The 55,167-nt window shown below is 70.2% G+C and carries 56 protein-coding genes, 2 tRNA genes, 2 pseudogenes and 1 riboswitch (1 of these 61 only partly in view); of the genes and pseudogenes, 36 read left to right on the top strand and 24 right to left on the bottom strand.

The genetic code is table 11. The annotated features are described in order from the left end of the window. From EAO75_RS37505 to EAO75_RS37485, 5 genes are all read left to right on the top strand, one after another. Positions 1 to 567, top strand: the 3' portion of a protein-coding gene (locus EAO75_RS37505; RefSeq protein WP_147999576.1) for an FAD binding domain-containing protein. The gene continues 327 nt to the left of window position 1, outside the view; the window shows 567 of its 894 coding nt (coding positions 328–894); the start codon falls outside the window, past its left edge; it ends in the stop codon at positions 565 to 567. Next, a complete protein-coding gene (locus EAO75_RS37500; protein ID WP_147999575.1) occupies positions 564 to 2,246 on the top strand; it encodes a 2Fe-2S iron-sulfur cluster-binding protein in 1,683 nt (560 codons plus the stop codon). The genes EAO75_RS37505 and EAO75_RS37500 overlap by 4 nt, the downstream gene beginning before the upstream one ends. After that, positions 2,243 to 4,552 (top strand): xanthine dehydrogenase family protein molybdopterin-binding subunit, encoded by a 2,310-nt coding sequence (locus EAO75_RS37495; RefSeq protein ID WP_147999574.1) that lies wholly within the window; start codon positions 2,243 to 2,245, stop codon positions 4,550 to 4,552. Before EAO75_RS37500 ends, EAO75_RS37495 begins: the two co-directional genes overlap by 4 nt. 426 nt (positions 4,553 to 4,978) lie before the next feature. After that, the gene (locus EAO75_RS37490) at positions 4,979 to 6,175 is read left to right on the top strand and encodes an SUKH-4 family immunity protein (RefSeq protein ID WP_147999573.1); all 1,197 of its coding nucleotides are present in this window, start codon (positions 4,979 to 4,981) and stop codon (positions 6,173 to 6,175) included. 32 nt (positions 6,176 to 6,207) lie between these two features. After that, complete coding sequence (locus EAO75_RS37485; RefSeq protein WP_147999572.1) at positions 6,208 to 6,663, top strand: GNAT family N-acetyltransferase; 456 nt, start codon at positions 6,208 to 6,210, stop codon at positions 6,661 to 6,663. A gap of 71 nt (positions 6,664 to 6,734) precedes the next feature. Here EAO75_RS37485 and EAO75_RS37480 read toward each other — a convergent pair whose 3' ends face one another. Together EAO75_RS37480 and EAO75_RS37475 are read right to left on the bottom strand one after the other, a co-directional pair. Beyond that, positions 6,735 to 7,982 (bottom strand): LPXTG cell wall anchor domain-containing protein, encoded by a 1,248-nt coding sequence (locus EAO75_RS37480; protein WP_147999571.1) that lies wholly within the window; start codon positions 7,980 to 7,982, stop codon positions 6,735 to 6,737. 144 nt (positions 7,983 to 8,126) lie between these two features. Further along, a tRNA-Cys gene (locus EAO75_RS37475) sits at positions 8,127 to 8,198 on the bottom strand. 188 nt (positions 8,199 to 8,386) lie between these two features. Here EAO75_RS37475 and EAO75_RS37470 point away from each other — a divergent pair. The 7 genes from EAO75_RS37470 to EAO75_RS37440 all read left to right on the top strand — a co-directional run bounded on the left by EAO75_RS37470 (position 8,387) and on the right by EAO75_RS37440 (position 16,734). Beyond that, a complete protein-coding gene (locus EAO75_RS37470) occupies positions 8,387 to 9,997 on the top strand; it encodes an MFS transporter (protein ID WP_261989582.1) in 1,611 nt (536 codons plus the stop codon). A gap of 139 nt (positions 9,998 to 10,136) precedes the next feature. Next, positions 10,137 to 11,945: a DEAD/DEAH box helicase gene (locus EAO75_RS37465; protein WP_147999570.1), complete on the top strand. Its 1,809-nt coding sequence runs from the start codon at positions 10,137 to 10,139 to the stop codon at positions 11,943 to 11,945. Between the two features lie 398 nt (positions 11,946 to 12,343). Beyond that, positions 12,344 to 12,985, top strand: coding sequence for an IclR family transcriptional regulator (locus tag EAO75_RS37460; protein WP_147999569.1), 642 nt, complete (start codon positions 12,344 to 12,346; stop codon positions 12,983 to 12,985). 90 nt (positions 12,986 to 13,075) lie between these two features. Then, entirely contained in the window at positions 13,076 to 13,849 is a 774-nt protein-coding gene (locus tag EAO75_RS37455; protein WP_147999568.1) for a chorismate synthase, read from the top strand. Further along, positions 13,846 to 14,955 carry an o-succinylbenzoate synthase gene (gene menC / locus EAO75_RS37450; protein WP_147999567.1) on the top strand — a complete coding sequence of 370 codons (1,110 nt, stop codon included), beginning with the start codon at positions 13,846 to 13,848 and terminating at the stop codon, positions 14,953 to 14,955. Before EAO75_RS37455 ends, menC begins: the two co-directional genes overlap by 4 nt. 66 nt (positions 14,956 to 15,021) lie before the next feature. After that, on the top strand, positions 15,022 to 15,813 hold the full coding sequence (locus EAO75_RS37445) for a PDZ domain-containing protein (RefSeq protein WP_147999566.1): 792 nt from the start codon (positions 15,022 to 15,024) through the stop codon (positions 15,811 to 15,813). A gap of 45 nt (positions 15,814 to 15,858) precedes the next feature. Then, a complete protein-coding gene (locus tag EAO75_RS37440) occupies positions 15,859 to 16,734 on the top strand; it encodes an IS5 family transposase (protein WP_261989581.1) in 876 nt (291 codons plus the stop codon). A 13-nt stretch (positions 16,735 to 16,747) separates the two neighbouring features. Here EAO75_RS37440 and EAO75_RS37435 read toward each other — a convergent pair whose 3' ends face one another. Together EAO75_RS37435 and EAO75_RS37430 are read right to left on the bottom strand one after the other, a co-directional pair. Then, a complete protein-coding gene (locus EAO75_RS37435; protein WP_147999565.1) occupies positions 16,748 to 17,098 on the bottom strand; it encodes a hypothetical protein in 351 nt (116 codons plus the stop codon). A gap of 11 nt (positions 17,099 to 17,109) precedes the next feature. Further along, positions 17,110 to 17,314: pseudogene (locus tag EAO75_RS37430) on the bottom strand (helix-turn-helix domain-containing protein); the annotation flags it as partial. Between EAO75_RS37430 and EAO75_RS47805 the strand changes: the two are divergent. Then, positions 17,267 to 17,650: a hypothetical protein gene (locus EAO75_RS47805; protein WP_261989661.1), complete on the top strand. Its 384-nt coding sequence runs from the start codon at positions 17,267 to 17,269 to the stop codon at positions 17,648 to 17,650. The pseudogene EAO75_RS37430 and the gene EAO75_RS47805 overlap by 48 nt on opposite strands. Further along, complete coding sequence (locus EAO75_RS37420) at positions 17,647 to 18,978, top strand: lanthionine synthetase LanC family protein (protein ID WP_261989580.1); 1,332 nt, start codon at positions 17,647 to 17,649, stop codon at positions 18,976 to 18,978. The genes EAO75_RS47805 and EAO75_RS37420 overlap by 4 nt, the downstream gene beginning before the upstream one ends. 24 nt (positions 18,979 to 19,002) lie before the next feature. Here EAO75_RS37420 and EAO75_RS37415 read toward each other — a convergent pair whose 3' ends face one another. From EAO75_RS37415 to EAO75_RS37385, 7 genes are all read right to left on the bottom strand, one after another. Then, positions 19,003 to 19,188, bottom strand: a complete 186-nt coding sequence (locus EAO75_RS37415) for a hypothetical protein (protein WP_148000509.1) — start codon at positions 19,186 to 19,188, stop codon at positions 19,003 to 19,005. After that, a complete protein-coding gene (locus EAO75_RS37410; protein WP_147999564.1) occupies positions 19,188 to 19,787 on the bottom strand; it encodes a helix-turn-helix domain-containing protein in 600 nt (199 codons plus the stop codon). Before EAO75_RS37410 ends, EAO75_RS37415 begins: the two co-directional genes overlap by 1 nt. Before the next feature lie 81 nt (positions 19,788 to 19,868). Then, on the bottom strand, positions 19,869 to 20,828 hold the full coding sequence (locus EAO75_RS37405) for a glycine betaine ABC transporter substrate-binding protein (protein ID WP_147999563.1): 960 nt from the start codon (positions 20,826 to 20,828) through the stop codon (positions 19,869 to 19,871). Beyond that, on the bottom strand, positions 20,825 to 21,610 hold the full coding sequence (locus tag EAO75_RS37400) for an ABC transporter permease (protein WP_261989660.1): 786 nt from the start codon (positions 21,608 to 21,610) through the stop codon (positions 20,825 to 20,827). Before EAO75_RS37400 ends, EAO75_RS37405 begins: the two co-directional genes overlap by 4 nt. Before the next feature lie 51 nt (positions 21,611 to 21,661). Then, entirely contained in the window at positions 21,662 to 22,912 is a 1,251-nt protein-coding gene (locus EAO75_RS37395; protein WP_147999562.1) for a betaine/proline/choline family ABC transporter ATP-binding protein, read from the bottom strand. Continuing rightward, positions 22,905 to 23,552: an ABC transporter permease gene (locus tag EAO75_RS37390; protein WP_147999561.1), complete on the bottom strand. Its 648-nt coding sequence runs from the start codon at positions 23,550 to 23,552 to the stop codon at positions 22,905 to 22,907. The genes EAO75_RS37395 and EAO75_RS37390 overlap by 8 nt, the downstream gene beginning before the upstream one ends. Positions 23,553 to 23,594: 42 nt before the next feature. After that, entirely contained in the window at positions 23,595 to 24,074 is a 480-nt protein-coding gene (locus EAO75_RS37385) for an Lrp/AsnC family transcriptional regulator (RefSeq protein ID WP_147999560.1), read from the bottom strand. A 127-nt stretch (positions 24,075 to 24,201) separates the two neighbouring features. Between EAO75_RS37385 and hppD the strand changes: the two genes are divergently transcribed. Then, on the top strand, positions 24,202 to 25,347 hold the full coding sequence (gene hppD, locus EAO75_RS37380) for a 4-hydroxyphenylpyruvate dioxygenase (RefSeq protein WP_147999559.1): 1,146 nt from the start codon (positions 24,202 to 24,204) through the stop codon (positions 25,345 to 25,347). Positions 25,348 to 25,440: 93 nt separating this feature from the next. On the opposite strand, the gene EAO75_RS37375 is transcribed toward hppD, so the two are convergent. Next, positions 25,441 to 26,904, bottom strand: a complete 1,464-nt coding sequence (locus EAO75_RS37375; RefSeq protein WP_147999558.1) for a tetratricopeptide repeat protein — start codon at positions 26,902 to 26,904, stop codon at positions 25,441 to 25,443. A 103-nt stretch (positions 26,905 to 27,007) separates the two neighbouring features. Between EAO75_RS37375 and EAO75_RS37370 the strand changes: the two genes are divergently transcribed. Then, on the top strand, positions 27,008 to 28,414 hold the full coding sequence (locus tag EAO75_RS37370; protein ID WP_147999557.1) for an FAD-binding oxidoreductase: 1,407 nt from the start codon (positions 27,008 to 27,010) through the stop codon (positions 28,412 to 28,414). 17 nt (positions 28,415 to 28,431) lie between these two features. Here the strand turns inward: EAO75_RS37370 and EAO75_RS37365 are convergent, their stop codons facing one another. Then, positions 28,432 to 28,845, bottom strand: coding sequence for an SsgA family sporulation/cell division regulator (locus EAO75_RS37365; RefSeq protein WP_147999556.1), 414 nt, complete (start codon positions 28,843 to 28,845; stop codon positions 28,432 to 28,434). 263 nt (positions 28,846 to 29,108) lie between these two features. Between EAO75_RS37365 and EAO75_RS37360 the strand changes: the two genes are divergently transcribed. Further along, the gene (locus EAO75_RS37360; protein WP_147999555.1) at positions 29,109 to 30,686 is read left to right on the top strand and encodes an RDD family protein; all 1,578 of its coding nucleotides are present in this window, start codon (positions 29,109 to 29,111) and stop codon (positions 30,684 to 30,686) included. Positions 30,687 to 30,777: 91 nt separating this feature from the next. After that, a complete protein-coding gene (locus EAO75_RS37355; RefSeq protein WP_147999554.1) occupies positions 30,778 to 31,434 on the top strand; it encodes an RDD family protein in 657 nt (218 codons plus the stop codon). 58 nt (positions 31,435 to 31,492) lie between these two features. Here the strand turns inward: EAO75_RS37355 and EAO75_RS37350 are convergent, their stop codons facing one another. Next, positions 31,493 to 31,750 (bottom strand): hypothetical protein, encoded by a 258-nt coding sequence (locus tag EAO75_RS37350; protein ID WP_147999553.1) that lies wholly within the window; start codon positions 31,748 to 31,750, stop codon positions 31,493 to 31,495. 389 nt (positions 31,751 to 32,139) lie between these two features. Here EAO75_RS37350 and EAO75_RS37345 point away from each other — a divergent pair, with 389 nt between their 5' ends. Beyond that, entirely contained in the window at positions 32,140 to 34,488 is a 2,349-nt protein-coding gene (locus EAO75_RS37345; protein ID WP_147999552.1) for an immune inhibitor A domain-containing protein, read from the top strand. Positions 34,489 to 34,609: 121 nt separating this feature from the next. Further along, positions 34,610 to 34,957 (top strand): hypothetical protein, encoded by a 348-nt coding sequence (locus EAO75_RS37340; RefSeq protein ID WP_147999551.1) that lies wholly within the window; start codon positions 34,610 to 34,612, stop codon positions 34,955 to 34,957. 103 nt (positions 34,958 to 35,060) lie between these two features. Here EAO75_RS37340 and EAO75_RS37335 read toward each other — a convergent pair whose 3' ends face one another. Continuing rightward, the gene (locus EAO75_RS37335; RefSeq protein WP_147999550.1) at positions 35,061 to 35,651 is read right to left on the bottom strand and encodes an isochorismatase family protein; all 591 of its coding nucleotides are present in this window, start codon (positions 35,649 to 35,651) and stop codon (positions 35,061 to 35,063) included. A 136-nt stretch (positions 35,652 to 35,787) separates the two neighbouring features. Then, complete coding sequence (locus tag EAO75_RS37330; protein ID WP_147999549.1) at positions 35,788 to 37,146, bottom strand: nicotinate phosphoribosyltransferase; 1,359 nt, start codon at positions 37,144 to 37,146, stop codon at positions 35,788 to 35,790. Positions 37,147 to 37,238: 92 nt separating this feature from the next. On the opposite strand from EAO75_RS37330, the gene clpS reads away from it, so the two are divergent. The 7 genes from clpS to EAO75_RS37300 all read left to right on the top strand — a co-directional run bounded on the left by clpS (position 37,239) and on the right by EAO75_RS37300 (position 42,097). Further along, positions 37,239 to 37,556 (top strand): ATP-dependent Clp protease adapter ClpS, encoded by a 318-nt coding sequence (gene clpS, locus EAO75_RS37325; protein ID WP_147999548.1) that lies wholly within the window; start codon positions 37,239 to 37,241, stop codon positions 37,554 to 37,556. A 38-nt stretch (positions 37,557 to 37,594) separates the two neighbouring features. Then, positions 37,595 to 38,203, top strand: a complete 609-nt coding sequence (locus EAO75_RS37320; protein WP_147999547.1) for a DUF2017 domain-containing protein — start codon at positions 37,595 to 37,597, stop codon at positions 38,201 to 38,203. A 380-nt stretch (positions 38,204 to 38,583) separates the two neighbouring features. Beyond that, a complete protein-coding gene (locus EAO75_RS37315) occupies positions 38,584 to 40,023 on the top strand; it encodes an amino acid permease (protein ID WP_147999546.1) in 1,440 nt (479 codons plus the stop codon). 156 nt (positions 40,024 to 40,179) lie between these two features. Continuing rightward, complete coding sequence (locus EAO75_RS37310; protein ID WP_147999545.1) at positions 40,180 to 40,602, top strand: Mov34/MPN/PAD-1 family protein; 423 nt, start codon at positions 40,180 to 40,182, stop codon at positions 40,600 to 40,602. Between the two features lie 80 nt (positions 40,603 to 40,682). Beyond that, a complete protein-coding gene (locus EAO75_RS48355; protein ID WP_311737150.1) occupies positions 40,683 to 40,778 on the top strand; it encodes a putative leader peptide in 96 nt (31 codons plus the stop codon). Between the two features lie 84 nt (positions 40,779 to 40,862). Further along, a complete protein-coding gene (locus EAO75_RS37305) occupies positions 40,863 to 41,141 on the top strand; it encodes a MoaD/ThiS family protein (RefSeq protein ID WP_147999544.1) in 279 nt (92 codons plus the stop codon). Between the two features lie 5 nt (positions 41,142 to 41,146). Next, positions 41,147 to 42,097 carry a PLP-dependent cysteine synthase family protein gene (locus tag EAO75_RS37300; protein ID WP_147999543.1) on the top strand — a complete coding sequence of 317 codons (951 nt, stop codon included), beginning with the start codon at positions 41,147 to 41,149 and terminating at the stop codon, positions 42,095 to 42,097. Between the two features lie 13 nt (positions 42,098 to 42,110). Here the strand turns inward: EAO75_RS37300 and EAO75_RS37295 are convergent, their stop codons facing one another. Further along, entirely contained in the window at positions 42,111 to 42,563 is a 453-nt protein-coding gene (locus tag EAO75_RS37295; RefSeq protein WP_147999542.1) for a type II toxin-antitoxin system PemK/MazF family toxin, read from the bottom strand. 275 nt (positions 42,564 to 42,838) lie between these two features. Between EAO75_RS37295 and EAO75_RS37290 the strand changes: the two genes are divergently transcribed. Beyond that, positions 42,839 to 43,591, top strand: coding sequence for an MBL fold metallo-hydrolase (locus EAO75_RS37290; RefSeq protein ID WP_147999541.1), 753 nt, complete (start codon positions 42,839 to 42,841; stop codon positions 43,589 to 43,591). Positions 43,592 to 43,684: 93 nt separating this feature from the next. On the opposite strand, the gene EAO75_RS37285 is transcribed toward EAO75_RS37290, so the two are convergent. Together EAO75_RS37285 and EAO75_RS37280 are read right to left on the bottom strand one after the other, a co-directional pair. After that, complete coding sequence (locus EAO75_RS37285; protein ID WP_147999540.1) at positions 43,685 to 44,938, bottom strand: PTS transporter subunit EIIC; 1,254 nt, start codon at positions 44,936 to 44,938, stop codon at positions 43,685 to 43,687. Between the two features lie 123 nt (positions 44,939 to 45,061). Further along, on the bottom strand, positions 45,062 to 46,354 hold the full coding sequence (locus EAO75_RS37280) for a PTS transporter subunit EIIC (protein ID WP_147999539.1): 1,293 nt from the start codon (positions 46,352 to 46,354) through the stop codon (positions 45,062 to 45,064). A 151-nt stretch (positions 46,355 to 46,505) separates the two neighbouring features. Here EAO75_RS37280 and EAO75_RS37275 point away from each other — a divergent pair, with 151 nt between their 5' ends. The 4 genes from EAO75_RS37275 (at position 46,506) to rdgB (ending at position 48,771) form a co-directional block, all read left to right on the top strand. Then, on the top strand, positions 46,506 to 46,739 hold the full coding sequence (locus tag EAO75_RS37275; RefSeq protein ID WP_147999538.1) for a glucose PTS transporter subunit EIIB: 234 nt from the start codon (positions 46,506 to 46,508) through the stop codon (positions 46,737 to 46,739). A 76-nt stretch (positions 46,740 to 46,815) separates the two neighbouring features. Next, positions 46,816 to 47,571 carry a ribonuclease PH gene (rph, locus tag EAO75_RS37270; protein ID WP_147999537.1) on the top strand — a complete coding sequence of 252 codons (756 nt, stop codon included), beginning with the start codon at positions 46,816 to 46,818 and terminating at the stop codon, positions 47,569 to 47,571. Positions 47,572 to 47,716: 145 nt separating this feature from the next. Then, complete coding sequence (locus EAO75_RS37265) at positions 47,717 to 48,121, top strand: hypothetical protein (protein ID WP_147999536.1); 405 nt, start codon at positions 47,717 to 47,719, stop codon at positions 48,119 to 48,121. A gap of 47 nt (positions 48,122 to 48,168) precedes the next feature. Then, on the top strand, positions 48,169 to 48,771 hold the full coding sequence (gene rdgB / locus EAO75_RS37260; RefSeq protein WP_147999535.1) for an RdgB/HAM1 family non-canonical purine NTP pyrophosphatase: 603 nt from the start codon (positions 48,169 to 48,171) through the stop codon (positions 48,769 to 48,771). Between the two features lie 59 nt (positions 48,772 to 48,830). Here rdgB and EAO75_RS37255 read toward each other — a convergent pair. From EAO75_RS37255 to bcp, 4 genes are all read right to left on the bottom strand, one after another. Further along, positions 48,831 to 48,906: transfer RNA gene (locus EAO75_RS37255), tRNA-Leu, on the bottom strand. 23 nt (positions 48,907 to 48,929) lie between these two features. Continuing rightward, on the bottom strand, positions 48,930 to 49,592 hold the full coding sequence (locus tag EAO75_RS37250; protein ID WP_147999534.1) for an HNH endonuclease: 663 nt from the start codon (positions 49,590 to 49,592) through the stop codon (positions 48,930 to 48,932). Next, complete coding sequence (locus EAO75_RS37245; RefSeq protein ID WP_147999533.1) at positions 49,589 to 50,230, bottom strand: HNH endonuclease signature motif containing protein; 642 nt, start codon at positions 50,228 to 50,230, stop codon at positions 49,589 to 49,591. The genes EAO75_RS37250 and EAO75_RS37245 overlap by 4 nt, the downstream gene beginning before the upstream one ends. 141 nt (positions 50,231 to 50,371) lie before the next feature. Then, positions 50,372 to 50,839, bottom strand: a complete 468-nt coding sequence (bcp, locus tag EAO75_RS37240) for a thioredoxin-dependent thiol peroxidase (protein WP_147999532.1) — start codon at positions 50,837 to 50,839, stop codon at positions 50,372 to 50,374. Positions 50,840 to 50,934: 95 nt separating this feature from the next. Between bcp and EAO75_RS37235 the strand changes: the two genes are divergently transcribed. The 3 genes from EAO75_RS37235 to EAO75_RS37225 all read left to right on the top strand — a co-directional run bounded on the left by EAO75_RS37235 (position 50,935) and on the right by EAO75_RS37225 (position 52,163). Continuing rightward, positions 50,935 to 51,264 (top strand): DUF3618 domain-containing protein, encoded by a 330-nt coding sequence (locus EAO75_RS37235; RefSeq protein WP_147999531.1) that lies wholly within the window; start codon positions 50,935 to 50,937, stop codon positions 51,262 to 51,264. A gap of 54 nt (positions 51,265 to 51,318) precedes the next feature. After that, entirely contained in the window at positions 51,319 to 51,675 is a 357-nt protein-coding gene (locus EAO75_RS37230) for a GroES family chaperonin (protein ID WP_147999530.1), read from the top strand. Positions 51,676 to 51,737: 62 nt separating this feature from the next. Beyond that, positions 51,738 to 51,808, top strand: a riboswitch (guanidine-III (ykkC-III) riboswitch). Between the two features lie 34 nt (positions 51,809 to 51,842). Continuing rightward, complete coding sequence (locus EAO75_RS37225; RefSeq protein WP_147999529.1) at positions 51,843 to 52,163, top strand: DMT family transporter; 321 nt, start codon at positions 51,843 to 51,845, stop codon at positions 52,161 to 52,163. Positions 52,164 to 52,173: 10 nt separating this feature from the next. Here the strand turns inward: EAO75_RS37225 and EAO75_RS37220 are convergent, their stop codons facing one another. After that, complete coding sequence (locus tag EAO75_RS37220) at positions 52,174 to 54,573, bottom strand: transglycosylase domain-containing protein (RefSeq protein ID WP_147999528.1); 2,400 nt, start codon at positions 54,571 to 54,573, stop codon at positions 52,174 to 52,176. A 232-nt stretch (positions 54,574 to 54,805) separates the two neighbouring features. On the opposite strand from EAO75_RS37220, the pseudogene EAO75_RS37215 reads away from it, so the two are divergent. Beyond that, positions 54,806 to 55,167 (top strand): annotated as a pseudogene (locus EAO75_RS37215) (ABC transporter permease); the annotation flags it as partial.

Raw genomic sequence — 55,167 nt, 5'->3', positions numbered from 1 at the left:
AACGCGGGCACCCTCGGCGGCAACATCGCCTCGGCGTCCCCGACCGGTGACGCGCTGCCGGTCCTCGCCGCCCTCGAAGCGACCCTGATCGTCGCGGGCCCCGGCGGAGCCCGCAGGGAGATCCCGGTCTCGCACCTGCTGGCGGGCATGGAGATGCTGCGCGCCGGTGAACTCATCGGCTTCGTGCGCGTGCCGCTGCTGCACGCCCCGCAGGTCTTCCTCAAGGCCACCGGCCGCACCGGCCCGGGACGCGCGATGGCGTCCGTCGCGGTCGTGCTCGACCCCGCCCGGCGCGGAGTCAGGTGCGCCGTCGGTGCCATAGCGCCGATGCCGCTGCGGCCCCTGGAGGCCGAGCAGTGGGTCGCCCAGCTGATCGACTGGGACAACAGCCGCGCGATCGTCCCCGAGGCCCTCAACGCCTTCGGGGAGTACGTCGCCGCGGCCTGCATCCCCGACCCGGCCCCGGCCGAGGACGGGTCCGTGACTCAGCATCCGCCCGCCGTACTGCACCTGCGGCGCACCGTCGCCGCGCTGGCCCGACGAGCACTGGGGAGGGCGCTGTCGTGACCGACGACCGGCACGGAGAGGGCACGCCCCAGGGCGCGGGCCGCTGGGACCCGCTGCCCCAGGGTGAGTACGACGACGGCGCCACCGCCTTCGTCAAGCTCCCCGAAGGGGGCATCGACGCCCTCCTGGCCTCATCCGACAGCCCGCTCGCCGCGCCCGGCCACGGGTACGTCCCGCCGCAGATAACGGTCACGCCGGGCGCGGGCACCGACCCCACGGCACCCGGCGGCTGGCCGGCCGCGGGCGCGCCCGCCGAGGGCACCCAGTGGCCCGACCCGAACGCCGCCGCGCAGGACGCGGGTGGTGACCGGTTCGCGTACAACCCCGCGGCCACCCAGCAGTGGAACTTCTCGGAGACCGCGGCGGGCCAGGACGCCGCCGCGCCCGGTCACGACGTCACCGGACAGTGGTCGATCCCCGTCGCCGACGGTGACCTTCCGGACGAATCCGGCGAGTTCACCACGTCGTCGCTCGTCGAGCAGTGGGGCGGCGGCACCCCGCCGACCACCCTGCCGGGCGGCGCGCCCGCACCGTGGGCGACCCAGCCGACCGGACAGCCCTGGGGGCAGCAGGCGGAGGCCGCGGCGGCAGCCGGCGAGGCGTTGGGTACCGCGCCCGCGCCCGGGCGGCCCGCGGGTGCCGGGCACGTTCCCGGACGCCCGGGACAGGCCGGACCCCACCCGGACGACCCGCACGCCGCACGCGCCGGCGAACGGCCCGCCGGAGCCCGGCCCGGGTTCGGCCGGGACGGGGACCCGTCCGCGGCGCGCGGCGCGCAAGCCCACGCGCGCGTGCAGCGGCCCGCGTTCGCCCCGGAGCACGCCGAGCCGCCCGCCGAGGACTCCGCCGAAAGCGCTTCAGGGGCCGCACAGGCCGCTCCCGGGACCCGTGAGCCCGCAAGGGACTCCGCGGACGCCCAAGGCGCCACAGAGGCCGCCCAGGGCCCCGCGGCACCCGCCGCCGAGAGCGGGCAGGCCGACTCCGGAGCCGAGGAGCCCGAGCGGGCCGGCGCCGACGACGACGCGCCGCCACCCTCCGGCGAGGAACACCCCCTGGCCTCCTACGTCCTGCGCGTCAACGGCGCCGACCGGCCCGTCTCGGACGCCTGGATCGGCGAGTCGCTGCTCTACGTGCTGCGCGAGCGGCTCGGCCTCGCGGGCGCCAAGGACGGCTGCTCGCAGGGCGAGTGCGGGGCCTGCAACGTCCAGGTCGACGGACGGCTCGTCGCGTCCTGCCTGGTGCCGGCCGTGACCGCCGCCGGCGCCGAGGTCCGTACGGTCGAGGGCCTCGCCGAGGACGGGCAGCCCTCGGATGTGCAGCGCGCGCTCGCGCGATGCGGCGCGGTGCAGTGCGGCTTCTGCGTGCCGGGCATGGCGATGACCGTGCACGACCTGCTGGAGGGCAACCCGGCGCCGACCGAGCTGGAGACCCGCCAGGCCTTGTGCGGCAACCTGTGCCGCTGCTCCGGCTACCGGGGCGTGGTGGAGGCCGTCAAGGAGGTCGTCGCCGAGCGCGAGGCGTACACCGGCGCCGACGACGGCGAACAGGACGGGGACGAGCCGCGTATCCCTCACCAGGCAGGCCCGGGAGCCGGCGGGGTCCACCGCTCGGCGTTCGAGGCCCCCGGTGCCATGGGACCGCATGACCAGGCGTACGGCCAGGACGGAGGCCAGGCGTGAGCAACGAAGCCGCCACCGCGACCACAGCCGCGGAGGCAGCACCCGCCCCCGAGCCGATCCCGCACGGCCTCGGCGCGTCCCTGCCGGCCGCCGACGCTCGCGCAAAGACCGAGGGCACGTTCCCGTACGCGGCCGATCTGTGGGCCGAGGGCCTGCTGTGGGCGGCCGTACTGCGCTCGCCGCACCCGCACGCGCGCATCAAGTCCATCGACACCACCCACGCGCGGGAGATGCCCGGCGTACGGGCCGTCGTCACGCACGAGGACGTGCCGGGCAGCCCGCTGGTCGGCCGCGGCAAGGCCGACCGTCCGGTCTTCGCCTCCGAGGTCGTGCGCCACCACGGCGAACCCATCGCCGCCGTCGCCGCCGACCACCCGGACACCGCACGCCTGGCCGCCGCGGCCGTCATCGTCGAGTACGAGACGCTCGACCCGGTGACCGACCCCGAGCAGGCCTTCGAGGCCGAGCCGCTGCACCCCGACGGCAACCTGATCCGGCACATCCCGCTGCGCCACGGCGACCCGGACGCGGCCGGCGACATCGTCGTCGAGGGCCTGTACCGCATCGGCCGCCAAGACCCGGCCCCCATCGGAGCCGAGGCGGGCCTCGCCGTGCCGCGCCCCGACGGCGGCGTGGAGCTCTACCTGGCCTCGACCGACCCGCACACCGACCGCGACCGGGCGGCCGCCTGCTACGGCCTGGAGCCCGAGCGCGTCAAGGTCGTCGTCACCGGCGTCCCCGGCGCCACCGCCGACCGCGAGGACCAGGGCTTCCAACTCCCGCTCGGCCTGCTCGCGCTGAAGACCGGCTGCCCGGTGAAGCTGACGGCCACGCGCGAGGAGTCCTTCCTGGGCCACACGCACCGGCATCCCACCCTGCTGCGCTACCGCCACCACGCGGACGCCGAGGGCAGGCTGGTCAAGGTCGAGGCGCAGATCCTGCTGGACGCGGGCGCCTACGCCGACACGTCCGCCGAGGCTCTCGCCGCCGCGGTCGGCTTCGCCTGCGGCCCGTACGTCGTCCCGAACGCCTTCATCGAGGGCTGGGCCGTACGCACCAACAACCCGCCCTCCGGCCATGTGCGCGGCGAGGGCGCCATGCAGGTGTGCGCCGCCTACGAGGCGCAGATGGACAAGCTCGCCAAGAAGCTCGGCGTGGACCCGGCGGAGCTGCGCCTGCGCAACGCGCTGGCCACGGGTGACGTCCTCCCGACCGGCCAGACGGTGACCTGCCCGGCCCCGGTGGCGGAGCTGTTGCAGGCCGTCCGCGACTACCCCCTCCCGGCCCTGCCCAAGGACACCCCCGAGGACGAGTGGCTGCTGCCCGGCGGCCCCGAGGGCGCCGGCGAACCGGGCGCCGTGCGGCGTGGCGTGGGCTACGGCCTGGGCATGGTGCACATGCTCGGCGCCGAGGGGGCGGACGAGGTCTCCACGGCGACCGTGAAGGTCCACGACGGTATCGCGACCGTGCTGTGCGCGGCCGTCGAGACCGGCCAGGGCTTCACCACGCTCGCCCGGCAGATCGTCCAGGACACCCTGGGCATCGACGAGGTGCACGTGGCGCCCGTCGACACCGACCAGCCCCCGGCGGGCGCGGGCTGCCGCGGCCGCCACACCTGGGTGTCCGGCGGTGCGGTGGAGCGGGCCGCCAAGATGGTCCGTACGCAGCTGCTCCAGCCCCTGGCGCACAAGTTCGGCATGTCCACCGAGCTGCTCCAGATCACCGACGGCAAGATCACGTCGTACGACGGCGTCCTGTCGACCACCGTCACCGAGGCGTTGGACGGCAAGGAGCTGTGGGCGACGGCCCAGTGCCGCCCGCACCCGACCGAGCCGCTGAACGACGCCGGCCAGGGCGACGCCTTCGTGGGCATGTCCTTCTGCGCGATCCGCGCGGTCGTCGACGTCGACATCGAGCTGGGCTCGGTGCGCGTGGTCGAGCTGGCCCTCGCCCAGGACGTCGGCCGGGTGCTGAACCCGGCGCAGCTGGAGGCACGGATCGAGGCGGGTGTGACGCAGGGCGTGGGCATAGCGCTCACGGAGAACCTGCGCTCGGCACGCGGCCTGATCCGCCACCCGGACCTGACGGGCTACTCCCTGCCGACGGCCCTGGACGCCCCCGACATCCGGATCGTGAAGCTGGTCGAGGAGCGGGACGTCGTCGCGCCCTTCGGCGCGAAGGCGGTGAGCGCGGTGCCGGTGGTGACGTCACCGGCGGCCATCGCGTCGGCCGTGCGCGCGGCGACCGGCCGTCCCGTGAACCGGCTGCCGATCCGGCCGCAGGCCGCGGTGGTGACCGGCCACTGATCGCACTGCCTCGCGTGCCGGTGCGGTGACGCGTGTGTCAGCGCGCGGCGGCAGAGGCGGCCTTTTCGATCAGGCCGGTGACGGCTCGTGGGCGCGAGACGCAGACGGCGTGCGAGGCGTTGATCCCGGCGGTGCGGGAGCGTGCCTTGTCGGCCATGAAGCGCTGTGCGGCCGGCCGGCAACGTCGGCCTTCCGGGACCGACCTGACGCAGGGTCGGTCGAGGTGATTCTCGCCGGGAGGGAACGTTCGAGGGTGGGCTGAGCGTCTAGTGATGTGAAGCGCTATCAGTGGGCGTGCTGGTCCGGGGGCGTTGTCAGTGGTGGCGCGTAGTGTTCTGGGCAGTGGGGACGGCAGCCGCGTCCGGCGGGCCGGCCGGTCGGCCGTGTCGTGCCCGGGGGCGATGTGAAAGCGCATGCGGGGGAGCCATGAGCACGACGACCACGACTCACGCCGGTGATACGGCGATCGTCCTGACCGAGTCCGAGCTGGATCCGTTCGTCACGCACGCGTCGACGCGAAGCTGGCTGACGGGCCCCGGACTGCCCGGCGACAGCGGTGTGCTGACCTTCGCCGAGCTCGGCCGCGACGGCCTGCGGACGGTGGCGGACTCGACCGGTGACCCGCAGGACCGGCTGGCGGTGGAGCTCAGGGACCAGCTGGTGATAGGCGGACTGCTGGGGCCCGGCGGCCTGGAGACGGAGTCGGTCCTGCTGGACGGAGCGACGGGCGAGATCTCGACGACGCATTTCCTGCACGACCGCCCCGACCTGATGGACCGCCGCCCCCTGGCGCCGTCCCTGCGGACGCTGGTGCGCTTCGCGGGGGCGACGGACGAACTGGCGGGCCTGCGCGGCCAGTTCGCCTCCTACGTCGGACGGTACGGCCCGAAGGCGGTCGCGGAGGCGTCGCGGCATCTGCTGGCCGTGTTCGAGGAGGGCACGGAGGGCGAACCGGCGCCGTTCTGGAGAATGGCGGCGCTCATCCGGCCGTTGGCGCTCGTCGCGGGCCGGGCCGGGGAGTCGGGGCTCGCCCTGGACCTGCCGTCGCGCCTGCTGGACCAGGAGTTCGGCCGGCGCCAGGTGGTGCGCTTCGAGGACGTCGACTTCCCCGGCACCCTCACGCACGAGCCGACCCGCCGCTTCCTGCGCGAGGTGGGCCTGCCCGAGGACGGCTTCCTGTTCTCCCTCGACCCGGACGTCTCGCTGCCGACGCTGGCCGAGTACTACGCCGAAGTCGACCCCTCGGCCGAACTCCCCGCCCGGGCCGCCCACTTGATACGCCTGGGTCATCTCGTCGAGGACAACAGCCTGGTCGTCGACGGCGAGACGGGCGCGGTGCTGAACTGGAGCGAGTCCGAGGCGCGGCTGTTCCCGCTGAACACGGACGTCTCGACGCTCACCTTCACCCTCTGGCTGCTGCACCGCGAGCAGACGATCGACCAGGAGTCGGGCCACGCGCTGACCAGCGACGCCTACGACCAGCTGGCCATGACCATGCTCCAGGTGCTGTCGACGGTCGACCCGACCGGCACCAGGGCGGGCAGGGGCGGCCGGCACTACTGGACCGAGGCGTTCCAGGACGAGGCGAGCGGGGTGCTCGAAGCGGTGGGCGCGGGGCGGTGAGCCCGACGGACGGCGCCCCTGCGGAGCACCGCATGGACCCCGTCACCGTCCGCCCCGCCGAGCTGCGGTGGCGGTGGATCCTCGAAGGCGACGACGCCGCACCGGCGGCCATGGACCGCGAGGCCTTCGTACGTCACTTCGTCGCCTGGGCCGGGCAGCACGCCTCCTCGCACCGCTGCATGGTCCTGGTCCGGGGCGCGGAGGTCATCGGCATGGCCTGGCCGGCGGTCGTGCACCGCGTACCGACGCCGCATGCGCCGGACCGGTCGTCCGGTGACCTTCAGTGCGTGTACGTCGTCCCGGAGGCGCGTGACGCGGGGCTGGGCGGCCTGCTGATCACGGAGACTCTGGCCAGGGCGGAGGAGCTCGGGCTGGAGCGGGTCACCGTCCACTCCTCGAACCGGGCGGTGCCGGCGTACGCCCGGCTCGGGTTCGAGAGCTCGCCGCTGCTGCAGGCGCATGTGGCGCGGACGACGCCGTACCCCTGAGACCGGACCGGCCGGGCGCTTCCCGCTGCGTCGGCCCCAGGGGTAGGGGCGTCAGTTCGGACCTGGCGGTCTCAGGAGGACTTGGCGGTTGCGCGGCGGCGGCGTACGGCCAGGATCAGGCCGCCGCCGAGGGCTGCCGCGGCGGCTGCGGCGCCGGCGATGAGCGGGGTGCCGTCGGAGCCGGTGCTCGCCAGGTTGCCGTCGACGGAGCCCGTGGTGGAGCCGCCCGTCGAGGAGCCGGCCGAGGCGGAGCCGGTGCCGCCCGTGGTCGTGGAGCCCGTGCTGCCGGTGCCGCCGGTGGACTGGCCCTCGGGGTCGTTGCCGTCGCCGCCCGTGGTGGAGCCGCCGTCCGTCGAGCCGCCGGAAGTGGCGGGGCCGGGCTCGTTGTCGGTGGGGATGGAGATCCGGATCTGGGCCTTGTCGTTGGCGGGGTTCTTGTCGAACTCCGGGTGGATGTCGTAGACGGAGGTCGCCTTCACCTCGCCCGTGGTGGTCTTCGCGTCCTCGTCGATCTTCAGCATGAAGGTGAAGGAGAGGGACTCGCCGACGTCGATGGTGTGGTCGGCGGGCCAGCAGACGTACGTGGACTTGCCCGGCGTACCGCCGGGGCCGGACGGTCCGTCGATGCCGAACGGCGCGCACTCCTTGGGTACTTCGGCGGCCACCGTGTCCTTCGGGATCTTTACCATGAGCGCCGTCTGGTCGTCGCTCTCCTGGTTCTGGATCCAGCCGGGGCCGTCGTTGCGGAGCTTCACCGTGATGGACTGCTCGCCGCCCGCGAGGGCCTCCGTGTCCTCGCCGACGGCGACGAGGTCGGCGGAGCTGTCCGCCGTGAGGGTCAGCCGCCGGTAGCTGTCGCCGAATCCCTCACCCGGGGTCTCGCCGGTGGCCGAGGTGCCGTACTCGACGGCCTCCATCAGCGCGTTGGGCAGCGCCTTGAACCGCACCGGCGTCTCGACGGAGGCGCCGGGTGCGACGACGGTGTCGAGCTCGCACAGCGCCTGCCTGACCTGGTTCTCGACGGTCGAGTAGGTGCAGCCCTGCACGTCCTCGGGGAAGTCGAGGCCCCGGGTCAGCCGGATCCGGAAGGAGACGCCGTCGGCGGCCGCCGTGCCGTTGTTGGTGATGACGACCTTCTCGTCGTACACCTCGCCGGGCTTCGGAGACGTACTCGGCAGATTCGAGATCACCAGGGAGGGTGCGCCCTCCTCGGCAAACGCCGGAGAGGCGGCGACCGCGGGAACGGCCGCGGCGATCGCGGCGGCGGCCACGAAGGCCGCCGACGTGCGGAGGTGCGAGGGGCGGATGCGCTGGCGCACGGATGGGTCTCCTCGTCGAAACAGGAAGCACAGCGACCGGAGCTTTGCCGTCCAGTCATGTTCTGGACACCTGGAAGGTGTCGAGGGTTGTGCTCCCGTTTGAGGAGAGACAGGGGAGGGCGTGGGGACGAGGAGGAAAGACAGAGGCCGTGGCGGGAATCGAACCCGCGTAATTCGCTTTGCAGGCGAATCCCTGAACCACTCGGGCACACGGCCTTGATCGGTGGTTCGACCGTACGGGCGGGGCCGAGCGTGGCTCAAGGGAATCGCGCGCCCTGCAATGCGACTGCCATACGCCGTTCATGAAGTCCGTGCACGAAGCCCCGGTCGTACGACCAAGGTCCCATCGTGGGGCCGTCTCTCGACAGGGGTCAAAGTTGGTTGTGGCCCTTACGCTGGCGACCATGACTGTCCTCGAGCCGCGTGACGCCGACGTTGCGAAAAGATCCGATGTGCCCTCGGTCCCCGAGTCCGAGGAGACTGTGCTGAGCAGGTCGTATCGGGCGCTCAGTATCGGGATCGTCTCCGTCGTGCTGCTCATCGCCTTCGAGGCGACCGCCGTGGGGACGGCGATGCCGGTTGCCGCGCGGGAGCTGGACGGAGTGTCGCTGTACGCCTTCGCGTTCTCCGGTTACTTCACCACCAGCCTGTTCGGGATGGTGCTCGCCGGGCAGTGGTCGGACCGGCGGGGGCCGCTCGGCGCGCTCACGGCCGGCATCGCCTCCTTCGGGGCCGGGCTGCTGCTGGCCGGGACCGCCGGGGTGATGTGGCTGTTCATTCTCGGGCGGGCCGTGCAGGGGCTCGGCGGCGGCCTGGTGATCGTCGCCCTGTACGTGGTCGTCGGGCGGGCCTACCCCGAGCGGCTGCGGCCGGCGATCATGGCGGCGTTCGCGGCGGGCTGGGTCGTGCCGTCGATCGTGGGGCCGCTGGCCTCCGGGGCGGTGACCGAGCATCTGGGCTGGCGGTGGGTGTTCGTCGGGATTCCGGTGCTCGTCGTGTTCCCGCTCGCGCTCGCGCTGCCGCAGATACGGCGGCGGGCGGGGGGACCGGTCGACGACTCCGGCCGCGTCGCTTCGTTCGACCGGCGTCGCATTCGGCTCGCGCTCGGTATCTCGCTCGGGGCGGCGTTGTTGCAGTACGCCGCGCAGGACCTGCGGTGGCTCTCTCTGGTTCCCGGTGTCGTCGGCGCCGCGCTCCTTGTGCCGGCCGTGCTGGGGCTGCTTCCGCGTGGGACGTATCGGGCGGCGCGTGGGTTGCCGTCCGTGGTGTTGTTGCGTGGGGTTGCCGCGGGGTCGTTCATCGCGGCCGAGTCGTTCGTGCCGTTGATGCTGGTCACCCAGCGGGGGCTGTCGCCGACGCTCGCCGGGTTCTCGCTCGCGGCGGGTGGGGTGACCTGGGCGTTGGGGTCGTGGCTGCAGTCGCGGCCGCGGGTGGAGCCGTATCGGGAACGGCTGATGACGCTGGGGATGGTGCTGGTGGCGGTATCCATCGCCGCCGCGCCGGGTGTGCTGGTCGGCTCCGTGCCGGTCTGGAGCCTTGCCGTGGTGTGGGGGTTCGGGTGCTTCGGGATGGGGTTGGTGATCTCGTCCACCAGCGTGCTGCTGCTCCATCTCTCCGCTCCGGAGGAGGCCGGGACCAACTCCGCCGCCCTTCAGATCTCCGACGCGTTGTCGAACGTGATCCTGTTGGCGGTGGGTGGTGCGGCGTTCGCTGCGCTGGGTGGGGGGTCGGTGAGTCATACGGCGATGGAGGCGTCCGGTTCGCATCCGGTGGCGTTCGCGGCGGTCTTCCTGCCGATGGCGGGGGTGGCGTTGGTGGGGGCCTGGGTGACGAGAGCAGGGGGGACCCCCAGGGGGGCTGCCGCCCCCGGACCCCCGCTTCGGCCCTTAAAGGGCCTCGTCCTCAAGCGCCGGACAGGCTGGCAGATGTCGGCCGGCGTCGAGAGGGGCGGGTGGGCTTGTCCTCAACGGCCGGACGGGCTGAAAGGACGCTGGTCATCGACGTGGCCTGTGTGACGTCAGTCGCACCCGCGTGTGACCCGGCCTGGTCCGCACATCGGCACTGCCGGGGCGCCGGTAGGGTGGCCCGGTTGTCATACGTAGCCGAGTCGCCAACACCTGTTAGCCGAGCCGCCCGACCCCTCTTCCGGAGACCGTGACTACCACCGCCGCCAGCTCCAGTTCTGCCTCCCACTCCCACCACCTGTCACCCGCCTTTCCCGGCCGTGCCCCCTGGGGTACCGCCAGCAAGCTGCGTGCCTGGCAGCAGGGCGCGATGGAGAAGTACATCCAGGAGCAGCCGCGTGACTTCCTCGCGGTCGCCACTCCCGGCGCCGGTAAGACGACCTTCGCTCTGACCCTCGCCTCCTGGCTGCTGCACCACCATGTCGTGCAGCAGGTCACCGTGGTCGCGCCGACCGAGCATCTGAAGAAGCAGTGGGCGGAGGCGGCCGCGCGCATAGGCATCAAGCTCGACCCCGAGTACAGCGCCGGCCCGCTCGGCAAGGACTACCAGGGCGTCGCCGTGACCTACGCCGGTGTCGGCGTACGGCCCATGCTGCACCGGAACCGTGTCGAGCAGCGCAAGACGCTCGTCATCCTCGACGAGATCCACCACGCCGGTGACTCCAAGTCCTGGGGCGAGGCCTGCCTGGAGGCCTTCGAGCCCGCCACGCGCCGGCTCGCGCTCACCGGTACGCCGTTCCGGTCCGACACCAACCCCATCCCCTTCGTGACGTACGAGGAGGGGAACGACGGGATCCGGCGGTCGGCCGCCGACTACACGTACGGCTACGGCAACGCCCTTGCCGACCATGTGGTGAGGCCGGTCATCTTCCTCTCCTACAGCGGCAACATGCGCTGGCGCACCAAGGCGGGCGACGAGATCGCCGCGCGGCTCGGCGAACCCATGACCAAGGACGCCATCAGCCAGGCCTGGCGTACGGCGTTGGATCCGCGCGGCGAGTGGATGCCGAGTGTGCTGCGCGCCGCCGACCAGCGGCTGACCGAGGTCAGGAAGGGCATCCCGGACGCCGGTGCGCTCGTCATCGCCTCCGACCAGGACTCCGCCCGCGCCTACGCCAAGCTCATCCGTGAGATCACGGGCAACAAGGCGACGCTCGTACTGTCCGACGACGCCGGGGCGTCCAACAGGATCGACGACTTCAGCGGCAGCAACGACCGGTGGATGGTCGCCGTGCGGATGGTGTCCGAGGGCGTCGACGTGCCGCGCCTCGCCGTCGGCGTGTACGCCACCACCATCTCGACCCCGCTCTTCTTCGCCCAGGCCGTCGGCCGTTTCGTGCGGTCCCGGCGGCGCGGCGAGACCGCCTCCGTCTTCCTGCCGACCGTCCCGGACCTGCTCACCTTCGCCAACGAGATGGAGGTCGAGCGCGACCACGCCCTCGACAAGCCGAAGAAGGAGGGCGAGGAGGACCCGTACGCCGAATCCGAGAAGGAGATGGAGGAGGCGAACAAGGAGCAGGACGAGGACACCGGCGAGCAGGAGCAGTTCTCCTTCGAGGCGCTGGAGTCCGAGGCCGTCTTCGACCGGGTCCTCTACGACGGCGCCGAGTTCGGCATGCAGGCCCACCCGGGAAGCGAGGAGGAGCAGGACTACCTCGGGATTCCGGGGCTGCTCGAACCCGATCAGGTGCAGATGCTTCTGCAGAAGCGCCAGGCCCGGCAGATAGCGCACAGCCGTAAGAAGCCGGACAGCGAGGCCGACCTGCTGGAGCTGCCGGCCGAGCGGCGGCCCGTCGTCTCGCACAAGGAGATGATGGAGTTGCGCAAGCAGCTCAACACGATGGTGAGTGCCTACGTCCATCAGAGCGGCAAGCCCCACGGCGTCATCCACACCGAGCTGCGGCGGGTGTGCGGCGGGCCGCCGAGCGCCGAGGCCACGGCGGGGCAGCTGCGGCAGCGGATCGCCAAGGTGCAGGAGTGGGCCACCCGTATGCGGTGACGCCGGGCGCGGGGTGCTGGGCGCCGTGCCTTCGCCGGTGGTCCTGTCGGGGTGCCTGTTGTGCTGTGGCCGCAGTCGGTAGTGGCCGGGCGCGCGAATCCGCACGCCCCTGAAGGGGCGCCGCGCGCGCCCTATATCGGGACGAACGGGCGTGGTCCGTACCGGCCACTGCCCGGATTCTGGACGGAGCCTTCCGCTCAGCGAACTGCCTTCGCTAATGTCCCGCTACGCACACGCCCCGTGGCAGCGCCGCCGCGGAGCGCAGCCGTGAAGCGACGCGGTCCGGAATGCCGGACCGCAGGCCGATCGGCGGCCTCTGAAGCGCGTCACTGACGGGACTCGGTGACGCATTCGCCGCGAGGGGGCCCGCCGACCTCACCACTTAAGGAGTGGGCGTCGTGACCGCGGAGACCTCTCAGACGCTCGACCGGGGACTGCGTGTCCTCAAACTGCTGGCCGATACGGACCACGGGCTGACCGTCACCGAGCTATCCAACAAACTGGGCGTGAACCGGACCGTCGTGTACCGGCTGCTCGCCACGCTGGAACAACACGCCCTCGTACGCCGTGACCTGGGCGGCCGCGCCCGGGTCGGGCTCGGGGTGCTGCGCCTGGGCCGCCAGGTGCACCCCCTCGTACGCGAGGCCGCGCTGCCGGCGCTGCGCTCGCTCGCCGAGGACATCGGGGCGACGGCCCATCTGACGCTGGTGGACGGCACGGAGGCGCTCGCCGTCGCCGTGGTCGAGCCGACGTGGACCGACTACCACGTGGCCTACCGGGCCGGTTTCCGGCATCCGCTGGACCGCGGTGCCGCGGGCCGGGCGATACTCTCCGCCCGGCTCCAGCCCATGGAGGAGCCGGGTTACACCCTCACCCACGGCGAGCTGGAGGCGGGAGCGAGCGGGGCGGCCGCGCCGCTGCTCGGGGTGACCGGCGTCGAGGGCAGCGTGGGTGTGGTGATGCTGGCCGACTCGGTGCCGGAGCGGGTGGGACCGCGCGTCGTGGACGCGGCGAAGGAGGTCGCCGAAGCGTTGCGCTGACGGGTGCGGGGCGGCGCGGCGGTGGCCGGTCGGTGCCGACGGTGCGTATGCGCTCTAGGCAGGGCTCGTGCCACCTCCGACACTCGACCCATGACCTCACTCAGCATCCGCACGGTCCATGACGTCGCCGGGTTCGCCGCGGTCGCCGACTACTTCAGCGACGTATGGCAGACGCCCCGTACCGCGCCGCCCTTACTGCCCGAGACGCTGCACAGCATCGCCCACGCGGGCGGGGCCGTGCACGCCGCGTACGACGGGGAACGGCTCGCCGGTGCCTGCGTGGCCGTGTTCGGGCCGCCGGTGTCGAGAGAGGCGTACTCCGTGCTGGCCGCGGCCGAGCGGGGGCTCGGGGTGCGGATCAAGGAGGCGCAGCGGGAGTGGGCGGTGGAGCTCGGCGCGCGCACCATGCGCTGGACGTTCGATCCGCTGGTCGGGCGCAACGCCCGCTTCAACTTCGTCAAGCTCGGCGCGGAGGGCACCGAGTACCTCGTCGACTTCTACGGCCCCATGGCGGACGGCGTGAACGACGGCGACGAGACCGACCGGCTGGCGGTGACCTGGGACCTGATCGAGCCGGGGCGCCAGCAGGGCGCCCCCGGACCCGGTGAGCGCGAGGCCGCGCCCACCACCCACGCGGCCCCCGACGGCGGCCCCCTCGCCCGCCGCGATCTGTCCGACCGGTACGTCTGGTGCCGGGTGCCCGACGACATCGTGGCGCTGCGGGCCGCCGACCCCCAGCTGGCGCTGCGCTGGCGGCGGGCCGTACGGGACGTCTTCACGAAGGCCTTCGCGGACGGTTTCCGCGCAACGGGTATGTCTCGGGACGGCTGGTACACCCTCACCCGCCGGGAGGCCGCTTCGTGAAACTCGAACGCGTCGAGATCGTCCATGTCGCGATTCCGCTGGTCAGCCCCTTCCGTACGTCCTTCGGCACGATGACGACGAAGGACACCTTCCTGCTGCACGTCGTCACCGACACCGGCGAGGGCTGGTCGGAGTTCGCGGCCGACCCGGAGCCGCTGTACTGCTCGGAGTTCGTGGCCGGCGCGGAGATCGTGCTGCGCGACTTCCTGCTGCCGCGCGCCGCCGCGCTCCCCGTGCTCGATACGGCCCACCTCGCGCCCGCGACGGCGAAGATCAAGGGGCACGAGCTGGCGAAGGCGGCGCTGGAGACGGCGGTGCTCGACGCGGAGCTGCGGTCGTACGGGATGCCGCTGGCCACGTATCTCGGGGCGGTGCGGGAGCGGGTGCCGGCCGGGGTGTCGGTCGGGATCAGGGAGAGCGTCGGCGAGCTGCTGGAGGACGTCGAGGGCTATCTCGCCGAGGGTTACGTCCGGATCAAGCTGAAGATCGAGCCGGGGTGGGACCTGGAGCCGGTACGGGCGGTGCGTGACCGTTTCGGGGCTGGGCTGCCGCTCCAGGTCGACGCCAACACGGCGTACACGCTCGCGGACGCCGAGCACCTGCGGCGGCTGGACGAGTACGGGCTGCTGCTGATCGAGGAGCCGCTGGACGAGAACAACCTCCACGCCCACGCCCGCCTCCAGCAGCGCATCGCGACGCCTGTCTGCCTGGACGAGTCCCTGCACAACGCCCGCGACACCGCGTCCGCCATCGCGATGGACGCCTGCCGGGTCGTGAACATCAAGCCCGCGCGGGTCGGGGGATACCTGGAGGCGCGGCGGGTGCACGACGTGGCGCACGCGCACGGGGTGCCGGTGTGGTGCGGCGGCATGCTGGAGACGGGAATCGGCCGCGCGCCGAACCTGGCACTGGCGGCGCTGCCCGGGTTCACGCTGCCCGGGGACACCTCCGCCTCCAGCCGCTACTTCGCCGAGGACATCACGGAGCCGTTCGTGCTGGTGGACGGCCATCTGCCGGTGCCGCGAACGCCGGGCATCGGGGTGCGGCCGCTGCCGGAGGCGCTGCGCCGCTTCACACGGGAGCGGCGAGACCTGTACGTGACCTGAGTGGGGGAACCTGGGCAGCTCCGACCTGCGCCGGGCCGGAAGTCGCCGCCACGTTAGATTGATCCCGTGTTCTCTCGTCTCACGCGCCCCCGGGCCGTCGCCCTCTGCGCCCTGCCGGTCGTGGTCCTGCTCGCCACGGCGGCCTTCGCGCCGCTGCCGTTCTCGCTGACGCAGCCCGGTCTGACGGCGGACGTGCTGGGGGAGAACAGGGGGGAACCGGTGATCACGATCTCCGGTGCGCCGACCCGGGACACGAGCGGCGAGCTGCGCATGACGACGATCGAGGCGACCTCGCCCGACACGGACGTCTCGCTCGGCGACGTGATCGGCGCGTGGTTCCGCACGGACGAGGCGATCATGCCGCGCGACTCGGTCTATCCGAGCGGGCGCAGCACGCAGGAGATCGAGCAGTACAACACCGAGCAGATGAAGGAGTCCCAGGACGCCGCGACCCAGGCCGCGCTGAACTACCTCGACCTGAACGACAAGGACATCAAGGTCACCCTGAAACTCGCGGACGTGGGCGGCCCCAGCGCCGGCCTCCTCTTCTCCCTCGGCATCATCGACAAGCTGGGCGGCGACGGCAGCGACGGCGACCTCACCGGCGGCCGCACCATCGCCGGCACCGGCACGATCGACCCGGCCGGCAAGGTCGGCGCGGTGGGCGGCGTCTCCCTGAAGACCCAGGCGGCCAAACGCGACGGCGCGACGATCTTCCTGGTCCCGAAGGAGGAGTGCGGCGACGCGAAGGCGGAACTGCCGAAGGGCCTGCGCCTGGTACCGGTGACCACGCTCAGGGGCGCGGTGAACGCGTTGGAGGCACTGGAGTCGGGGAAGGGTTCCGTGCCGAGCTGCTAGGCCGTGTATCGAAAGTGGATCTTGGGCTGTGAATGATCACAGTTCATGGGTCGGGGTGATCTCACGGACGAGCAGTGGGCGGTGTTGGAGCCGTTGCTACCGAAGGGGATGAGGGCGGGGCGGCCGCCCGTCTGGTCCCGGCGGCAGTTGATCGACGGCATACGCTTCCGAGTTCGGACCGGGGTTCCGTGGAGGGACGTCCCCGTCGAGTACGGACCGTGGGGCCGGGTCTACGACCTCTTCCGCAGGTGGCAGCGGAACGGTACCTGGCAGCAGATCCTTACCCGGCTCCAGTCCCTGGCCGACGCGCAGGGTGCGATCACCTGGGACCTGAGCGTCGACTCCACGGTCTGCCGCGCCCACCAGCACGCGGCCGGAGCCCGAAGGCAGGGCGGCCTGCAGAAGGAACCACCGGGCGGTGTCTTCGCCGAGCCCGGAGACCACGGACTGGGACGCTCACGCGGCGGGTTCACCACCAAGCTGCACCTCGCCGTCGAACAGGGCCAAAAGCCCATGTCGATCGTGATCACGGCCGGGCAACACGGGGAGTCGCCGCAGTTCGAACCCGTACTGGAGAAAGTCCGCGTGCCTCGCATAGGCCGGGCCGGCCACGTGTCCGTCCCCGTCGGGTCCGCGCCGACAAGGCGTACGCCTCCCGCAGAAACCGCGCTTACCTGCGGCGCCGCGGAATCCGCTGCACCATCCCCGACAAGGCCGACCAGGCACGCAACCGCCAGAAGCTCGGCTCCCGCGGCGGCCGACCACCACGTTTCGGACCCGGCCGACTACCGCAAGCGCCACGCGGTCGAGTGCGGGATCAACCGCCTCAAGAGGCACCGCGCCGTCGCCACGCGCTACGACAAGCCGGCGGTCCGCTACGAGGCGACCGTCCTGATCGCTGCTATCAACGAGTGGCTGTGATCGGCACCCGTCGCTAGAGCTCATAGTCCTGGGCCAGCTCTTCCCAGCGAATGCTGCGCAGCACAAGGTCGGCGTCCATGCCCGACGGGACATCCAAGCCGGTCTGGAACCAGACCACGGTGAGAGCGGAACGGTGCAGGACCGGGTCGAGTTCAGGGGCGACCGCTGTCGAGCGAAAGGCGCCGATGCAGGCCACGGAAGGAAGCACCTCAACGGGGCCGAAGGCGCCGGCAGCCTGGTCCGGGTACTCGCGGGAGGGGGGAACCGCATGGACCGGCGTGGAGGGGAACGCACGTTCAGCCTGCCGCTGGAGACTCCTGACCTTCATGTCATTGACGGGCTTGCACGGGTAGCCCTCCAGCATCCCTCCGTAGGTCGAACGAGTTCGGTGATCAACTCGTCGCGGCCGGCGAAGTAGCGGTAGAGCGCGGGCCCGCTCATACCCGTCTGTTTGGCGACCGCGTTGAGAGAGCGCGGGCACACCGGCCGCGGCGATCTGCTCCCAGGCGCGTTCCTTGATCTCCGCCTGCACCTGGGCGCGATAGCGCTCCCGGGGCGTCTGCGCACCGGTGTCGCCCATGGGAAGCCCCTCACCTGTCGTGGGCAGGGCGTCGATCCCGACGCACGGGTCCGCTACCGGACCCGGACCGTCATCCACGCGCCGCTGCGCACCATCTGGAACTTCACCGAGGCCAAGGGCGGTGTCCTCGTACGCACGGAAGAGACCCACACCGGCGCGCAGGTCGACGCAGGCGTTCCCACCGCGACCAAGATCCTGCGCGACGGCCTCGAAGCAGGGCTGCGTGACCTGAAGGCAGCCGCGGAAGCCGGTACCCAGGACCGCCGGAACCGACAGACCGGCGACACCCCGCCGAACGGGCCTGCTCATCCGAGGGGTTGTAGCGTGACCGGATGAGGAGCGACGTATATCGGGACGTGGGCGAGGCCGCCTGGTCGTGGGTGCTGGACCACGTGCGCGAGGCCGAGGGCCCATGGCTCGTGCAGGCGGTGGTGGAGGGCGGTCCGGAAACCGTGTCGCCGCCACAGGACCGCGATTCGCTGTACGCGGGGATCGCCGGCTTGGCCCCGGTGCTGGCCGAGATCGCGCAGTACCGGGAGCTGAGCGCGCGAGAAGCGGCACTGGCGACCGGCATCGTGACCAGGCTGTCGGCACAGGCCGGGCAGCGAACGGAACCCTCGCTGTACGACGGCCTCGCAGGGGACGCGACGGCGCTCAGACTGCTCGCCCCGGGCGAGGAAGCGGTGGCACTGCGGCGGCTGGCCGCCCTGGCGACCGGCGACGGATGGAAGACCACCCTCGATTTCGAACCGGGCTCCAACGCGCCCCTCACCGACGTCATCATGGGGACCGCGGGCGTCGTGATGACGGCGGTCTGGGCGAAGAGCGAGTTCGCAGAGGCGATCGCGACGACGGGAGGCGAGGCGCTGCTGCGGGCGGCGGACCGTACGGAAGCGGGCCTCGACTGGGGCATGACGCCGGGGAGGCCGTCGAGGGCACCGAACTACTCGCACGGAACCGCCGGCATCGCGGCCGCACTGGCGGTCGCGGGCACCGCCCTGGACCGTCAGGACTTCATCGAGGCCGCGGTGGAAGGCGCCCGGCACGTCCTCTCGGTGGGGTCCTTGGAGGACGCCGGTTTCGTCGTCCCGCACACGATCCCGCCGTCGAAACGGGAGGTGGAACCGGTGACGTACACGTGGTGTCACGGCCCGGCGGGCACCTCGCACCTGTTCACCGCACTGGCGCACGCAGGGGTCGCCGAGGTGGCGGGCCGTGACGTCGACGAACTGCGGCACCGCTGTATGACCTCGATCCTCACCTCGGGCCTGCCGCAACGCCTCCGTCCCGGCTTCTGGGACAACGACGGCCGCTGCTGCGGAACGGCAGGCGTCGGAGACGTCCTGCTGGACGCCGCCCAGGACTGCCGGGCGCCGCAGCGGAGGCAGACCCTGCTGCGGGCCGCGCACCGGATGGGCGATGCGCTGGTCGACCGGGTCATCAGGGATGATGCGGGCGCCCGTTGGCGCTTTCTGGAACACCGCGAGGACCCGCCGCTGCTGCCGCCCCAGACGACGTGGATGCAGGGCGCGGCAGGCATCGCGGCCTACCTTCTGCGCCTCGCCCGGTACGGCGAGAGCGGCCCCGACGCCCCGGTCGTGGACCGCCCGGACCAGTGGTGGGCCGTGCCGGCGCACCTGCGGAGTACTCGCACGGACTCATGAGCGGATTCACTTCCGATACACGGCCTAGTGCGCGAGCGCCGGCGGCCGGGGGGTGGCGAGGCGCAGGCCGAGTTCTACGAGGGTCCAGCCGAGGCGGGTGCGCAGGCCCCGCGGGGGCTTGGCCGAGCAGGCCAGCCGGTGGGCCTTGGCCTGGGCGTGGAGTTCGGCGGCGCGGATGCGGTGTAAGGCGCGATGGGTCTCCGGGTCGATCACTGGGGTCTCTTTCGGTCCGTGGCGATGGGGAAGACGTGCGTGTGGAAGCGGACGTACTCCGCTTCGGGGGAGTCCTCGGGGACGTCGAGGTCGTCGTACGTTCGGATCAACTCGTGGACCTTGGCGATGAGTTCACGGGCGAGCGCGGGGGTCAGGCGCAGTTCCCAGTCGCTGAGGTCCATGGCGTGGTTCTCCTGCCATGCGGGCCCCCATTCGTCGCGGGTGGCCACCCAGGTCGTCAGGTCACGGGTGTGCTGAGAGACCATCTCGTGCAGAAAGACCTCGGCTGCGCCGCGCACCGCCGGATCGGTGGACTGATACAGGTCCTCCTGCATCGCGATGCCCTGCTCGACCACCTTCCACCACCGCTCCCGCCCCTTCCCGCGCTCCGGCGCGTCCTCGACGAATCCGTGCGCGGCGAGTTGCCGTAGGTGATAGCTGGTGGCGCCGCTGGACTCGTGAAGTCGTTCGGCGAGCATCGACGCGGTGGCCGGCCCGTGCCGTCGCAGCGCGCCGAGCAGCTCCATCCTCAGGGGATGCGCGAGCCCGCGCAGTGAACGGGCGTCGAGTTTCCGTACGTTGTGCTCTCCGGCCATGCATGCAAAGGTAGTTGTGCAACGGTTCCTTTGCAAGGACTTCTTTGGAACTCTCAACGCCCAACTCCCAGCCCCAACCCCCTACTTGACGAACCCCTCCTCCTTCATCCAGTCCAACGCCACCTGATGCGGATCCTCCCCGTCCACATCCACCTTCGCGTTCAGGTCCTGGGCGACCGTGTTGTTCAGCTTCTTGGTGATCGGGTCGAGGATCTCCGGGATCGCCGGCCACCTCTTCAGGGTCTTGGTGTTGATCACCGGGGCGGCGTTGTAGTTGGGGAAGAAGTGCTTGTCGTCGTCCATCACCACGAGGTTCATGGACTTGATGCGGCCGTCCGTCGTGAAGACCTCGCCGTAGGTGCAACTCCCCTTCGCCACCTGCGTGTAGATGATCCCGGTGTCCATCTGGGTGATGTCCTTCGTGGGCACGTTCATGCCGTACGCCTTCTGCATGCCCGGCAGCCCGTCCGCCCGGTTCGCGAACTCGACCTCCACGCACAGCGTCACCGCGGCGGGGTCGGACTTCGACAGCGCGGCGACCTCGGAGAGGTCGTTCGTCCGGTACTTCTTGTGGTTCTCCTGGTTCATCGCCAGGGCGTACGTGTTGTCCAGCGCGGACGGCGCCAGCCAGGTCAGCCCGTTGTGCGCGTCTTCCTTCCGCACGGCCTCCCACTGCTCCTGAGGGTCGACGACGGGATCGCTGTGCCCCAGGTAGGTGATCCAGGCCGTGCCCGTGTACTCGTACGCGGCGTCCGCGTCCCCCTTCACGACCGCCTCACGGCTGCCGATGGACCCCTGGATCCCGGTGCGGTCGAGCACCTCCGCGCCGGCCGCCTGGAAGGCGATGCCCATGATCGCGCCGAGGATGAGCTGCTCGGTGAATGACTTCGACGTCACCGTCAGTTCGGCGCCCTTCAGTGGCTCACCCCGTCCGATCGTTGCGGGCCGTACGTCGTCGACCATCGGGGAGCCGCTGGTCAGGCCGCATCCGGAGGCCGCCACCAGCAACCCCGCCGCGAGCAGGACCGTGCGCCGCCTCATACGTCCAACCCCCGCGGCCGCAGCAGCAGTTCGGCCAGTGAGGCCAGCCAGTCCACCAGCAGGGCCAGGGCGACCGTGAGGATCGAGCCCAGGACCAGGACCGGCATGCGCTGGTTGGTGATGCCGGCCGTGATCAGCACGCCCAGGCCGCCGCCCCCGCCGAAGACCGCGAGCGTCGCCGTACCGACGTTCAGGACCAGGGCCGTGCGCACACCCGCCAGGATCAGCGGGACCGCCAGCGGCAGTTCGACCCGGGTCAGCACGCCCGTCTGGGACATGCCGATGCCGCGGGCCGCCTCCAGCAGCGTCGGGTCGTTCGCCTTGAGCCCGGCGATCGTGTTGGACAGCACGGGCAGGGCGGCGTACGCGATCATGCCGATCAGGGCGGCCCTGCGGCCGATGCCCAGCCAGATCACCAGCAGGGCGAGCAGACCGATCGCCGGGGTCGCCTGGCCCATGTTGGCGATCGCCATGACCACCGGGGTGGCCTTCCGGAACGCCCGCCGGGTCAGCAGGATGCCCACCGGGATCGCGATGATCAGCACGAAGAAGGTGGAGATCGCCGTGAGTTCGATCTGCTCCTGAAGGGCGGTGGAGACCTGCCCGTGTGCCAGCGCGTTCTCGGAGATCGCGTCCAGGTCCGCCTGCTGGAACCACAGCCAGGTCGCCAGCAGCATCACCACCAGCAGGGCCGGTACGACGGTCAGCTTCTGCCAGCTCACCTTCCGGGCGGGAGGCTTGTCCGGGTTGCTGGTGGCGGCCTCCGGATGCGGCCTGACCAGCGGCACCGGACGTCTCCTGAACCCCTGCCGGCCGGGGAGCCTCCGGAGTGCTCACGCCTTCCTCTCCACTCCTGGGCCCTCCTGCTCGGCATGCGTCCGCTCCGCCCGCGCCCCCTCCAGCTCGTGCTGTGCCTCCAGCGCCTCCAGCCGGTCGGCCTCCAGCAGCTCGTGCACGGAGTTCATCAGCGTCTCCATGTCGACGACACCCGTGTACTCACCGCGCCGCCCGGTCACCACGGCCCGCCCCGCGTTGTCGGTGAGGACCGCCTCCAGGGCGTCCCGCAGGGTGGCGTCCCGCGTCACCGTGTCGTGCACCAGCGTCCCGGCCCGTGCCAGCGAACCCCTGGCCCGCATCAGATCGCCGCGCCGCAGCCACTTGTAGGGCCGGCCCCGCTTGTCGAGCAGCAGGATCTCGTTCGTACCGCTGGACCGGAGCCGGTTGAAGATCTCCTGGAGCGGGTCGTCGACGGTCACCGTCGGATAGTCGGTGATCTCCACATCCCGTACGCGGGACAGGTTCAGCCGCTTCAGCGCCGCCCCGGCCCCCACGAACCCGGACACGAAGTCGTCCGCCGGGTTGGTGAGGATCGCCTCCGGGGTGTCGAACTGGGCGATGTGCGAGCGCTCGCGCAGGACGGCGATTCGGTCACCGAGCTTGATGGCCTCGTCGAAGTCATGGGTGACGAAGACGATCGTCTTGTGCAGCTCGTGCTGGAGCCTGATCAGCTCGTCCTGGAGATGGTCGCGGGTGATCGGGTCGACCGCGCCGAACGGCTCGTCCATCAGCAGGACGGGGGGATCGGCCGCCAACGCCCTTGCCACGCCGACGCGTTGCTGCTGGCCGCCGGACAGCTGGCGCGGGTAGCGGCTGCGGAACTCCCCGGGGTCCAGCCCGACGAGGTCCAGCAGCTCCTCGACCCGGGACGCGATCCGCGCCTTGGACCAGCCGATCATCTTCGGTACGAGCGCGATGTTCTGCGCGACCGTCATGTGCGGGAACAACCCGGCGGACTGGATCGCGTAGCCGACCTTGCGGCGCAGCTTCACCGGGTCGATGTCGGTGACGTCCTCGCCGCCGATGCGGATGCGGCCGCCGGTCGGTTCGATCAACCGGTTGATCATCTTCAGCGTCGTCGACTTCCCGCAGCCGGAGGGGCCGACGAGGATGACGACCTCGCCCGCCTTGATCTCCATGTTCACGTTGTCCACGGCCGGCTGCGGATTGCCCGGATAGTGCTTCGTCAGGTTCTCCAGCTCGATGGAGGCACCGTGGTGGTCGTCGTGACCGCTGCTCTCAGGCACGGATCCCCCTGGAGATCGTCAGCCGCCCGATCAGGACGTACGCGGCGTCGAACAGCAGCGCCAGGATGATGATCCCGATCGTGCCCGCGAGCACCTGGTTGAGCGCGTTCGCGCTGCCCAGCGAGGCGAGACCACGGAAGATCACATTGCCGAGGCCGGGGCCCGAGGCGTACGCCGCGATGGCCGCGATGCCCATCAGCATCTGTGTGGCGACCCGGATCCCGGTCAGGATCGGCGGCCAGGCCAGCGGCAGCTCCACCTTCAGCAGCCGGATGAGCCGGGACATCCCGATGCCCTTGGCCGCGTCCACGAGGGACGGGTCGACACCGCGCAGCCCGACGATCGAGTTGCGCACGATAGGCAGCAGCCCGTACAGCGTCAGCGCGATCACCGTGGGCGCCACGCCCAGTCCCACGATCGGGATGAGCAGACCGATCATGGCCAGCGACGGAACGGTCAGGATGCCCGAGGTGGTCAGCGTGGCGAAGTTGCCGGCCCACTCGCTGCGATAGGTGGCCACCCCGATCAGCACCCCGATCACGGTCGCCACGACCATGCACTGCAGGACGGCGCTGGCGTGCTGGAAGGCGTCGGTGAGCAGCTGCTGGTGGCGGTTGCCCAGGTACTCCCAGAAGCTCACAGGACTCACCCCACCGGGTCGCGGGCCGGTTGCCGGCCCGGGCTAGCTGCGGTCCCGGTCCTCCGCCGCCTGCTCCACCAGCGGGATGATCCGCAGCGGAACGGGGTTCTCCATCACGATCGCGGTGGAGGCCCGGACGATCCCATCGAAGCCGACAACCCGGTCGATCACACGCTGGAGGTCGGCGTTGGAGCGCGCCACGAGCCGGCACATCATGTCCCCGGTCCCGGTGGTGGTGTGCAGCTCCAGCACCTCCGGCACGGTCGCCAAGTGCGCCCGTACGTCCGGCCCTTGCCCCTGGCGGATCTGGAGCGTCGCGAACGCGGTGACCGGATACCCGAGCGCGGCCGGATCCACCTCGGGACCGAATCCTCGGATGACTCCGTTCGACTGAAGCCGGTCCAGCCGCGCCTGCACGGTCCCGCGGGCCACCCCCAGCCGCCGGGACATCTCCAGCACCCCGATCCGAGGCTCGCGCGCCAGCAGCACGATGATCCGCCCGTCCAGATGATCGATCGCCATGGCAGCCTCCCGGTGCGGTGGTCATCCTGTACAGACAGCCAGCAGAAACGGACCCTGCACTAAGCATGTTGCCCAGTGAAAAACCAAACTATTGCGCACCTTGCCGCATCGGAGTGACCCTGCGCCTATGACGCAGACCACACACCACACTCCCGACACCGCCCGGCAGGCCGACCCCTTCCCGGTCAAGGGAATGGACGCGGTCGTGTTCGCCGTCGGCAACGCCAAGCAGGCGGCGCACTACTACTCGACCGCCTTCGGCATGCGGCTGGTCGCCTACTCCGGGCCGGAGAACGGCAGCCGCGAGACCGCGAGCTACGTGCTGGAGAACGGCTCCGCCCGCTTCGTCCTCACCTCCGTCATCAAGCCCGCCACGGCCTGGGGCCACTTTCTCGCCCAGCACGTGGCCGAGCACGGCGACGGTGTCGTCGACCTCGCCATCGAGGTCCCGGACGCGCGGCGGGCGTACGAGTACGCCCTCGAACACGGCGCCCGCTCGGTGACAGAGCCGTACGAGGTGAAGGACGAGCACGGCACGGTCGTGCTGGCCGCGATCGCGACCTACGGCGAGACCCGCCACACGCTCGTCGAGCGCACCGGCTACGACGGCCCGTACCTTCCCGGCTACGTAGCCGCGAGCCCCATGGTCGAGCCGCCCGCCCAGCGCACCTTCCAGGCCATCGACCACTGCGTCGGCAACGTCGAGCTCGGCCGGATGAACGAATGGGTCGGCTTCTACAACAAGGTCATGGGCTTCACGAACATGAAGGAGTTCGTGGGCGACGACATCGCGACCGAGTACAGCGCGCTGATGTCGAAGGTCGTGGCCGACGGCACGCTCAAGGTCAAGTTCCCGATCAACGAGCCCGCCATCGCCAAGAAGAAGTCCCAGATCGACGAGTACCTGGAGTTCTACGGCGGCGCCGGCGTCCAGCACATCGCGCTCAACACCAACGACATCGTCGCGACGGTACGGACGATGCGCGCGGCCGGCGTCCAGTTCCTGGACACCCCCGACTCGTACTACGACACCCTCGGCGAGTGGGTCGGCGACACCCGGGTCCCCGTGGAGACCCTGCGCGAGCTGAAGATCCTCGCCGACCGTGACGAGGACGGCTACCTGCTGCAGATCTTCACCAAGCCGGTCCAGGACCGCCCGACGGTCTTCTTCGAGATCATCGAGCGCCACGGCTCGATGGGCTTCGGCAAGGGCAACTTCAAGGCCCTCTTCGAGGCGATCGAGCGGGAGCAGGAGAAGCGCGGAAACCTGTGACGGCCGACTGAGTCGCTCCGGTCGTGCGGGTGCCACGGGGGGCCCGCACGACCGGAGGAACCGACCACGCCTTCCCCGGCCCCTTCGGCCCGCTCAGTCCTTCTCGGGCTTCGCCTCCATGTCCGGCACGTCCTGCACCGACGGCTCGCCCAGCTCCTCCAACGCCTGCTCGGCCAGCGGCACCCGCGTCGGCGAGAAGTGGGGATGGATCCGCAGCGCCTCCTGCAGATGCCGTCGCGCGGCCCCCGGCATCTCCAGCTCCCGCTCGATCATCCCCAGGTGGTACACGTACAGCGCGTCGCGCACCCCGCCCCCGCGGTGCCGGTCGGTCGCCACCCGCGCGAGCTTCAGCGCCTCCTTGTCCTTCCCGGCCCGGTGCAGCGCCCACCCCAGCGCGTCGGTCACCGCGATCCCCGGCTGCACCCGCCACTCGGCCCGCAGCCGCCGCACGGCCGACTCCACGTCACCGTGGTCCGCCTCGAAACGGCCGAGCACGAGCTCCTCGTCCACCCCACCGGCCGCGCCCCGCGCCGCCCGCTCCCGCAGCAGGTCGTACTGCACCCGAGCCGCCTGCCCGAGCCCCAGCGACTCGTACAGCTCGCCCAGCTCCAGTGCGTACTCGGGATTCGGCTGCTTGGCGAAGGCCACCCGGTAGGCGTTCAGCGCCTCCGTCGTTCGGCCCAGCGCCGCCAGCGTCCGCCCCTGACCGGCGAGCGCCGCCCGCTGGTCGGGGTCGAGCCGCACCGCCTCCTGGAAGTGCCGCAGCGCCACCTCCAAGTCGCCGCGCTCCCAGGCGAGCTGCCCGCCCCGCTCCAGATACGCCGCCCGCTCGGCCGGGGCCTCGGCGCCCGCCGCCGCGTCCGACAGCGCGGCCGCCGCGTCCTCCCGCCAGCCCCGGTCCCGGTACACGCCCGCCGCCCACGCCAGCGTCGCCGGCCCCGAGCGCAGCTCCAGCAGCCGGTCCAGCGCCCGCTTGGCCGCCTTGTACTGACCCAGCCCGGTGTGCGCGTCGATCAGCTGCGGATACGTCGCCCACCGCTTGCGGTCCGCCTTCAGCGCCGCCTCGCTCCAGGTGCGCGCCGCCCGGAAGTCCCGCCGCGCGTTCGCCAGCGCCGCCATGCCGTCCAGCGCCTCGGCGTTGCGCGCCCGCACCTTCAGGGACGTACGCAGCGCGTCCTCCGCCTTCGGGTAGTTCGCCGGCTCGGCGGTCCGCCGGCCCTGCTCCACATACGCCGCCCCCAGCACGGCCCACGCCTCGGCGTCCCTCGGACGGGTCCGCAGATGCCGCTCCCGCTCGTCGATCAGCACCGCCAGATCGGGCAGCGCGGCCGCCACGCCCGTGGTGACCGCGGTCAGCGCCTGCGCCCCCGGCGCCGGCCCGGGCGCCCGGGTCCCGCCCTGCCCCCACGGCACCAGCGCCAGCACCACGCCGAGCACGGCACACCCCGCCACCGCGGCGAGCAGCACCCGCCGCCGGACGCGCGGGCGGCTTACCGGCGCTGCCTGTTCGTTCTCCACGGCATCGTCGTCCGGGGCGCTCACGGTGCGGTTCTCCATGGCGCTCACTGTGCGTGAAACGCCGCGTCGACACGACGACCACACCCGCCTGCCGCCGACCGCCGTACGCGGGGTTCACACCGATGGCCCCGGGTGTCACGCTGTGATCATGAGCCGTACCGAAGCCGCACCCGACCAGGCCCGGGGTGACCTCACCGAGCGGCTGCTCGCGGGTCTGCCCGCCGAGGCCGTCCTCACCGACCCCGACGTCACGGCCGCCTACGCCAACGACATGGCGAGCTTCTGCCCGGCCGGCACCCCCGCCGTGGTCGTACTGCCGCGCACCGTCGAAGAGGTCCAGCACGTCATGCGCACCGCCACCGAGCTGCGCGTCCCGGTCGTCCCGCAGGGCGCCCGCACGGGCCTGTCGGGCGCGGCCAACGCCTCCGACGGCTGCGTCGTGCTGTCCCTGACCAAGATGGACCGCATCCTGGAGATCAGCCCCGTCGACCGCATCGCCGTCGTCGAGCCCGGCGTCATCAACGCCGCCCTGTCCCGCGCGGTGGGCGAACACGGCCTGTACTACCCGCCGGACCCGTCCAGCTGGGAGATGTGCACGATCGGCGGCAACATCGGCACCGCCTCGGGGGGCCTGTGCTGTGTGAAGTACGGGGTGACGGCCGAGTACGTCCTCGGCCTCGACGTCGTCCTCGCCGACGGACGCCTGATGTCCACGGGCCGCCGTACGGCCAAGGGCGTGGCGGGGTACGACCTGACCCGCCTGTTCGTCGGCTCAGAGGGCTCGCTGGGCATCGTCGTACGGGCCGTCCTGGCCCTGCGGCCGCAGCCGCCGCAGCAGCTGGTCCTCGCCGCCGAGTTCGCGTCGGCGGCCGCCGCCTGTGACGCGGTGTGCCGGATCATGGCGGGCGGGCACGTCCCGTCGCTGCTCGAAATCATGGACCGTACGACGGTCAAGGCGGTCAACGACATCGCGAACATGGGCCTGCCGGAGACCACCGAGGCCCTGCTCCTGGCCGCGTTCGACACCCCGGATCCCGCGCCCGACCTCGCCGCCGTCGGCGCGCTGTGCGAGGCGGCCGGCGCCACCCAGGTCGTCCCGGCGGACGACGCGGCCGAGTCCGAACTCCTCCTGCAGGCACGGCGGTTGTCCCTCACGGCGCTGGAGGCGGTGCGCGGCGTGACGATGATCGACGACGTGTGCGTGCCCCGCTCGCGGCTCGGCGACCTCATCGAGGGCGTCGAGCGGATCGCCGACAAGCACCAGCTGACCATCGGCGTCGTCGCGCACGCGGGCGACGGCAACACCCACCCCACCGTCTGCTTCGACGCGTCGGACCCCGACGAGTCCCGGCGCGCCCGTGAGTCCTTCGACGAGATCATGGCCCTCGGCCTGGAACTCGGCGGCACGATCACGGGCGAGCACGGCGTGGGTGTGCTGAAGAAGGAGTGGCTGGCGCGTGAGATCGGCCCCGTGGGGATCGAGATGCAGCGGGCCGTCAAGCAGGTCTTCGACCCGCTGGGCATCCTGAACCCGGGCAAGCTCTTCTGATCCGACGCCCCCGCGGCTCACTGGGCGAGCAGCTGGTCGAGCGCGTCGTCGATCCCCAGCTGCTCGCCCTCAGTTCCCGGGGGCACCACCCGCAACGTCCGCTCCAGCCAGGCCGACACCTGAGCGGCGGGCGCCTCCAGCAGCGCGTCCCCGTCGGGGGAGCTCAGGCCCATCAGCACCACACTGCGCCCCTCGGACTTCGTCGGCCACACCCGCACGTCCCCGTGCCCGCACGGCCGGAACACCCCCTCGACGAGCAGATCGCGGGAGAAGGTCCAGTACACGGGGTGCTCGGAGTTGATGTGGAAGGTGATGTGCACGGCGTACGGATCCTCGCTGTGGTAGCTCAGCCGGGCCGGGACGGCGACGCTGCGCTCCGGCGACAGGATGAGCTTCAGCTCCAGTTCGCGCTCTACGACGGTGTGATGCATGGCGTGCGGGTCCTCTCTCGTGACGCGTGCGGGCCGTGTGGACGGGCCCGTACGAGTGGAGAGGGAGCGGGGGCGCGGATCATTACGCGGGTTCGCGGAACTTTTTTCCGCCCCGGTCCCCACGCGGGTTCCGCTCGTGTGAAGTCCGTGTACGAGGTTGCCCGGAAAGGGGCGGGTCCCACGGGACCGGCGGTGCTCGCCTCGCCGGTCTGATAGATGTGGAGGCCCTCATTTGACCCACGAGCAGATACCGGACGACGGACATGAGCGCCCCAACCCCGGCCCCCGGTGACGACCGGCCCCGCGACGGGTATTACCCGGACCCGTCTATTCCTGGATATGTCCGGTACTGGAACGGCGCCTCCTGGGTGCCGGGCACCAGCCGTCCGGCGCCCACGGACGGCGAGACGCTCGCCCCACCGCCGGGTGCTCAGCCGGCCCAGGCCGGCCAGGCTCCCCTGGTGGAGGAGACCGGCCCGCACTTCTTCGACGAGGAGCCGGCGCCGGGCGGTGCCCAGCACGGCAGCCGGCCCGAGCCGGCGTCCGCCTGGGGCGCCGACTCCTCCCGCCAGTCCGGCTTCGGCGGCGAGCAGGACCGACGGGTCTCCTGGGGGTCGCCGCAGGACAACGACCCGAGGGACCCGCGTGCGGCCGCGCCCACGGGTCACCCGGACGGCCACGCCGCCCGCACCGACGGCACGGCGTCCATCCCGCCCGCCGAGCCGGACACGGATGCCGGCGGCCTCGCCTCGGGTGACACGTTCATGATCCGCAGGCCGGTGGCGGGGGCCCGCGGTGCGCAGTCCTCCGGCGCCTCGGGGCAGGGCGCTCCCGGCATCCCGAGCCCCGGTGGCCCCGCCCCTGTCGACGGCACCATGGCGATCCGCGCGCTGAACCCGCGCACGGGGCAGCAGGGCGGGGCGGCCGGGGCGCAGGCAGGTGGCACGGGCGCGTCCGCCGTCCCGGGCGCCGCACATGCGGACGCAGAGCGCCCCTCCGCGGCCGGTGCCCCGCAGGGTCCCGGCTTCGGCGCCGGGAAGGCCGCGGCGGATCGCGCCGCAGTGGCCCCGCCGCAGGCTCAGGCGGCCCCTGGAGCCGGTGGCGCCGCTCAGGCCGCCGGCGGTACCCCCGCGGGCCTCTCCGGCCCGCAGCAGGGCGCTCCGAGCGTCCCGCGCCAGTCGGGCGGCCCGCAGCAGGCGGCCGGCGATGCCATGCCCATGTCGCAGGGCGTCGGCGGCGGTCAGTCCTCCTGGGCGCAGCAGGTCCACCGGCTCGCGGGCCCGGACGAGGACCAGCCGGTCGCCCCGTGGAAGCCGCCGGTCATGGACCCCTTCCAGGCGGCCGCCATGCGGCAGGCCGCGGCCCGCCCGGCGAACCTCGGCAAGCGGCTGCTCGCCCGGCTGCTGGACACGATCGCGCTGGCCGCCGTCACCGCGGTGGTCGCCGTGCCGCTCGGCAGCAAGGCCCTCGACCACGTCAACGACAAGATCGACGCCGCCAAGCTCTCCGGCGAGACGGTCACGGTGTGGCTGCTGGACGGCACCACGTCGGTGTATCTGGGCGTCATCCTGGCCGTGCTGCTGCTGTTCGGCGTGGTCTACGAAGCCCTGCCGACCGCCAAGTGGGGCCGCACGCTGGGCAAGAAGCTGCTCGGCCTGGAGGTGCGGGACATCGAGGGGCATCAGCCCCCGGAGTTCGGCGCGGCCCTGCGCCGCTGGCTGGTCTACAGCGTGCCCGGCCTGCTCGTCATCGGCGTCGTCGGCGTGCTGTGGTGCGTCTTCGACCGGCCGTGGCGCCAGTGCTGGCACGACAAGGTGGCGCATACGTTCGTCGCGGACTGAACCCGTACGGCGAACGTCCCGGGCGATTTACGTACCTCGGACGGCCCCGCGCCGGATGCGAAACCGCAAGGTTCGCGGTCGACTCGGGGCCATGAGCAGCGAACCGCCTCCCGGCTCCGGGCAGCAGCCCCCGGAAGACGACCCGTTCAGGAAGCAGCCCCCGCCGCCCGGCGGCCCGGGTTCGCCGTACGGTGATCAGCCTCCGTACGGCGGCCAGCCCCCGCCTCCGCCCGGCGGTGGCCCCTACGGCGGTGATCCGTACGGCAGTGGCGGTTACCCCGCCGACCCGCTCGCCGGAATGCCGCCGCTCGCCGACAGCGGCAAGCGCACGCTGGCCCGCATCCTCGACATGATCCTGGTGGGCATCGTCGTCTGGCTGCTCACCTGGGGATTCGGGGTCACCGAACTCGACGTGGACACCGACAAGGTCGAGTACGGCAAGTCCCTCGCCCAGTCGGCGATCGCCGCCGTGCTCTACATCGCGTACGACACCGCCCTGACCGTCCGCACGGGGCAGACCCTCGGCAAGAAGCTGCTCAACCTGCGGGTGGCCAACCTCGACAACGGCGCCACACCGTCCGTGCAGACCAACCTGATCCGTGCGGCGGTGCTGTGGATCCCGTTCGCGTTCTGCTGCGCCTGTATCTGGACGGCGATCTGTGGCGGTTGGAGCTACTTCGACCGGCCCTACAAGCAGGGGCTGCACGACAAGGCGGCCAAGACGGTGGTGGTCAGCACGGGCAGCTGACGAACCAGAACCGGGACGAACGTCAGAACCGGGACGAACGTCAGAACCGGGACGAACGTCAGGACTGGGAGAGCGCGGGCTCCTCCGCCTTCTCCTGTTCCGCGGCGGCGGGCTTGCGCACCGCCACCACGCGGGTCCTCTTCGGCATGGGTACGGTCATGGCGACCAGCAACCCGAGCATGAGCGCCGATACGGCGATGACCGCGATCCCCACACCCGAACTGGTCTGTGACAGCAGCAGCATGGCGAGAGTGGAGAAGAGCACGGTGCACGAGCCGTAGGCGAGCTGTGCGGCAGTCGGACGAGGCATGATCATCGTGTCCTCGGAATCAGGGGTGCACGGGGGTCTCGGCCTGGCTTTCCGCCGACGTCCGGGCGTTCCGCCATCCGACTCTAACCGCGTGCATGCCCGAGTGGAACAAACCGTAAGCGTGACCTAACCAACAGTGCCGGTGCACAGGGGGCGCACGGAGTCATGGCGTCCAGCAAGTGGACGGCGCCGCGCGCCCGTTAACCGAAAGGTCGTTGTTCGCTAAACGAACATCGACTTCGCATAGTGCAATTGACTTGTGCAAGTCAAGGTCTGTCTTTTCTGCTTAACCTCTAGTCAAATGTCGTCACTTGACTACACGCGTTGATCACGTGCGCGGATCCTCCATGACCAGGACCCTCCTTCCGCGCGCCCGGCGCGGGGGAGGATCTCAAGTGACCAGTAGACCCTGGACGTTCAGAGCGGCGGCTACCGCCGTAGCGCTCGCGACGGCGGCGGCGACTTTCTCGACCTTCGCGGTGGCTCAGGCCGACGAAGGCGCGCCTGCTTCCGTGGAGCGGCACGACCCGGCGGAGAACACTCACGCCGACCACAACCTCGACGGCCCGATGACCAAGACTCAGGAGGCCCAGCGCGAAGAAGCCCTGAATCAGGTCATATCCGGCGATGCCAAGGTGACCAAGCGCGAGGGCTCGCAGGTCGTCCAGCTCAAGAGCAAGAAGGGCGACAGCAAGTACGTCGAGCTCGGCCGCGAGAAGACCGACAAGATCTTCACGATCCTGGTCGAGTTCGGCGACAAGCTCAGCGAGTTCGGCGGCACGGCCGGCCCGGCCCACAACCAGATAGCCGAGCCCGACCGCGCCAAGGACAACTCCACGGCGTGGCAGGCCGACTACAACCAGAAGCACTACCAGGACCTCTACTTCGGCACCGGCAAGAAGACCGAGTCGGTGAAGAAGTACTACGAGAAGCAGTCCTCGGGCCGCTACTCGGTCGAAGGCGAGGTCGCCGACTGGGTCAAGGTCCCCTACAACGAGGCCCGTTACGGCAACAACGCCTGCGGCCAGACCAACTGCTCCAGCGTCTGGAACGTCGTGAGCGACGGCCTGACCGCGTGGGTCGCCCAGCAGAAGGCAGCTGGGAAGACCGACGCCGAGGTCAAGGCGGACGTCGCGAAGTTCGACCAGTGGGACCGCTACGACTTCGACGGCGACGGCGACTTCAACGAGGCCGACGGCTACATCGACCACTTCCAGATCGTGCACGCCGGTGAGGACGAGTCCGCGGGCGGCGGTGCGCAGGGCACCGACGCGATCTGGGCCCACCGCTGGTACGCGTTCGGCACCGACGCGGGTGCCACCGGCCCCAACGGCAACAAGCTGGGCGGCGCGCAGGTCGGCTCCACCGGCATCTGGGTCGGCGACTACACCGTCCAGCCCGAGAACGGCGGCCTGGGTGTCTACGCCCACGAGTACGGCCACGACCTCGGTCTGCCGGACCACTACGACACCACCGGCAACGGCGACAACTCCACCGGCTTCTGGACCCTCATGTCCTCCGGTTCCTGGCTCGGAACCGGCAAGCAGGAGATCGGTAACCTGCCCGGCGACATGACCGCCTGGGACAAGCTGCAGCTGGGCTGGCTGAAGTACGACACGGCCAAGGCCGCCACGAGCTCGTGGCACAAGCTGGGTGTCGCCGAGTACAACACCAAGCACAAGCAGGCTCTCGTGGTCGAGCTGCCCAAGAAGCGGGTCACCACCCAGATCGTGCAGCCGGCGCAGGGTGCGAACCAGTGGTGGAGCGGCAGCGGCGACAACCTCGCCAACACGCTGACCCGTTCCGTGGACCTCACGGGCAAGTCCGCCGCCTCGCTGACGCTGGACGGCTGGTACGACATCGAGGCCGAGTTCGACTACCTCTACACCGAGGTCTCGACCGACGGCGGCGCCAACTGGACCGCGGTCGACGGCACCGTCGACGGTGCGGCCCTCCCGAAGGACGCCAGCGGCAAGCCCGCGCTGACCGGCTCGGTGGACGCGTTCAAGAAGCTGGTCTTCCCGCTGAATGCCTACGCGGGCAAGAAGATCGACCTGCGCTTCCGCTACCAGACGGACGGCGGCGTGGCCCAGAAGGGCTTCGCGGCCGACCAGATCACCGTGACCGCCGACGGCACGGCCCTGTTCTCCGACAACGCGGAGAGTGCGGACGCCGCTTGGAAGACCAAGGGCTTCTCCCGCATCGGCGCGTCCATCACGGACGACTACGCGCAGTACTACATCGCCGAGAACCGTCAGTACGTGTCGTACGACAAGACGCTGAAGACCGGCCCGTACAACTTCGGCTTCGCCGGGGTCCGTCCGGACTGGGTGGAGCACTACGCGTACCAGAACGGCCTGTTGATCTGGAAGTGGGACACCTCCCAGGCGGACAACAACACCAGCGTGCACCCCGGTGTCGGCCTGGTCCTGCCGATCGACTCGCACCCGGCGGCGCTGAAGTGGGCCGACGGCACGGTGATGCGCAACCGCATCCAGTCCTACGACTCGCCCTTCAGCAAGTTCCGGACGGACGCCATCAACCTGCACAACGCCGACGTCCTGACCAAGATCCCGTCGAGTGCGGGGGTGTCGGTCTTCAACGACCGCACCAACACGTACTACGACGCGCTGACCCCGACCGCGGGCGTCAAGATCACTGACACCAACACCAAGATCAAGATCGTCAAGGAGGCCAAGAACGGCTCCGCGATCGAGCTCGAAGTTGGTCCAGCGGTGAAGTAAACCGCGTTTTAGCAGGTCAGAGCATGATCGGCGGCGACCCCTTGGCGGGTTGCCGCCGGTCGTGTTTAGGTGCACCCTGTGCTTCCCTTATTGACACCGACTCGCACGGGGGTGTGACCGCATGGCCGCAGGAGGTTTCTGCAAGCTGCCGACCGGCAGCGTGGTGGTGGCTCTGAACCTGCCCAGACCCACCGCCGACGGCACGGGCTGCGTCCGTGTCCTCGTCCACGCCCAGAACCGCGCCCGAGCCCTGACCAGGCTCCGCAACCTGGGCATGCGCGCCGTCTACCTGCGCGGCAACGCCGCCCCACCGACCCCCGACGAGATCACGGCGGTCCTCCACCACCCCGACGGCCTGATATGGCGAACGGCCCCCGACAACGGTGTCGCGACGGCTGCCCCGGAACTGATGCAGGAGCTGTGGCACCCGATCAGGGCCCTGCTGAGACGCCCGGCGGCAACGTCCTGAGAGCGCGGCACCGCAACGCCGTAAGGGGCGCGGGGAACCGCGCGACAAGCCACGACGGCGCGGCAGCCGCCGGACGACCGATCGCGGCACCTTCGCGGCGCGGCTACGCCACCACCGGCTTCCCGGACAGCTCGACGCCCGCCTCCCGCATCTCCTCCAGTGCCCGCTCGGTCGTCTCCGTGGCCACCCCCGCGGTCAGATCCAGCAGCACCTGCGTCCGGAACCCCTCCCGCYCCGCATCCAGCGCGGTGGCCCGCACGCAGTGGTCCGTGGCGATGCCCACCACGTCCACCTCCGAGACCTCCCTGGCCCGCAGCCAGTCCGCCAGCTTCACGCCGTTCTCGTCGGCCCCCTCGAACCCGCTGTAAGCGGCCGCGTACGCCCCCTTGTCGAACACGGCGTCGATCGCGCCCGAGGCGACCGCGGGGGCGAAGTTCGGGTGGAACCCGACCCCCTCCGTGCCCGCGACGCAGTGCGCCGGCCAGGAGCGCCGGAAGTCGGGGTGGGCGGAGAAGTGGCCGCCGGGCGCGATGTGGTGGTCGCGGGTGGCCACGACGTGCTGGTAGCCGGACCCGGCCGCCTGCCCGATCAGCTCGGTGACGGCGGCGGCCACGTCGGCACCGCCGGCCACGGCGAGGCTGCCTCCCTCGCAGAAGTCGTTCTGCACGTCTACGACGATCAAGGCGCGGCGCATGGGCGGTGTCCTTCGGTTATGGACGCTGAGGTCGGGACGGTGAGAGCGTGCGGGCCCGGCCGTGAACCTCCGAGCCTAGAGACTTCGGGTGCGGTGCGGGAGGGGGCATGGGGTGAGCACGCCGGGCGCGCTCGCTTCACGCCCCCGGCCGGCTCCCCGAGCGCCCGTTTACGTACTCGGTCGGAATGACAGGTTCCCCGCGCGAGAGCTGCGTGGCGGACAGCGGCAGATTCGCGCGGGCGGCCACGTGCCGGTCCCGTACGACGTCCAGCGGCTCCCTCGCCACCACGGCGCCGCCCTTGATCAGCTCGACCAGCAGCTGCCGGTCGGCGAGCCCGGCCGGCACCGCCCCCGTGCCGATGACCTCGGCCTCCGCGGCGCCGTACTCGTCCAGGCGCCGGGCGGCCCACTTGCGGCCGCCGATGGAGGTCTTGCCGCCGGTCGACTTCTTGGCGACCGGCACCAGCGGCGCCCCGGCCTCGGCGGACTCGGCGCGGGCGACCAGCTTGTAGACCATCGAGCAGGTCGGATGCCCGGAGCCGGTCACCAGCTGGGTCCCGACGCCGTACGCGTCCACCGGCGCCGCCGCCAGCGAGGCGATGGCGTACTCGTCGAGGTCCGAGGTCACGATGATCCGGGTGCCCGTCGCGCCCAGCTCGTCCAGCTGCTGGCGGACCCGGTGCGCGACCAGCAGCAGGTCGCCCGAGTCGATGCGGACGGCGCCCAGCTCGGGCCCGGCGACCTCGACGGCCGTACGGACCGCCTCGGCGACGTCGTAGGTGTCCACGAGCAGCGTGGTGCCCCGGCCCATGGAGTTCACCTGGGCCTGGAAGGCGTCCCGCTCGCGGTCGTGCAGGAGGGTGAAGGCGTGTGCGCTGGTGCCGACGGTGGGGATGCCGTAGCGGAAGCCGGCCGCGAGGTCGGAGGTGGAGGCGAAGCCGCCGACGTACGCGGCCCTGGAGGCGGCCACCGCCGCCAGCTCGTGGGTGCGCCGGGCGCCCATCTCGATGAGCGGGCGCTCGCCCGCTGCCGACGACATGCGGGAGGCGGCCGCGGCGATCGCGGAGTCGTGGTTGAGGATGGAGAGGATCACCGTCTCCAGCAGCACGCACTCGGCGAAGCTGCCCTCGACCCGCATGATCGGCGAGCCCGGGAAGTAGACCTCGCCCTCGGGGTAGCCCCAGACGTCGCCCGAGAATCGGTAGTCCGCGAGCCAGGCGAGGGTCTGCTCGTCGACGATCTTCCGTTCGCGCAGGAAGCCGAGGACGTCCGGGTCGAAGCGGAAGTTCTCCACTGCGTCCAGGACCCGGCCGGTGCCGGCCACGACGCCGTAGCGCCGCCCGTTCGGCAGCCGCCGGGTGAAGACCTCGAACACGCTCCGCCGCTCGGCCGTGCCCGCCTTGAGGGCCGCCTGCAGCATCGTGAGCTCGTACTGGTCCGTGAAGAGCGCCGTAGAGGGAACATCCACCGGCAGCCCAAGGTCCGCTGTGTTCATGACTGAGAATCGTACCCCCATCTCGTCAGTCTGACGATTTGGTCCCGTGGGTTCGCCGAGGATTTGTGCGACCACCCCCCTCCGGTGGCAGCATGGGCACTGTGACGTCACCCGCTCCCGTAGAGATCGAACGCACCGAAACGGCGGAAGAGACCTTCGCCGTACCCGAGCCGGACGTCCCCTGGGTCACGATCGTGCACAACGACCCGGTCAACCTCATGAGCTATGTGACCTACGTCTTCCAGTCGTACTTCGGCTATCCCAAGGACAAGGCCACCAAGTTGATGCTCGACGTCCACCACAAGGGCCGGGCGGTCGTCTCCAGCGGTACCCGTGAGGAGATGGAACGCGACGTGCAGGCCATGCACGGCTACGGCCTGTGGGCCACCCTTCAGCACGACCGCAAATGACCCCTCGCCCGCAGGACCGGAAGTAGCGAATCGTCTCCATGCCAGGAACCTTCGAACCGCTCCCCGGCGGCGGCGCGGCCGTCGCCCTCGACGACGTCGAGATCTCCATCATCCGGTCGCTGGCCGTGCAGCTCCTGGAGCTCATCGGCCCCGGCCCCGCCGAAGACACCCCCGACGACCCGCTCGCCGAGCTGTTCGCCGAGGGCCCGAGCGAACCGCCGGCCGACCCGGTCCTCAAGCGCCTGTTCCCGGACGCCTACAGCGACCCCGAGGGCACCCCGCAGGCCAAGGAGGCCGAGGAGCAGCGCGCGTACTCCGCGGAGTTCCGCCGCTACACCGAGAACGACCTGCGGGCCGGCAAGCGTGAGAGCGCGCTCGCGGTGGTCCGCTCGCTCGACGCGCTCAGCACCTCCTCCGCCGGTGAGGGCGGCGCGGTGCTCAAGCTCTCCGTCGAGGAGTCCCAGCAGTGGCTCGGCGCCCTGAACGACCTGCGCCTGGCCATCGGCTCCCGGCTGGACATCACCGACGAGGACGACACCGACCTGCTCTACCGGCTCCCGGACGAGGACCCGCGCAAGCCGATGGTGATGGCGTACCTGTGGCTGGGAGGGCTCCAGGAGACGCTGGTCACGACGCTCATGCCGTAGAAAGCGGCCTTCTTGTGCCTGCTTGTGGCGATTTTGTGTTCGCTCAGCGGACGCTCAAATCCGGATAACGATCGTGTCACCGCCGCCGCCCCCTCTGGGGGGCGGCGATGTATTTGTCCGGTTCTTCCTGTGTGATGCGCCACAAGCGGCCCCGCCGATCATTGTTGCGGCCGTGATAAATCTTCACGACCGCCCGGCGAGCACCATCCGAATGTTCGGCCGGGTGCGCCACGTGGCCGACGGATCGTCGGCCTGGCACGAGCGAACCGGGGAAGCTCAGGCATGCCCCGAGTCCGCTCAGCTCCAGCAATCCGGGGGGATCGAGACCCGATCCGAGGCCGTCGAAGGCCAGGGTCGGCATGGAGAAAGGCGCACTACACATGACCTCTGCGAAGGTCACTGACGAGAAGGTCACGGGAGCCCCGGAAGAGGGGTACGAGCGGGGCCTGGGCAGCCGTCAGGTCCAGATGATCGCGATCGGCGGCGCCATCGGCGTCGGCCTGTTCATGGGCGCCGGAGCGAACATCGAGAAGGCCGGCCCCAGCATCATCCTCATGTACGCCCTCGCGGGCGTCGTCATCTTCTTCATCATGCGGGCCCTGGGCGAACTGCTCCTGTACCGGCCCGTCTCCGGCTCCTTCGCCGAGTACGCCCGCGAATTCCTCGGCCCCTTCTTCGGGTTCGTCACGGGCTGGACGTACTGGCTCATGTGGGTGGTCACCGGCATGGCCGAGCTCACGGCCGCCGCGATCTACATCCACTTCTGGTTCCCCGAGATCCCCCAGTGGGTCAGCGCCCTGGTGTTCCTGGTGGTGCTCTTCGGCGTCAACCTGATCTCCGTCAAGATCTTCGGCGAGGTCGAGTTCTGGTTCTCGATGATCAAGGTCACGGCCATCATCGGCATGATCGTCATCGGGCTCGGCGTGCTCACCCTCGGCTTCTCCGACGCCGGTGACACCGCTGCCGTCTCCAACCTCTGGTCGCACGACGGCTTCTTCCCGAACGGCATCGGCTCCAGCCTGATGACGCTCCAGGGCGTCATGTTCGCCTACCTCGCCGTCGAGCTGGTCGGCGTCACCGCGGGCGAGTCCGAGAACCCCGAGAAGACCCTGCCCAAGGCCATCAACACGCTGCCCTGGCGCATCATCGTCTTCTACGTCGGTGCGCTGCTGGTGATCCTCTCCGTCGTCAAGTGGACCGAGTTCACCGCGGGCGAGAGCCCGTTCGTCCACGCGTTCGGCAAGATCGGCATCCCGCTCGCCGCGGGCATCGTCAACTTCGTGGTGCTCACCGCGGCCCTGTCGTCCTGCAACTCGGGCATGTACTCGACCGGCCGGATGCTGCGCGACCTCGCCGCCAACAGCGAGGCCCCGCAGGCGTTCGGCAAGCTCAACTCCCGCAAGACGCCCGCCGTCGGCATCACGGTCTCCGTGGCGCTCATGGGCATCGGCGTCGTCCTGAACTACGTCGTCCCGGAGAAGGCGTTCACCTACGTCACCTCCGTGGCCACCGCGGCCGGCATCTGGACCTGGATGATGATCCTCGTCAGCCACATCCGCTACCGCGCCGCGGTCGACGCCGGCCGACTGCGTGCCTCGTCCTTCCCCGCTCCCGGCGGGGCGGTCTTCAGCTGGGTCGCACTCCTCTTCCTCGTCGGAGTGACCGGCATGATCGCGTACGACAAGGACGCGCGGGTCTGCCTGTACGTCGCGGCCGGCTGGGCCGTCGCCCTGGGCGTCGGCTGGGCGATCCTCAAGAGCCGCAACCCGCAGATCGCCGCTCGCGGCGGCGACGAGCCCGAGCTCGAAAAGGTCGGCTGACGCCAAGACCGTGGACGTCCGTCGCAGGGAGCACTCGTGGCGCTCCCTGCGGCCGCCGCTCAGGGCGTCCACACCCAGGACGTCCCCACGTCCGGCATGTGGGCCGCCCCGTACCAACCCTCGGTACGGGGCGGCCCTTTGCTTATCCTGGCGAACATGCTGACCATCACCCAGGCCCTCGTCGACCAGATCGTCGCCCACGCGCGCAAGGACCACCCCGACGAGGCGTGCGGCGTCGTCGCGGGCCCGGCCGGCTCGGACCGCCCCGAGCGTTTCATCCCGATGCTGAACGCGGCCATGTCGCCCACGTTCTACGAGTTCGACTCGGGCGACCTCCTCAAGCTCTACCGCGAGATGGACGACCGCGACGAGGAGCCCGTGGTCATCTACCACTCCCACACCGCCACCGAGGCCTACCCCTCGCGCACCGACATCTCCTACGCCAACGAGCCCGGCGCGCACTACGTCCTGGTCTCCACCGCCGACACCGACGGCCTCGGCGACTTCCAGTTCCGCTCCTTCCGGATCGTCGACGGCGAGGTGACGGAGGAGGAGGTCACGGTGGTGGAGGCGTACTGAATCCCACCATTCGGTCAGAATCCATCCAGCATGCGAGATCACACTCCAGGGCCGTGACAGGGAATCGATACGATGACCCCATGGTTCTGAACGACGTGAGCGACAAGGCGCCGAGCGTGCTGCTCGTGGCGCGGCTGCACGTCGACCTGTGCAGGCTGAACAGCGCCATCTGTTGATGTTCCTGCCGCCGTACGGCCGTGAGCCGCGGCGTGCCGTCGTGTGCCCATCGACCCCTTAACTCCCGACAGGAGCCCGCAACCATGGCCATCGAGGTCCGCATCCCCACCATCCTCCGCACCTACACCGACGGTCAGAAGGCGGTGGAGGGCAACGGGGACACCCTCGCCGAGCTGTTCACCGACCTCGAAACCCGGCATGCGGGCATCCAGGCCCGCATCGTGGACGCCGGCGAGCTGCGCCGCTTCGTCAACGTCTACCTGAACGACGAGGACGTCCGCTTCCTCGACGGCATCAACACCAAGCTGACCGACGGCGACAACGTCACGATCCTGCCGGCCGTGGCCGGCGGTATGGCCTGATCCACATGCGTTACGACTCCCCGCTCGCCGCGGTGGGCAACACCCCCCTGGTGTGCCTGCCGCGGTTGTCGCCGTCCGAGGACGTCCGCATCTGGGCCAAGCTGGAGGACCGCAACCCCACCGGCTCGGTCAAGGACCGCCCCGCCCTGCACATGATCGAGCAGGCGGAGAAGGACGGCCGCCTCACCCCGGGCTGCACGATCCTGGAGCCGACCAGCGGCAACACCGGCATCTCGCTGGCGATGGCGGCCAAGCTCAAGGGCTACCGCATGGTCTGCGTGATGCCCGAGAACACCTCGCAGGAGCGCCGGGACCTGCTCGGCATGTGGGGCGCGGAGATCATCCCCAGCCCCGCCGCGGGCGGTTCCAACACCGCCGTGCGGGTCGCCAAGGAGCTGTCGGCCGAGCACCCCGACTGGGTGATGCTCTACCAGTACGGCAACCCGGACAACGCGGGCGCGCACTACGCCACGACCGGCCCGGAGATCCTCGCCGACCTCCCCTCGGTCACCCACTTCGTCGCCGGCCTCGGCACCACCGGCACCCTGATGGGCGTCGGCCGCTTCCTGCGCGAGCACAAGCCGGACGTGAAGATCGTCGCGGCGGAACCGCGCTACGACGACCTCGTCTACGGCCTGCGCAACCTCGACGAGGGCTTCGTACCCGAGCTGTACGACGCCTCGGTCCTGACCACCCGCTTCTCGGTCGGCTCGGCCGACGCGGTCACCCGCACCCGCGAACTCCTCCAGCAGGAGGGCATCTTCGCGGGCATCTCCACCGGCGCCGCCCTGCACGCGGCGATCGGCGTCGGCAACAAGGCGCTGAAGGCGGGGGAGAGCGCGGACATCGTGTTCGTCGTCGCCGACGGCGGCTGGAAGTACCTCTCGACGGGCGTCTACACGGCGGCCACGACCGAGGAAGCGATCGAGACCCTCCGGGGCCAGCTCTGGGCGTGAGCGGCGCCCGGGCCTAAGTCGCGAGGTGGCGGACCTGGTCCCACACGGCCGGGTCCATCACCCCGACCCGCCGCCGGAAGTCGCACACCGGTACGTGCCGCAGCTCACCCGTCTCCAGGAAGCTCGCCCGGCCCCGGGTGTCCCCGACCGAGCCCGGCGGCAGCGGAATGACGCCGTACCGTTCGTCGCGGTACTTGCTGGTGATCTTCGCGACGGTCACCCGCTGCCCGCGCACCGCCAGCACCAGACACGGCCGGTCCTTTTCCCCCGGCCCGTCCTCGTACGGCACCTTCGCCCACCAGATCTCGGCGGGCTCCGGACGGGCCGACGCCCGCCGTCCCGGCCGACCTGGCGGTCGGGTCCGCCGGCCTCGGGGACGCCTGCCGCGCCCCCACCCGTCCACGAGCGTGGCGACCAGCGCGAGCAGTATCACCGCCGCGAGCGCGAGCCACCAGGACGTGTCCATGAGGACGAAGGTACCGGCGCGCACCCCCGCCCGCGCGCCTTCTTTCACTCCTGATCCCACCCCCGCCACCCCTGTGTGCGAGCGCTTCGTACGCACCTGCCGTTACACGCGCCCCATATCCAGCCGAACGCGTGACACCACAGGTGAGTTCGCCCACAAGTGACCTTTGCGGAGGAGCGACCGGAGGTTTTGCGCCTTACGCTCGACAAACCGCACGACCCCCGACGCCCCATTCCCGATCTTCTGGATTTCCCGCCAGCGGAGGTTTCTGTTTCATGAAGCTCACCGTCGTCGGCTGCTCGGGGTCGTTCCCGTCCGCGGAATCGGCCTGCTCGAGCTACCTCGTCGAGGCCGACGGCTTCCGGTTGCTTCTCGACATGGGCAACGGTGCCCTTGGCGAGCTGCAGCGCCACTGCGGTCTCTACGACCTCGACGCGATCTACCTCAGTCATCTGCACGCCGACCACTGCATCGACATGTGCGCGTACTTCGTCGCGCGCTACTACCGGCACGACGGCGGCCGCTGCGACCCGATCCCGGTCTACGGACCCGAGGGCACCGAGCAGCGCCTGACCACCGCCTACGCCGACACCCCCACCGCCTCGTCCATGAGCGAGGTCTTCGACTTCCACACGGTCAAGCCGTCCACCTTCGAGATCGGCCCCTTCACGGTGCACACCGAACGCGTGGCCCACCCGGTGGAGGCGTACGGCATCCGCATCGAGCACGGTGGAAAGACGCTGACCTATTCGGGCGACACGGGCATCAGCACCGCCCTGGACGAACTCGCCCGCGACGCGGACCTGTTCCTGTGCGAGGCCGCCTTCACGCACGGCAAGGAGAACATCCCCGACCTGCACCTCAACGGCCGTGAGGCGGGTCAGGCAGCGGCCCGCGCGGGCGCCCGCCGCCTCGTCCTCACCCACATCCCGCCGTGGACCGACCCCCAGGTCAATCTGGCCGACGCGCGTGAGGTCTACGACGGTCCGGTGGTGCTCGCGGCGCCGAGGCAGACGTACGAGATCTAGCCCGGCCACAGCAGCCGGTACGGGGTTCAGGCCCGTATGCGCGAGAAGGCCCCGGAACCGTCGCGGTTCCGGGGCCTTCGTGGTGCCGGGGGCCTACGCCTTGGTGAGGTCCTCGAGCTCCTCCTCGGGCTCACGGCCCGGGGTGGGGAGGTTCCACTTCGTGATGGCGAAGCGGAAGACGGAGTAGTAGATCGCGGCGAAGACGAGGCCGATCGGGATGATCAGCCATGGCTTGGTCGCCAGGTTCCAGTTGAGCGCGTAGTCGATGAAGCCCGCGGAGAAGGTGAAGCCCGCGTGGACGCCGAGCGCCCAGGTGATCGCCATCGACAGGGCGGTGAGCACCGCGTGGATCACGTACAGCACCGGCGCGATGAACATGAACGCGAACTCGATGGGCTCGGTGACGCCGGTGACGAAGGAGGTCAGGGCGAGCGAGATCATCATGCCCATCACGGCCTTGCGGCGCTCGGGGCGGGCGCAGTGGGCGATGGCGATGGCGGCGGCCGGCAGACCGAACATCATGATCGGGAAGAAGCCCGACATGAACTGACCGGCGGTCGGGTCACCCGCGAAGAAGCGGTTGAGGTCGCCGTGCACGATCTCACCGGCGGCGTCCTTGAAGTCACCGAGCTGGAACCAGGAGACGGTGTTCACGAACTGGTGCATGCCGACCGGGATCAGCGCGCGGTTGATCAGACCGAACAGACCAGCGCCGACGGCGCCGAGGCCGGTCATCCACTCGCCGAAGTCGGAGATGACCTCACCGATCGGCTCCCAGACCAGGCCGAAGAAGACGCCCATGACGGTGCCGACGAAGGCCATGATGATCGGGACCAGCCGGCGGCCGTTGAAGAAGCCGAGCCAGTCGACCAGCTTGGTGCGATGGAAGCGCTGCCACAGCACCGCGGCCAGCAGACCCATGATGATGCCGCCGAGGACACCGGGGTTGTTGTAGGTCGCGGCTATGTCCTCGCCGGCCTGCACCTTCGCCTCGGTGACCGGGAACGCCTTCAGTACGTTGCTGTAGACCAGGAAGCCGACCAGTCCGGCGAGCGCGGTCGAGCCGTCCGACTTCTTGGCGAAGCCGATCGCGACACCGATACAGAACAGCATCGGCAGGTTGTCGAAGATCGCGCCACCGGCGGTGGCGAACACGGCGGCGACCTTGTCCCAGCCGAGCCCGTCCTTGCCGAACACGTCGGCCTGGCCGAAGCGGAGCAGGAGACCCGCCGCCGGGAGCACGGCGATCGGGAGCTGAAGGCTGCGGCCGACCTTCTGAAGGCCCTGGAACAGGCCGGATCCCCACTTCTTTGTGGGGGCCGCCGTTGGCGAGGTGGCGGTGCTCATAGACTTCCTCCATCGGGTGGTGGTCTACACCACTSAGTGGTGTAGACCTGTTGTAGCACGATGAAGGTGAGATAAGGAACCCGCGATTCCCAAGGGTTTTCTGGACTGTTATCAAGCCCTTTTTCAGACCTTTGTGACGTCCTCGACCTGGTCCTCGGGCTCCCTGCCCGGAGTCCTGAGATCGAACTTCGTGATCGCGAAACGGAAGATCACGTAATAGACGACGGCGAAACACAGGCCGATCGGAATCATCGCCCACGGTCTCGTCGCCAGGTTCCAGTTGATGATGTAGTCGATCAGCCCGGCGGAGAAGCTGAACCCGTCGTGCACGCCCAGCCCCCAGGTCACCGCCATCGACACACCCGTCAGAACGGCGTGGACCGCGTACAGCAGGGGCGCCACGAAGAGGAACGAGTACTCGATCGGTTCCGTGATGCCGGTGACGAACGACGTCAGCGCCACCGACAGCATCAGGCCGCCGACCTCCTTGCGGCGGCTCGGTCTGGCGCAGTGGGTCATGGCGAGGGCCGCGGCCGGCAGGGCGAACATCATGATCGGGAAGAAGCCCGAGGTGAACTGACCGGCGGTCGGGTCGCCCGCGAGGAACATGTTGATGTCGCCGTGCACCACCGTGCCGTCCGGCTTGGTGAAGCTGCCGAACTGGAACCAGATGGGCACGTTCAGGAACTGGTGCAGGCCCACGACGAGAAGTGCGCGGTTCGCGATACCGAACACTCCCGCGCCCCAGGAACCCAGGTCGCTCATCCAGTCGCTGAAGCTCTCCAGCGCGTCACCGATCGGCGGCCACACCCACAGGCACAGCGCCGCGAACGCGATCGCCACGAACGCCATGATGATCGGCACCAGCCGGCGGCCGTTGAAGAAGCCGAGCCAGTCCACCAGCTTCGTACGGTGGTAGCGGGCCCAGAAGAACGCGGCCAGCAGGCCGATCACGATGCCGCCGAACACGCCGGGGTTCTGGTACTCGAAGACGGTCACCGTGCCGTCCTGCACCTGGCAGCCGACGTTCGGGACCGCCTTCGAGCCCTCGGGGCAGTCCTCCGGGAACTGGCGCAGCACGTTGTAGTAGACGAGGAACCCCGCGACCGCCGCCAGCGCCGTCGAGCCGTCGGACTTCTTCGCCATGCCGATGGCCACACCCACGCAGAACAGCAGCGGCAGTCCGAGCGAACCGTCGAGCAGCGCGCCGCCCGCGCCCACCATCACCCTGGAGACGTCGGTCCAGCCGAGTCCCTCGTCCCCGAACACGTCCGGCTGGCCAAGGCGGTTGAGGATGCCGGCGGCCGGCAGCACGGCGATGGGGAGCTGGAGGCTGCGGCCCATCTTCTGCAGGCCCTGGAACGCGGTGTTCCAGCGAGCGCGCGCGGGGCTGATGGCGGAGCTGTCGGCACTCATGGACGCCCCTCGGTAAGGTGGTGTAGACCAGTTGTTCGGACGGTTCCGCTGTCGTGAACGCCATCCTTCGGCAGGGACGACATGACCGCTCGCGAAGATGGGCCAACTGTGGGTTACTGCGACAAAGCGGTTCGGATCAGGGAGAAGGAACATGGCCAGCAAGGCTGAGAAGATCGTCGCCGGGCTCGGTGGCATCGACAACATCGAGGAGATCGAGGGCTGCATCACCCGGCTGCGCACCGAGGTCAGCGACCCCTCGCTGGTCGACGAGGCCGCCCTGAAGGCCGCCGGCGCCCATGGCGTCGTGAAGATGGGCACCGCCATCCAGGTCGTCATCGGTACCGACGCCGACCCGATCGCGGCGGAGATCGAAGACCTGATGTGAGCCTGCGCGCTCACCGAACGGGGCCCCTTCCCACAGCGGGAGGGGCCCCTTCCGTATCTGGGGCTAGGCTCACGCCATGGCAGCTACCTCCTCAACTCCTCGAATCGACGGCCGCACCCCCGAACAGCTCCGCACGGTCACCATCGAACGTGCCTGGAGCAAGCACGCGGAGGGCTCCGTCCTCGTCTCCTTCGGCGACACGAAGGTCCTGTGCACCGCCTCCTTCACCGAAGGCGTCCCGCGTTGGCGCAAGGGCAGTGGCGAGGGCTGGGTCACCGCGGAGTACGCCATGCTGCCCCGCGCCACCAACACCCGCGGCGACCGCGAGTCCGTCCGGGGCAAGATCGGGGGCCGTACGCACGAGATCAGCCGCCTCATCGGCCGCTCTCTGCGCGCGGTCATCGACTACAAGGCGCTCGGCGAGAACACGATCGTCCTCGACTGCGACGTCCTCCAGGCCGACGGCGGCACCCGCACGGCCGCCATCACCGGCGCCTACGTCGCCCTCGCGGACGCCGTCTCCTGGGCCCAGGGCAAGAAGCTGATCAAGCCCGGCCGCAAGCCGCTCACCGGCACGGTCAGCGCCGTCTCGGTCGGCATCGTCGGCGGCGTACCCCTCCTCGACCTCTGCTACGTGGAGGACGTGAAGGCCGACACCGACATGAACGTCGTCTGCACCGGCGACGGCCGCTTCGTCGAGGTCCAGGGAACCGCCGAGGCCGAGCCGTTCGCCCGCGAGGAGCTCAACGCCCTTTTGGACCTTGCCGTTTCGGGGTGCGGGGAGCTGGCCGAGGTCCAGCGCAAGGCGCTTGATACCGTCCTCGAAAAGTAAAGGCCACACCAAGAAGAGCCAGGCCCTCGGGCAACCACGCCGCCTTCCCCGGCGTCACTAGGGGTACGGGCGCACGGCTCACCGCTGTGCGCTCGGCCAGTGAAACGGGGGCCTGCGAGGCCTGGGCAGGGAGGGAACGTCAAGCATGGCCACGAGCCGACGACGCCGGAGCCGTATCGCCATAGCCGCCGCAGCCATCGCGGCAGTCGGGCTGACGGCGGGGCTGACCACCGGCTGCGACGCCGTCAACAAGGCGCTGGACTGCGTCCAGACCGCCGACGCCATCGCCGACAGCGTCACGGAACTCCAGCAGGCCGTGGAGAGCGCCGCGAACGACCCGACGCAGCTGGAGGAGTCCCTGACCTCCATCGACAAGAACCTCGACAAGATCGGCGACAAGACCGACAACACCGACGTCAACAAGGCCGTGGACGACCTTCAGCAGGCCGTCACCAACGTGCGGGACGCCGTGAAGAACGGCGACGAGACGCCGGACATCAGCCCGGTCACCGACGCGGCGGGCGAGCTGACCAAGGTCTGTACGCCGTAACACCCGCGACGGGTAAGCGCAGTGGCGAGGCCGGGATACTGGTCCCCATGACCCGCCTCATCCTCGCCACCCGTAACGCCGGAAAGATCACCGAGCTCCGGGCGATCCTCGCCGACGCAGGTCTCCCTCACGACCTCGTCGGCGCGGACGCGTACCCGGAGATTCCCGACGTCAAGGAAACCGGCGTCACCTTCGCCGAGAACGCGCTGCTCAAGGCCCACGCCCTGGCACAGGCGACCGGACTGCCCGCTGTCGCCGACGACTCCGGGCTGTGCGTCGATGTGCTCAACGGCGCCCCCGGCATCTTCTCCGCCCGCTGGGCCGGCCGACACGGCGACGACAAGGCCAACCTGGACCTGCTCCTGGCCCAGCTGGGCGACATCGACGACGCACATCGGGGGGCGCACTTCGCGTGCGCAGCGGCGCTGGCGTTGCCGGACGGGACGGAGCGGGTGGTCGAGGGGCAATTGCGGGGGGTGCTACGGCATACACCGGCAGGGACGGGCGGCTTCGGCTACGACCCGATCCTCCAGCCGGAGGGCGAGACCCGCACCTGCGCCGAGCTGACGCCGGAGGAGAAGAACGCGATCAGCCATCGAGGGAAGGCGTTCAGGGCGTTGGTGCCGGTGATGAGGGAGCTGTTGGGCTGAGGCAAGGCACGCAAGAACGCCGAAGGGCGCGGCGCCCGTGGGGAGCCGCGCCCTGAAGGTGGGGCCGACGAGACTCGAACTCGCACTGTCCACTACCTAAAAGTGGTGCCTCCTGCCAAATTGGGCTACGGCCCCACGTACATCTTACTGGTACTCGGTCACGGCCTGCTGCCTCCCCTGCACCATGTGCTGGTGATCGCGTGACAGTTGGGGCACAGTAATCGCAGGTTCTCGCGCCGGTCGTCGCTCCAGTCCCCGTTGATGTGATCGACCTCCAGCGTCATGGGCGAGCCGAGCCACTCCGGTCCGGTTCCGCACTCGGCGCACTCCTCGGGCATGCCTACTTCCAGGAGCGCCCTGCGGAGCAGATGGGTTCTCGTTCGACGGGTGCCGTCGTGCTGGACCAGGATGTCCCCGGCGCGCCTGAGCGGCGTGGTGCCCGGGCCGCCGCGTTGATGTGCCTGCCCCAGGAAGTGGGTGGTGTCGAGAGCGTCCTCGGTCACCCAGCAGCGGAGCTGAGCCCGCAACCTGGTGTTGTAGGGCTCCATCCCCAGCGCGCGGAGCGTACCCGCGATGGAAGTTGCTCCTTCGACCGCTCCGCGCAACTCGTCGGCGGTCGGTCTTGTGGATGCTGCCCTCGCTCGCCTCTGACGGGACATGTGCGAGACGTCGATCCCGAAATGATCGAAGCGCCGGAACAGATGGAGGCGCAGTTGGCCGTACGGGCGGGTGCCGAAGAAGGCGATGACCTCGTCAATGTCGGAGCACCGCGCGGCGGCTTCGGTCAGTCGTTCCCGCGTGTATCGCCCGCCGCTGCTCATGAAGCCCTGCCTTTGCCGCGACCCCGGTAACTGTCCGTTGTCGAATGGCAGTTGGGGCACAGGAACCGCAGGTTCTCGATGCGGTTGTCCCGCCAGTTGCCGTCGATGTGGTCGATCTCCAGTGGGAGGGGGCGCCCTCGCCAGACCGCGTCGGTTCCGCACCTGGCGCATCGCTCCGGCATGCCAGTCGCCGTCATCGCCCATCTGAGCCGATCACTCGSGATGCGCCGCGCCTGGCCGACCGGCTGCTCGACAAGCAGAGCCTCTGGCGTTCGGGGGCGCCAGACCTTTCCCCGCTGCGTCGGAACCTGGAAGTGAGAAACGTCGATGCCGTAAGCCTTGATCCGTCGGCTGATGTGCGTGTGATGCCCGCCCACCACCTCAAGCTCGAGACGTCGCAGCACCTCGCACATGTTCGTCGACGTCGAAACCGCCTCCTGAAGCATCTCCCGCGTCCACTTCACCCCCTCCCGCTCGAAGTGCGAGATGTCCACCCCCAGCATCTTCATCCGCTCCCGCACGTACCGTCGGGTCGAACTCTTCGGATCCACCCCCAACCTCCCCAACGCCTCCGACAACGTCCGCGCCCCCAGAGCCGCCTCCTCCAGCCGCTCCTTGCTGTACGCGCTGGTCCCCATGCGAACCCCTCCGTTCTCGACCACCCGTTCGTGATCTCGTACGGAGTAACGAACCGCTTATCGGACAGTCACGCCCGAAATGCAAGACGGCCCGGACCGGGTCTCCCCGGTCCGGGCCGCTTTCGGCTGACGAGAGTCGCGTCAGATGCCCAGATCCTTGATGATCTTCGCCACGTGGCCGGTCGCCTTGACGTTGTACAGCGCCCGCTCGACCTTGCCGTCCTCGTCCACGATCACGGTCGAGCGGATGACGCCCACGACCGTCTTGCCGTAGAGCTTCTTCTCGCCGAAGGCGCCGTAGGCCTCCAGGACCTTCTTGTCCGGGTCGCCCACCAGCGTGACCTTCAGGGACTCCTTCTCGCGGAACTTGGCGAGCTTCTCCGGCTTGTCCGGGGAGACGCCGATGACGTCGTATCCGGCGCCGGCCAGCAGCTCCAGGTTGTCCGTGAAGTCGCAGGCCTGCTTGGTGCAGCCGGGTGTCAGGGCGGCCGGGTAGAAGTACACGATGACCTTGCGGCCCTTGTGGTCCGACAGGGACACCTCGTGGCCGTCGGCGTCGGGCAGGGTGAAGGCGGGGGCCACGTCCCCCGGCTGGAGTCGCTCGCTCATCGAACCAGCGTAACCGGGGAGCCTGACAGTGCGGTCCGGCGTTGAGCTGACAGACTGTCCGGAAACAGCATCAGCTTCACTTCGGAGGCCGTACGGTGGCGGACACGTCGGACACCAGAACACCGGCGCAGATCGAGGCGGACATCAAATCCCGCCGCGCAGCGCTGGCCGAGACGCTCGACGAGATCGGGGTGCGGGTGCACCCCAGGACGATCGTCGGCGACGCCAAGGCCAAGGTCGTCTCGAACATCGACCACACGCTCGGGCGGGCCTATGTCGAGGTCAACCGGGCCGTGAGCGGTGTGACGGCCAAGTTCACCGACGAGGAGGGCGCGCCCCGCCTGGAGCGCATCGTGCCCGTCGCGCTCGTCGCCGTCGGCCTCGTGGGGCTGCTGGCCCTGGGCACCCGGCGCCGCAGGGGCTGAGCGGCGGCGGACCCGACGGCGTACGCAGGCGGCGGAGGCAGGTAGGTTCACAGCGTGAGCGCCAAGAAAAACGAGCACAGCACCCACCACGACAAGCTGCCCATCCGGATGCTGCACGACCGAGTACTCGTGCGGCAGGACACCACCGAGGGTGAGCGGCGTTCGGGTGGCGGCATCCTGATCCCCGCCACCGCGGCCGTCGGCCGCCGGCTGGCCTGGGCCGAGGTCGTCGCGGTGGGACAGAACGTCCGGACCGTGGAGCCCGGCGACCGGGTCCTGTACGACCCGGAGGACCGGGCCGAGGTCGAGGTGCGTGGGGTCGCGTACGTGCTCATGCGCGAGCGTGATCTGCACGCCGTGGCCGCCGACCGTTTCGAGGGGTCGGAGGATTCGACCGGGCTCTACCTGTAGCTCGCGCTACCTCCGGTTCGACGGTTCGAGGGGCTGGTGACCATCGTCACCAGCCCCTTTTGCCGCTTCCTTGCTAGCTTTGAAGGAACCCGACGAGACGCGCCGTACCGGGCACAGGCAAAGACGACGCACCCCGTTCCACGTCGTACGTCTCGGAGGTGCCTGTCATGGCCTGGGTTCTGCTCATCGTCGCCGGTCTGCTCGAGGTCGGCTGGTCGATCGGTATGAAGTACACCGACGGATTCACCCGGCTCGTCCCCAGCCTGTTCACCGGCGCGGGCATCGTCGCCAGCATGCTGCTGCTGTCCTACGCCGCGAAGTCCCTGCCCATCGGTACCGCCTACGGCGTGTGGGTGGGCATCGGTGCGGCCGGTGCGGCGGTGGTCGGCATGGTGGCGCTCGGGGAGCCCGCCACCGCCGCGCGGATCTTCTTCGTCTGCCTGCTGCTGGTCGCCGTGGTGGGGCTCAAGGCGACCAGCGGTCACTGAGCCCGGGCGCTCACGGCCGGCGGGTCGTGCTCAGCGTCCCGGCCGTGTTTCCGGACGTCCCTCCGCCTCCACCGGTGTCGGTCCCGCCGGTGGAGCTGTCCCCGCCCGTGGTGCCGCCGGTGTCCGTACCGCCGATGTCCGTACCGCCCGAGTCCGTGCCGCCGTCGGTGGTGCCTCCGTCGGTGGTGCCGCCGGTGTCCGTGCCACCCGAGTCCGTGCCGCCGTCCGTCGTGCCCCCGTCCGTGGTGCCGCCGGTCGTGTCGCCCGTGGTGCCGCCGTCCGTCTGGCCCGGGGTCTCGCCCCCGGTCTGGCCCTCGGTGTCCTGGCCGCCGGTCGTCGTCGCGCCGGTGGTGCCGCCGTCGTCCTCGTCGCCGGTGTCCTCGTCACCCTCGGTCGGGTCGGTCGTCGGGTACTGGGGCACGTCGGCGCCCTGCTGGAGCTCCAGGTCGAATTCGCTGACCGGCTTGCCCTTCAGGGCGTCCTTGGTGAACTGGGCCCAGATGTCGGTGGGCGCCCCGCCGCCGTTGATGCGGTTCAGCCCCATCACGCCGTACAGCGACTTGTGTTTGGCCGTGACCGGGTCCTGGCCCATGACGGAGACGACGGTGGCGAGATCCGGGGTGTAGCCGGCGAACCAGGCGGCGGTGTCCTCCTCGGCCGTACCGGTCTTGCCCGCCGCGGGCCGGCCGGCGGCCAGGGCGGCGGTGGCGGTGCCGCTGTCGACGACGCTCTGCAGGACGGAGGTCGTCGTGTCGGCGGCCTCGCGGCTGATGACCTGGGAGGTCTTGCGCTCGGGCAGCTCGACGACGTCGGCGCCGTCCTTGGTGATCTTCTCGATCATCGTGTACGTGCCGTGCTTGCCGTGGTTGGCGAGCGTCGCGTAGGCCTCCGCCATGTCGAGGACGCTGGCCGTGGCGGTGCCGAGGGCGATCGACGGGTACGGCTGGAGGTCGGGGGTGTTGGAGGGGAGGCCGAGCTCGATCGCGGTGTCCTTCACCTTCTCCGGGTCCACGTCGACGGCCATCTGCGCGTACACCGAGTTGACGGAGTCGTTGGTGGCGGTGCGGACGCTGATGTCGCCGTAGGAGTGCTGGTCCTCGTTCTCGGGGGCGTAGGTGCCGTTCCAGCCCTGCACCGGGCGCTCGTTGGTGCCGTCGTAGATCGTGTTCGGGGTGATCTGGCGGCCGTCCTGCGTGGTCGAGTCGTTCTCCACGGCCGAGGTGAACACGAACGGCTTGAACGTGGAGCCGACCTGGAAGTCCCGGCGGGTGGCGTTCGGGGTGTACTGCTTGACGTAGTCGATGCCGTTGTACATCGCGACGACCTTGCCGGTCTTCGGGTCGACGGAGGCGCCGCCCGCGCGGACGTAGTTGTCGACCTTGTTGTTCTTCTTGTCCAGCTTGGAGATCAGCTGGTCGTTGACCGCGTCGACGAACGCGTTCTGCTTGTCCTTCTGGAGGGTGGTGGTGACGCGGTAGCCGCCGGCCTCCAGGTCCTCCGCGCTGACGATCTTGTTCTTGGTCAGATAGTCCTTGACGATCTGCACGATGTAACCGCGCTGACCGGACAGGTTGGTGGAGGTCGAGGCCTCCTTCGGCATCGGGAACTTCATGCCGGCCCGCTTGCTCTCGCTGAGCCAGCCCTTGGTGACCATGCCGTCCAGGACGTAGTTCCAGCGGGCCACCGCCGCGGCCTTGTTCTCGGGGTGGGCGACGACGTCGTACTCGCTCGGCGCGTTGACCAGCGCGGCCAGATAGGCGGCGCGGGCCGGGTCGAGGCTCTTGGCGTCCGTGCCGTAGTAGGCCTGGGCGGCGGCCTGGATGCCGTACGCGTTGCGGCCGAAGAAGCTGGTGTTGAGGTAGCCCTCGAGGATCTCGGCCTTGGTCTTCTCGCGATCCAGCTTGATCGCGATGATGAACTCCTTCGCCTTGCGGGTGACGGACTGCTCCTGGCGCAGGTAGTAGTTCTTCACGTACTGCTGGGTGATCGTGGAGCCGGACTGCTTGCCCTTGCCGGTGGCCGTGTTCCAGGCGGCCCGCAGCATCGCCTTGGGGTCGACGGCGGACTCGCTGTAGAAGTCCCGGTCCTCGGCGGCCAGGATCGCGTGCTGGGCGTCCTTGGACATGTGCGCGAGCGAGACGTTCTCCCGGTTGACCTGGCCGTCGCGGGCGATCACCGAGCCGTCCGCGTACATGTAGACGTTGGCCTGCTTCGTCGCGAGCGCGTTGGCCGGCGGGATCTTGACCAGGGAGTAGCCGAGGAAGAACAGGCCGACGACCAGCAGCGTGCCGATGACGAAGGTGCCCAGCACCATCCGCCAGGTCGGGATGATCCGCCGCCAGCCCGTCCTCTTCGGCCGCTTGGCCTTCCCGTTCGGCGCTTGCGCCTGTGACTGCGGCTCGTCGCTCATCTCGTGCACGGACTCCTGTTTCGCGTCGTACGTTCCCGTACGCCCTCGTACGCCTACTGCGCCCCCATTGAAGACTCTCGTATCGGGCGCTCCGTTCCCGGAAAACGCGCGTGTCATCGGAAAGTGACCGGACTCTCGCGCCGGGTACCCGGAAATTGGCTGGCAGCCCCGCTTGCGCGCGCACTAGGCTCCTGCGCTTCGGTGCCGGGCGCGGGCGAGGAGGGCTGTGGATGTGGGCTCCGGGCGGTTGTATCTGACCGTCGCGGCAGGCGGCTTCCGAAGGTATGCGACCTATCGGATCGCCACCGCGGCCGGGGTGTTCACCAACACCGTCTTCGGCGTGATCCTCGTCTACACCTACCTCGCGCTGTGGCACGAGAAGCCCCATCTCGGCGGGTACGACCAGGCGCAGGCCGTCACCTACGTGTGGCTGGGCCAGTGCCTGTACGCGACGCTCGCCATCCAGGGCGGCGGCGCCGAGAAGGACCTCATGGAGCGCATCCGCACCGGCGAGATCGCCGTCGACCTGTACAGGCCGGCCGATCTCCAACTCTGGTGGCTGGCGGGGGACATGGGGCGGGCGCTGTTCCAGAT

This window comes from Streptomyces sp. UW30 (assembly GCF_008042075.1).
GTDB lineage: Bacteria > Actinomycetota > Actinomycetes > Streptomycetales > Streptomycetaceae > Streptomyces.
Note: the sequence above shows the minus strand (reverse complement) of the source record. Positions and strands in the feature narration are given on the sequence as shown.

What these genes read in the sequence shown, in the direction of transcription:
- EAO75_RS37265 (WP_147999536.1), top strand. Translation starts at nt 47,717, where the DNA reads ATGGCCACGAGCCGACGACGCCGGAGCCGTATCGCCATAGCCGCCGCA.
- EAO75_RS37350 (WP_147999553.1), bottom strand. Translation starts at nt 31,750, where the DNA reads ATGATCATGCCTCGTCCGACTGCCGCACAGCTCGCCTACGGCTCGTGC.
- EAO75_RS37275 (WP_147999538.1), top strand. Translation starts at nt 46,506, where the DNA reads ATGGCCAGCAAGGCTGAGAAGATCGTCGCCGGGCTCGGTGGCATCGAC.
- EAO75_RS37310 (WP_147999545.1), top strand. Translation starts at nt 40,180, where the DNA reads ATGCTGACCATCACCCAGGCCCTCGTCGACCAGATCGTCGCCCACGCG.
- hppD (WP_147999559.1), top strand. Translation starts at nt 24,202, where the DNA reads ATGACGCAGACCACACACCACACTCCCGACACCGCCCGGCAGGCCGAC.
- EAO75_RS37365 (WP_147999556.1), bottom strand. Translation starts at nt 28,845, where the DNA reads ATGCATCACACCGTCGTAGAGCGCGAACTGGAGCTGAAGCTCATCCTG.
- bcp (WP_147999532.1), bottom strand. Translation starts at nt 50,839, where the DNA reads ATGAGCGAGCGACTCCAGCCGGGGGACGTGGCCCCCGCCTTCACCCTG.
- rph (WP_147999537.1), top strand. Translation starts at nt 46,816, where the DNA reads ATGGCAGCTACCTCCTCAACTCCTCGAATCGACGGCCGCACCCCCGAA.
- EAO75_RS37470 (WP_261989582.1), top strand. Translation starts at nt 8,387, where the DNA reads ATGACTGTCCTCGAGCCGCGTGACGCCGACGTTGCGAAAAGATCCGAT.
- EAO75_RS37435 (WP_147999565.1), bottom strand. Translation starts at nt 17,098, where the DNA reads ATGCTGGAGGGCTACCCGTGCAAGCCCGTCAATGACATGAAGGTCAGG.
- EAO75_RS37290 (WP_147999541.1), top strand. Translation starts at nt 42,839, where the DNA reads ATGAAGCTCACCGTCGTCGGCTGCTCGGGGTCGTTCCCGTCCGCGGAA.
- EAO75_RS37320 (WP_147999547.1), top strand. Translation starts at nt 37,595, where the DNA reads ATGCCAGGAACCTTCGAACCGCTCCCCGGCGGCGGCGCGGCCGTCGCC.
- EAO75_RS37410 (WP_147999564.1), bottom strand. Translation starts at nt 19,787, where the DNA reads ATGGCCGGAGAGCACAACGTACGGAAACTCGACGCCCGTTCACTGCGC.
- clpS (WP_147999548.1), top strand. Translation starts at nt 37,239, where the DNA reads ATGGGCACTGTGACGTCACCCGCTCCCGTAGAGATCGAACGCACCGAA.
- EAO75_RS37375 (WP_147999558.1), bottom strand. Translation starts at nt 26,904, where the DNA reads ATGGAGAACCGCACCGTGAGCGCCCCGGACGACGATGCCGTGGAGAAC.
- EAO75_RS37330 (WP_147999549.1), bottom strand. Translation starts at nt 37,146, where the DNA reads ATGAACACAGCGGACCTTGGGCTGCCGGTGGATGTTCCCTCTACGGCG.
- EAO75_RS37360 (WP_147999555.1), top strand. Translation starts at nt 29,109, where the DNA reads ATGAGCGCCCCAACCCCGGCCCCCGGTGACGACCGGCCCCGCGACGGG.
- EAO75_RS37490 (WP_147999573.1), top strand. Translation starts at nt 4,979, where the DNA reads ATGAGCACGACGACCACGACTCACGCCGGTGATACGGCGATCGTCCTG.
- EAO75_RS37485 (WP_147999572.1), top strand. Translation starts at nt 6,208, where the DNA reads ATGGACCCCGTCACCGTCCGCCCCGCCGAGCTGCGGTGGCGGTGGATC.
- EAO75_RS37225 (WP_147999529.1), top strand. Translation starts at nt 51,843, where the DNA reads ATGGCCTGGGTTCTGCTCATCGTCGCCGGTCTGCTCGAGGTCGGCTGG.
- EAO75_RS37405 (WP_147999563.1), bottom strand. Translation starts at nt 20,828, where the DNA reads ATGAGGCGGCGCACGGTCCTGCTCGCGGCGGGGTTGCTGGTGGCGGCC.
- EAO75_RS37385 (WP_147999560.1), bottom strand. Translation starts at nt 24,074, where the DNA reads ATGGCGATCGATCATCTGGACGGGCGGATCATCGTGCTGCTGGCGCGC.
- EAO75_RS37340 (WP_147999551.1), top strand. Translation starts at nt 34,610, where the DNA reads ATGGCCGCAGGAGGTTTCTGCAAGCTGCCGACCGGCAGCGTGGTGGTG.
- EAO75_RS37285 (WP_147999540.1), bottom strand. Translation starts at nt 44,938, where the DNA reads ATGAGCACCGCCACCTCGCCAACGGCGGCCCCCACAAAGAAGTGGGGA.
- EAO75_RS37315 (WP_147999546.1), top strand. Translation starts at nt 38,584, where the DNA reads ATGACCTCTGCGAAGGTCACTGACGAGAAGGTCACGGGAGCCCCGGAA.
- EAO75_RS37300 (WP_147999543.1), top strand. Translation starts at nt 41,147, where the DNA reads ATGCGTTACGACTCCCCGCTCGCCGCGGTGGGCAACACCCCCCTGGTG.
- EAO75_RS37220 (WP_147999528.1), bottom strand. Translation starts at nt 54,573, where the DNA reads ATGAGCGACGAGCCGCAGTCACAGGCGCAAGCGCCGAACGGGAAGGCC.
- EAO75_RS37355 (WP_147999554.1), top strand. Translation starts at nt 30,778, where the DNA reads ATGAGCAGCGAACCGCCTCCCGGCTCCGGGCAGCAGCCCCCGGAAGAC.
- EAO75_RS37440 (WP_261989581.1), top strand. Translation starts at nt 15,859, where the DNA reads ATGGGTCGGGGTGATCTCACGGACGAGCAGTGGGCGGTGTTGGAGCCG.
- rdgB (WP_147999535.1), top strand. Translation starts at nt 48,169, where the DNA reads ATGACCCGCCTCATCCTCGCCACCCGTAACGCCGGAAAGATCACCGAG.
- EAO75_RS37295 (WP_147999542.1), bottom strand. Translation starts at nt 42,563, where the DNA reads ATGGACACGTCCTGGTGGCTCGCGCTCGCGGCGGTGATACTGCTCGCG.
- EAO75_RS48355 (WP_311737150.1), top strand. Translation starts at nt 40,683, where the DNA reads ATGGTTCTGAACGACGTGAGCGACAAGGCGCCGAGCGTGCTGCTCGTG.
- EAO75_RS37420 (WP_261989580.1), top strand. Translation starts at nt 17,647, where the DNA reads ATGAGGAGCGACGTATATCGGGACGTGGGCGAGGCCGCCTGGTCGTGG.
- EAO75_RS37305 (WP_147999544.1), top strand. Translation starts at nt 40,863, where the DNA reads ATGGCCATCGAGGTCCGCATCCCCACCATCCTCCGCACCTACACCGAC.
- EAO75_RS37250 (WP_147999534.1), bottom strand. Translation starts at nt 49,592, where the DNA reads ATGAGCAGCGGCGGGCGATACACGCGGGAACGACTGACCGAAGCCGCC.
- EAO75_RS37455 (WP_147999568.1), top strand. Translation starts at nt 13,076, where the DNA reads ATGACCTCACTCAGCATCCGCACGGTCCATGACGTCGCCGGGTTCGCC.
- EAO75_RS37280 (WP_147999539.1), bottom strand. Translation starts at nt 46,354, where the DNA reads ATGAGTGCCGACAGCTCCGCCATCAGCCCCGCGCGCGCTCGCTGGAAC.